Origin of the sequence: Halodurantibacterium daqingense (genome assembly GCF_042666235.1) — a bacterium.
GTDB lineage: Bacteria > Pseudomonadota > Alphaproteobacteria > Rhodobacterales > Rhodobacteraceae > Halodurantibacterium > Halodurantibacterium daqingensis.
Window position 1 is genome coordinate 501,978 of record NZ_JBHTFQ010000002.1, and the last position, 55,779, is coordinate 557,756.

A 55,779-nucleotide genomic window follows, 5' to 3' on the forward strand; every position below is an offset into this window, starting at 1 on the left:
GGAGCCGGTCGGACCTGCCGGGGGTTCCTGCTCGGGACCCCGGTTCAGCATCTTCCCGCATCGCGGTGCGATAAAGACCCATGCGATGAGGTTGGCGGACAGACCAGCGGTTCGATTCCGCAGATCCGTCAGGACCGCTTCGCGCGAAGGTGCTTCCACGTCTTGTCGTCACCGGAAGAGCAAGCCCTCGCGATACGCGCTGCCTGCCCGGCTTCCTGTGCCGGCGCCGGTGTGGCCTTGGTCAAGCGCCCCATTGACAGGCGCGAAAAAACTTAACATGTTTAGCAAATAGGGGAGGCGAGTCTTGGCACATCTGTCGATGGATTATTCCGCAGGCCTGGAAAGGCGCAGCGATCTGGCTGCGCTGGCACAGGCGGCACATCTTGCAATGCTTGAGACGGGCATCTTTCCGGTCGCGGGCATTCGCGTGCGGCTTCACCGTGCCGATCATGCCATCGTTGCGGACGGGCTTGCAGAAAACGATTTCCTGGCCATGACCCTTTCGGTCGGGGCCGGACGCAGCACATCCGCCCTTCGAGAGGCTGGCGATCTGATCTTTACCGCCGTGAAGGACCAGTTGGCCCTTCCCCTCTCCACCCCGCATTTTGCCCTCTCGCTTGAGGTCCGCATCATAGATCCGGAGCTGAGCTGGAAGTGCACGCCCATCCATGCGCGCCTGTCGGGCCCCATAAGGACTGAAAGATGACTGTTCTGGACGACAACATCATTAAGGCCCGCGAGTACATGGCGACCTTCCGCGAGGGCGGCGTGCTGAATCACATAGCCGGCGAAAGCGTGCCCTGTCTCACGGGCGAGACGATGGACACCCTGAGCCCCGTCGATGGTTCGGTGTTGGCACAGGTTGCGAAAAGCGGCGCGAAGGATGTCGATCACGCTGTTGCCGCAGCCAAGGCGGCGTTTCCCGCCTGGTCAACGACCCCCGGGACGGAACGGCGCAAGATCCTGATCAGGGTGGCCGAGGCCATCGAGGCGCGGGCCGAGGAGATCGCCTTCATCGAGTGCATGGATACGGGACAGGCACTGCGCTTCATGTCCAAGGCCGCGCTTCGCGGGGCGGCCAACTTCCGCTTCTTTGCCGATCAGGCCCCGGCGGCCGAAGATGGACGGGTGATGCGCAGCCCCACGCAGATGAACACGACTTCGCGCCGTCCGATCGGGCCGGTGGGGATCATCACGCCGTGGAACACCCCCTTCATGCTGTCCACCTGGAAGATCGCGCCGGCGCTGGCGGCGGGCTGCACGGTCGTGCACAAGCCCGCCGAGTTCAGCCCGATGACCGCCAAGAAGCTGGTGGAAATCGCCGAAGAGGCCGGCCTGCCCAAAGGCGTGCTGAACGTGGTCAACGGCCTGGGCGAAACGGCGGGCAAGCGTCTGACCGAACACCCCGATATCAGGGCCATCGCCTTTGTCGGCGAAAGCCGTACGGGCAGCATGATCATGCGGCAGGGTGCTGATACGCTGAAGCGAGTTCATTTTGAACTGGGCGGCAAGAACCCGGTCATCGTGTTCGACGACGCCGACCTGGACCGCGCCGTCGATGCTGCGACCTTCATGATCTACTCCCTCAACGGGGAACGTTGCACGTCGTCCTCGCGTCTGCTGGTGCAGGACACGATCCACGACGATTTTACCGCCCGGGTGGCAGAGGTGGCCAAACGCATCAAGGTCGGCCATCCGCTTGACCCGGAAACGGTCGTGGGTCCGCTGATCCACCCCGTGCACGAGCGGAAAGTGCTGTCCTACTTCGACAAGGCCCGGCAAGAGGGCGCGACCATTGCCGCAGGAGGCGAAAAGATCGGCGAGGCCGGGTGCTTCGTCGCCCCGACGCTCTTTACGGGCGCCACCAATGACATGGCGATTGCGCAAGAGGAAATCTTCGGCCCGGTGCTGACCGCCATCCGCTTCCGCGACGAGGACGAGGCGCTGGCCCTTGCCAACGACGTGGACTACGGGCTGGCTGCCTATCTCTGGACCCAGGACCTCGACCGCGCCATCCGCATGACCGACAGGCTCGAGGCGGGGATGATGTGGGTGAACTCGGAGAACATCCGCCACCTTCCGACGCCATTTGGTGGCGTCAAGGCATCGGGGATCGGCCGCGACGGCGGCGACTGGTCGTTCGACTTCTACATGGAAACGGTCAACGTCTCGTTTCCGCGCGCTCACCACAAGATCCCGAAACTGGGCGGCTGAGGCTGCCGGACCTGACACTTCTGGGAGAACCTCCATGCCGATCCCCGCGCCGACCCTGAACCCGCCGTTCAATATCGTCCGTCTGAGCCACACCTCCTTCACGGTGACCGACCTGGCGGCCAGCCGCAAGTTCTACGCCGACATCCTGGGGCTGCAGATCACACATGAAGACGACAGCACCATCTACCTGCGCGCCATGGAGGAACGGGGGCACCACTGTCTCGTGCTTCGCCAGATGCCCGAGGCCGGGGTGGACTACCTTTCCTACAAGGTCTGGTGCGAGGAGGACCTGGACAAGGCCGCCTCCTGGTTTGCAGCTCAGGGCCACGGTGTCGAATGGGTGGAGCGGCCCTTTCAGGGGCGGACCCTGCGCACCAGCGACTGCTTCGGCGCGCCGATGGAGTTCTATTTCAGGATGGACCGTCTGCCGCCGATCCATCAGAAATACGAACTTTACCGTGGCGTGAAGCCACTGCGCATCGACCACTTCAACTGCTTCGTTCCCAACGTGGATACTGCGGTTGCCTTCTATGGCAAGATCGGTTTCCGCGTCACCGAATATACCGAGGACGAGGAAACGGGGCGGCTCTGGGCGGCATGGACTCACCGCAAGGGCGGCGTCCACGACATCGCCTTTACCAACGGGACGGGGCCGCGGCTGCACCACACCGCGTTCTGGGTTCCGACACCGCTGAACATCATCGACCTGCTCGACCTGATGGCGACCACGGGATATGTCGGCAACATCGAAAGGGGGCCGGGGCGGCACGGAATCTCGAACGCCTTCTTCCTTTACATTCTCGATCCTGACGGGCACCGGATCGAGATCTATTGCTCTGACTATCAGACGGTCGATCCCGATCTGGAACCGATCAAGTGGGATCTGAAGGATCCGCAGCGCCAGACGCTCTGGGGCGCACCCGCGCCGCGCAGCTGGTTCGAGAACGGCTCGGTCTTCACGGGGCTGAAAACCCGCGAGGCTGAATTGAAGGCCACGCCGATCATTGCACCGTGATGCCGAATGACTCCGCCCAAAGCGGAACCGCGCCAGAGGAGACAGCAATGGACATTCCCGCCAGGGTCGCCGCCTTTCGCGCGGCTGGCGAAAACCGCTACGGGCTGGTCACCGACGCCGGGATCATAGACCTGACGCCCGAATTCGGCATGCGGTTCAAGGACCTTCAGCAGATCGTCGAGGCCGGGGCACTGGAAGCGCTGATCGCAGCCGGACAGGGCCGTTCCCCCGGCTGGCGTCAAGAGGATGTGGAATTCCTTATCCCCATTGCCCGGCCCGAGAAACTGATCTGCATCGGCGTCAACTTCCCGGACCGCAACGCAGAATACAAGGACGGCCAGGCACAACCGACGCGGCCCAGCCTCTTCATCCGCTTCCCCCGCTCCTTCACCGGGCATGGCGGCAACCTGATCCGCCCCCGTGAAAGCGGGCAGCTCGATTACGAAGGCGAGGTGGCGATCGTGATCGGCAAGGCGGGTCGTCGTATCGCGCCCGAGCATGCCTATGACCATATCGCCGCCTTGACCCTGTGCAACGAGGGGACGATCCGTGACTGGGTCCGCCACGCCAAGTTCAACGTGACGCAGGGCAAGAACTGGGACAGCTCCGGATCGCTCGGCCCGTGGCTGGTGCCCTTCCGTGACGCCAGCCAACTTGACGACATCAGCCTGACCACCCGTGTGAACGGCGAGGTTCGGCAAAGCGACCGGACCTCGAACATGATGTTCGATTTCCGGTATATCGTGAACTACATCTCGACCTTCTGCACACTGGTGCCGGGAGATGTCATCGTCTGCGGCACGCCAAGCGGTGCCGGCGCGCGCTTCGATCCGCCGATCTGGCTGAAACCGGGAGATGTGATCGAGGTTGAGGCCGAGGGCATCGGGCTCCTGCGCAACGGGGTGGCCGACGAATGACCTTGTCGCCCGCAGAGATCGACCGCGCCGCCGCCGACCTGCTCGCCGCAGAGCAAGAACGCCGCCAGATCGGCCTGCTTTCGCTCCGCCACCCCGACATGACGCTGGATGACGCCTATGCGATCCAGTCCGCGCAGATTGCGCAGAAGCTGGCGACCGGGCGCAGGATCATCGGCTGGAAGATAGGCCTGACGTCGAAGGTCATGCAGGATGCGTTGGGGATCGACACGCCGGACTCCGGCGTCCTCTATGACGACATGGTTTTCGACACCGGCGGCATCGTCGCCCAGGGCCGCTTCATCCAGCCGCGCGTCGAGGCCGAGATTGCCTTTGTCATGCGCGACGCCCTGGATGGCGATGTGTCGCGCGCGGATGTTCTGGCGGCAACCGATCACGTCGTTCCATCGCTCGAGATTCTCGATACCCGCATCCAGCGCAAGGACCCGGCCACCGGCCAGGCACGTGTCATCGTTGATACCGTCAGCGATAACGCAGCCAATGCGGGGCTGGTCCTGGGCACGCAGCGCCATGCCGTCGCGGCACATGACCTTCGATGGATCGGCGCGATCCTTCGCAGGAACGGCGAGGTCGTGGCGACGGGGCTTGGCGCGGCGGTGCTCGATGACCCGGTAATGGGGCTTGTGTGGCTTGCCCGACGGATGCATCAATACGGCCAGCGGATCGAGGCGGGTCAGGTTGTGCTGTCCGGCTCGTTCATCGCGCCCATCGAATGCCCGCCGGGCACGCGGATCGAGGCCGATTTCGGCCCTTTCGGCGACGTTTCCATCAGCTTTGAGTAAGTCATGCCTGCACCAGAAAACACCTTCAAGCGCCGGCTTCTGGCCCGCGAAACGCAAATCGGCCTCTGGCTCAGCCTCGGGGATGCCAGCGTGGCGGAACTGGCTGCGGGCACCGGTTTTGACTGGCTGGTGATCGACGGCGAACACGGGCCCAACGGGCTGCGCGACGTGCTGGCACAACTGCGGGCCATCGGTCAGCGTGGGGCGCATCCGGTGGTGCGGGTGCGCGACGACAACCGCGCGGTGATCAAGCAGATGCTGGATCTGGGGGCGCAGACCATCCTCATCCCGATGATCGAAAGCGGCGAACAGGCGCGGCAGGCGGTGCAGTCTGTCTATTATCCGCCCGTCGGGGTCCGGGGCATCGGCGCGGCGCTGGCGCGCGCGTCGGGCTTCGGGGCCGAGAGCGATTATCTTGAAACCGCCAACGACGAAGTCTGCCTGCTGCTGCAGGTCGAAAGCCGCGCCGGTCTCGACGCGCTGGACGATATCCTTGCCGTTGAGGGCGTCGGCGGTGTCTTTATCGGGCCGGGCGATCTTTCGGCCGACATGGGGCATCGCGGCAACCCTGGCCATCCCGAGGTGCAGGCCGCGATCGACGAGGCCATCGCGCGTATCCAGGCTGCCGGCGTCCCGGCGGGCATTCTGACCTGGAACCCGGACCTCGCCCAGGCCTATGCCAAGGCCGGGATCGAGTTCCTCGCCGTGGGATCAGACGTCACAACCCTGCGCAGCGGCTTGCTTGCCCTGCGCCGGGGCTTTGCCTGAAACCCTGCAGACCGGCATTCGTCAACTGACGGCACCTCGCGCGCGCCCCGGCCGCGGCGAATACCGCCCGAAGGCCGGCGCGGCAGATGAACCGGCATCGCCTGTCCTTCCTGTTGCAGTCTCGGACCGGATGCGGGGGCGCACCAGGTCGGCGCGGGCAGGCGACGCCGGAACGCACGCGGGACCTCGGGATCCTGGGGCGGGGCAGGGACAGGGCCTTGAAACCATTGTAACGACGCGTTGAAACGGCGTCAGTGAAACCTGATGACGTTCTGTGCGTTTGGCCGTGTATAGACATGGCAGCGGCACAGCCGTGTTACCAGACCGGGGATCAAGATGACTCGTAGCATCACGCAGACCAAGACCTTCCGGGCGACGACCGCCCTCACGCTTTCGCTGTCGCTTGTGCAGCCCACGACCGGCTTTTCGCAGGTCAGCAGCACCCTCGAGACCTTCCGGGGCGATCGCGGGGCACTTTGCGTCGAAAACCCCGATGCCGAGGGATGCGAGGATTTCGACCTTCAGGCCCAGCTGTGCGAGGAAGACCCGACGCTGGAGTTCTGCGCCGAGCCGGGCACGCCCGACATTCCCACCGAAACCCCGCCCGAGGTGACGCCCGAGCCCGAGCCGCAGCCCGAACCCCCGCAGCCGGAGGTTCCGCAGCCCGATGCTCCGCAGCCGGAGATCCCGCAGCCCGCCACCCCGGGCCCCGAGATCCCCGCACCGCAGGCACAGGACGAGGCCGCCCCCGGGGCGGCCCCTTCCGATCCGCAGGCCCAGGATCAGGCACAGCCGGAACCGGCCGATGCGCCGGGGGCGGATGAAGGCGCGGCCGAGGGACGCTCGGTCCAGGACTTGCTGCGTGAGCGTCTTCAGCAACCCGAACAGACTGCCCCGGCGACAGAGCCGCAGCCCGAGGCCGCCGAACCCGGCACCCCGGAACCGGAAGCCACCGCCCCCGAAACCGCCCCCGAAACTGCCCCCGAGACTGACCCCGCCGCGGATGCGCCCGCGGACGATACCCTGCCGGAGGGCGCTGCTGGCGAAGGCCCGGGTTTTTCCGTGGAAGAAGATGATGCTGCGCCCGAGGCCGCACCGGAAGGGGCCGCCGAACCCGCGGCACGCAGCCCGGAAGCCCTCGAGATGGACGCGATTCCCCAGGGCACCGAGGCCCCCGAGGTGACCGAAGGCCCCGCCGAGACCACCGAGACCGAGCCCGAACCCGCCGCGACCCTCAGCGCCGATGACGAAGCGCGCGTGCGTCAGCTGCTGGAGGATCCGGAAGTTGCGGGCGCGGTCGAGACGCTCAACCGGGCGCTTGGCCTTCAGGCCGAGGAAGATGCGGCGACTGAAACCGATCCCGCCGCAGCCGAGGATACCGCTGACGATGCGGCCTCCGGCTTTGCCGCCGGCGGCGCCGCCGCAGCCCTTGCGGCGCTTCTTGCCGGGCAGGAAAATGGCGAACAGCCCCAGCCCGAAGACGTGATCGAAACGCAGCTGACCGAGGAAAACAGCCGTTCGAGCGCCGAAGATTTCGACACCCGCATCGTGACCCAGGCCTCGCAGGAGTCGCGGGATCGACGCGGCCTGACACGGCTGGAGCAGGCCGGGCTGCTGGCCCTGGGCGCCGTGGCCGTCGGCATGGTGGTCGGCAACAATCGCGTTGTCGCCAATTCCGGCGACCGTGTGGTGGTGGATCGCGGCAATGGCGATCTGGCGATCTGGAAGGATGACAACGCGCTGATCCGCCAACCCGGCAGCACCGAGCGCACCGAACGGTATGGCGACGGTTCGACCCGCACGGTCCTGGATCGCGCCGACGGGTCGCAGATCATCACGGTGCGGGATGCAACCGGCCGCGTGATCTGGCGCGAACGCCGCGAGCCGAATGGCCAGACGGTGCAATTGATCGACGATACGCGTCGCTATGCGCCCATCGATGTCTCTACCCTGCCACCGCCGCGCATCGGCGAGGTCCGGGTGAGCGAGCGGACCGATACGGCGATGCTCCGGGCGCTTCTGGCCGAAGCCGAGGCGCAGGATCTGGGCCGCAGCTTCAGCCTCCGTCAGGTGCGCGAGAACCGCGAACTGCGCGAGCTTGCCCCCGAGATCACCACCGATCCGATCACCTTCGACACGGCCTCCAGCGTGGTCCGCACCTCCGAGGCGCGCAAACTGGTGCAGATCGGCCGGTTGATGCAGGAAATGATCGCGGAAAATCCGCGCGAGATCTTCCTGATCGAGGGTCATACCGATGCCGTGGGCAGCGCGAGCTACAACCTTGCGCTGTCGGATCGCCGGGCGGAATCGGTGGCGCTGGCCCTGACCGAGTATTTCGGCGTGCCGCCGGAAAACATGGTGGTGCAGGGCTATGGCAAGCGGTTCCTCAAGGTGCCGACCCTCGAGGCCGAGCCGCGCAACCGCCGCGTGGCCGTGCGGCGCATCACCTGGCTGTTGCGGTAGGCGCGGGTGCGACAACCTGTCCTGCCGGACCGTGCCCGTGGCTTGATCCAGATCAAGGAGGCGCGATGCGCGGCCGGGCAAGGTGAGGGCATGGAACGCAGACAGGCTGACCGGCTCCTCCCTGATGCCGGACTACCCAGGGCGGCACGTTCCCCCGGCTGTTCCCGCCGGTGCCGCCGGGAAAAGCTGTCGCGCCGGGCCCGGCCTGTTTCCGTGCCGGGCATATCGGAACGCCGTGGGACCTCCCTCCCACGGCGTTTGCCTTCTGGCGGTGTGGCCACCTGTCGGCGCCGGCCGAAAGCCCCACATGACTCCTGATGCGATCCCTGAAATTGCCCTGGAGTGGCATCGCACCGGTCGCGGCGCCACGCTGGCCACGGTGGTGGAGACCTGGGGCAGCGCACCGCGACGGGCCGGAAGCCAGCTTGTGGTTGCCGGCGACGGCGCGATCATGGGGTCGGTATCGGGCGGCTGCGTCGAAGGCGCGGTGATCGTCGAGGCCATCGAGGCGCTCGCCCAGGGCAGGCCGCGGCTTCTGCGCTTCGGCGTCAGCGATGGCGACGCCTTTGCCGTCGGCCTGGCCTGTGGCGGCACGATCCGGGTGCTGCTGGAGCCGGTGGGTTCTGCCATGCCCGAGCCGCATCTTGCCGCGCTGGTTGCTGCACGTGCCGCCCGCCGCCCCATCGCTCATGTCGTCGATCTGGTCAGCTGGCAAAGCCGGCTCGTCGGGCCCGAGGATCCGCACCTTGGCGCCGTGATCGCGACGCGGCTGCGGCAGGATCGTTCCGGGGCCGAGGGAAGCCGGTTCATCGGCATTCACAACCCGCCGCTGCGCCTGTTCGCCGTCGGCGCGGTGCATATTGCCCAGCCGCTTGTGGCGATGGCCCGGCTGGCGGGGCATGATCCGGTGCTGATCGACCCGCGCGAAGCCTTCGCCACGGCGGCACGTTTTCCCGGCGAAACCGTGCTGGACCTCTGGCCCGATGCGGCCCTGCGCGAGGTGGGGCTTGATGCGCGCTGCGCGGTGGTCGCACTGAGCCATGATCCCAAGATCGACGATCCCGCCCTGCAGGTGGCACTCGGGTCGGACGCGTTCTATATCGGCGCGCTCGGATCACGGCGCACGCATGCCGCGCGGGAAGACCGCCTGCGGGACGCAGGGTTCGGTCCCGATGCCATCGCCCGCATTCATGGCCCGGTGGGGCTGGATATCGCCGCGCAGACCCCGGCCGAGATTGCGCTGGCGATTCTGGCGCAGATGACCGAGGCGCTGCGCCGGGCCTGACCGCTCCGGCGGTCGGGCCATCGGCAGGACGGGCGTGCGGCAGCGTCGGCATCCGGGCTGCCGGGGCGCGTCGCGGGCGCGTCGCGGGCGCAGCGGAAGTCCCCCGTTCCCCACCCTCGCGATCGTCCCGCGCGCGCGGGCGGCCCTTCCGGCATCGGCCGGCGGTCCCGCGATCAAGAAGCTTTTACAACCGCTTGCTTGCCTTTCGATTGAAAGAAGGTCAGGAACGATCCGGTGCATCAGCGATGGATCGGGCGGTGACAAATGCTATTTCCGCCGCTATCGTTGGCGCCTGCTCAGGTGAAGCTGCCCGGCAGGGTTTCTGCGGCGGATGACCCCAACAGCCCTCTTCTGGCGCAACAGGCACGCGTCGGTGGACATGCTCGGACAACGGCGGGAAAACCCGCGACATGGGAGGTAATTCATGATCCGTCTCGCGGGCCTGGCTCTGGTTCTGTTGATGCTGACCCTTCGGCCGCTTTGGGCGCAGCCGGAACCGCTGCCGGGCCAGGATGATCCGGCCTTCACTGCGGCGCTTGATGACTGGCTTGCCGATGATGAGGCCGCAGCCCTTCCCGCGTTTGCCGAGCTTGCGCAACAGGACAACGGCGCCGCGCGGCTGCTGCTTGCCCTCATCGACAAGTCGCCCGAGCTTCAGGGGCCGTGGCTGTCCAGCCGCACCCGTGCCGACCGGATCGCCCTCATGCGGGCGCCGGGCGGCATGTCGGGGCAAAGCTGGATTCATCCGCTGGCCGAGACCTCACCGCTGGCCGCTGCCTGGCAAAGCCTGTGGAATGTCGATGCGCCGCTGTCGCTGATAACCGATTTCGCGGCGATGGGCGAGGATCGCGCGGCGCGCGCGGCCGTTGCGGTGCTGGCCGCCCGCGAGCGGCGGGGTTTTGCGGCGCTGGACGGCAGCCCCGGCTATCCCGACGGGCTGCGCTATTTCATCTGGCGTGAATGGGTGAACGAACCTGGTCATCTCGCGCGGCTCACCGATGCGGTGCTTTCGCTGGCGCCCGGCGATCCGCAGCGGGTGATGATGGGCGAAACCGTCGCTCCCGAGGCTTATGGCGACTGGCTGATGTCGGCGCCCGAGGCGGGGGCCGTGGCCGGTTTCTGCGCGGCCCGATGCCCGCAGACGGCCCGGGCCTGCGCCCTCGCCGCGGCCGAGGCCCTGGGCGACCCGCTTCTGGTGATGATCCAGGGCAGTCCCGCCGAGACGCTGATCCCGAGCCCGGAGTTCACGGAAAGCCCGCGCGGGCAGGCGGCGCTGTTACGCCGCGTTCTTCTGGGCGCCTCGACCCGGATGCGCCCGGCCATGCTGTCGCGCGCCGCCACGCGGGACAGCTGTTTCGCCGATGCGCTGGCTGCGGAAGCGGCGCGCTACTGATGTCCGCACCGGCCGGCGCAGCGGCGGCGGGCCTTGACCACTGCCCATCCCCTTTTCGGTGCGGCGGGCCCGCGTCCCGACTACGGGCGTCCCGTTTGCAACGACACGGCCGGAGGTGACGACTGCCCGCCTTTCAGGGAAGGAGGGTCCGTGCAAGCAGCGCCAGGCTGATGGTCGCCCGGGCGCGGACAGGGATGTTGCCTTCCTTGCCCGGGCATGGCCGGACCCGGCTTGCCCCTGCGCGCAATGCCGAAACGCGCGGGCCAGAGGCTGCGGCGACATGCCCTTCCTTGCGCCGTGACGGAACCGGGGGCCGGTGGGGGCGCGGCTGGTGGGGGTCACCCTGCAGGATTTTCCCGATCCCGGGCAGGCGCGGCGGGCAGGGGACCGTTGCACCTCAGTCCTTTCGGTTCCAGGCCTCCATCAGTGATTCCATGTAGTTTCCGGTGCTTTTCAGCTGGCTGATCATCTGCTCCATCGCGGCAAACCGGCTGCGGTAGCGTTCCTCGAGCAGCGCGGCCCGTTCCTCGAGCGCGGCGAGGCGGGCGTCGTCTTCGCCGCGCCGTGTGTCGATCTGCCGCTCGCGCAGGTCCAGCTCGCCGTTCCGGCCGGTGATCCGCGTCAGGAAGCTGCCCAGGCGATCGGAAAGGCTGATCCCCAGCCGGATTTCGGCCTCGGTCAGGCCCGGATCGGGTGTCACGATCACCCCGCCCAGCGGCCCTTCGAGGGCGAGATACTGCGTCCGGCCATCCTCGAGACTGCGAGAGATCATCGCCGAGCCCCCCAGCGTCGCCGAGCCCGTCTCGGGATCCAGCGCAAACCGGTAGGATCCGGGCGCGGCCCCCGGACGCGGCGCACCGGCGACCGTGATACCGGCCGTATCAGCCGCAAGCCGTGTCCGGAAGACCGCATCGAGGGCCGCAGGATCGGCCGCAAAGGCGCGGTCGAAGGTGGCGGCGTCAAGTGTCAGGGTGCCGTCGCGTTCCGTGCGCAGGCCGAACTGCGCCAGAAACAGCGGCTGCGGCCCGAACCCCACCAGCGGCGCGGTCGTCAGGGAGGCAAGCTGACGCTCGAGCGCCACGGCCGTCGTATCGGCGGCCAGCGGCCCTGCCTTGACACCCGGGCCGGCGCGCGCGGTCAGTTCACGCAGGCTGCCGCGGGCCGTGTTGATCTGATCCACCAGCTCGCGCATGGCCGCCTGCGCGGCCTGCGGATCGCGGCCCAGCATCACCGTGACCGGGCCAGGCGTCGCGGCCGCAAGGGCCAGGACGGCGCCGGGCAAGACGTCATCGATCAGATTCCTGGGCCGGCGCAGGGTGATGCCATCCACCACGATTTCGGCGTCGCTGGCTGCCGTGATCTGGTGATCGGCGGGGCCGGCGCTGGTGTCGAACCGCGCCAGATCCGAGCCGTCCTGCCCCGGTGTCACCGTCAGCGACAGCGCATTCGCCGCCCCTTCGGCCCCGCGCAGCGCCAGCGAAACGGTTCCGTCGCCCTTGTCCACGATCCAGGCGCTGACGCCTTCCAGCCGGTCAAGCGCGCGGGCCAGATCCTGCAACGTCGCCCCGTCTGGCAGGCTGATCTCCTGCGGGTCTGCCTGCGGGGCGAAGCCATCGGACAGAAGCCGCCCGCGGTCCAGCCGGATCGTGCCACCGCCCACCGCGGCTTCCGCGCTTGAAAACCCGCCGAATTCAAGTACCTGCGCCCGCGCGAGGCTGCGCACCTCGATCGCTTGGGTCACTTCGCGGGCGCGGGTCGGATCGGTAACCGAAACGGCCACCGCGCTGCTGCTGCTCAGGCCGATGGGCGCCCCGGCGGCGCGGGTTCCGGCCAGCCCCGCCTGAAGCCCCGCCAGCGCGCCACGCAGCCGCGACAGCGCCGAAACCGACAGATCGGCCTCGCGCAGACGGGCCTCGATCGCCTGCCGCTTGGGCGCGATCTCGGCCGTGACAAGGGAACTGGCAAGCTGCCCGAGGTTGAGGCCCGAGCCGCGCGTGTTCAACGTGCTGAGAATGTCGTTCATCCTGGCCTCCGACGGGCTGTGAACAGGGAAACGGCGCAGCAGCGGCGGGTGTTAGGGCGCCCCGCCATAATCGATCTCGATTTCGATGCGACGGTTGCGCTCGCGTGCCTCGGCACTGGTATTGGGCGCCACCGGCCGCGTCTCGCCATAGCTGACCGCCTTCATCCGTTCGGGGCCGACAAGGCCAGTGGCTTCGAGCTGGCGCACCACGCTGGCCGAACGCGCCGCCGCCAGATCCCAGTTGTTGCGATAGATCGACCCCGGGCCGATCGGCACATCGTCGGTATGGCCGGAAACGGTGATGCTGCTGGTGCTGCGCATGCTGGAGAAGGCGATGCGGGACATGATGTCGCGCGCCTCGGATGTCAGCGTGGCCGAGCCGGACGGGAAGGCGCCGCCGGCGCCGACGGTGACAAAGACCTTGCCATCGCGCCGCTCGACCTCGACCAGCCCCTCGCCCAGTTCCTGACGCAGGGCGACGCGCAGCGCGTCTTCGGCCACGGCGGCACGCTCTTCGGCGGCGCTGTCGTTCGCGCCCCCAGGCTGGGCACCCGTGGCCGGGCCGCCCGCGGCCGCGCCCGCATCCGCGCCGCCCTGCGCCGTGCCTTCGCCCGCACCCCCCGCAAGGGTGCCCTCGGCGGCAGAGCCTCCGGTCTGCGCCCCTTCACTTGCCGCAGCCAGGGCGCGCAGCATTTCGGCCTGCGCGCCTTCACCAGCGGCGCTGATCTGGACCTGCTCGCCCTCGATTTCGAGCGTCAGGGTGCCGTTCTCGATCGCTTCGCGCAGCGCGTCGGCCAGGCTTTCGGAATCGGATGGGGGTTTGCCATCCTCGCCTTCGCCGCCATCCTCGGATTTGGTTTCAAGTTCGGGGCGTTCCTGTTCGGTGGTCTGCTGGGTCAGCGTATCGGTGACGGACAGGGCCGGCGACGGGCTGAAATCCAGCGACAGGACGGTGGTGCCCTTGGGCGGTTCGACGATCGGCACCAGACGCTGCACCCCGAAGGAATCGCGCAGCGACCCCGAGATTTGCTTGAACTTGGGGACGTTGAATTCGGCAAAGGACAGGATCAGCACGAAGAACGCCATGAGCAGCGTCGCCATGTCGGCGAAGGTCGCCATCCAGGCGGGCGCACCGGGGGGCGGGCACTTCGGGCATTCCTGCTCTTCCTCGTCTTCGGGGGGCAGCTCGACGATCTTGGACATGGGCTCAGGCCGCCTGCAGCGTGGCCTGAACCTTGGGCGGCAGGCCCGCGGTCATCTGTTCCTGGATGTTGCGCGGGCTTTCGCCGCGGGCGATGTTGCGCAGCCCCTCCAGCACCATCTCGCGATAGAGCACCTCGTAGGTCGTGTAGCCCTCCATCTTGGTCAGCATCGGCCCGAACAGAACGTTGGCCAGGAAGGCGCCGTAAAGCGTGGTCAGAAGCGCCACCGCCATGGCCGGGCCGATCGCCTTGGCGTCCTCGATGTTGCCCAGCATCAGCACCAGTCCGATCAGCGTACCGATCATGCCCATCGCCGGGCCGATGTCGATCCAGGCCTTGACCACCGCCTGCGACTGGGCGTGCCGGCTTTTCATCGCGCTGATCTCCTGGCGCAACTGGCGTGTCAGCTTGGCCTCGTCGGCGCCATCGACCAGCAGTTGAAGCCCCTTTTCAAAGAACTTGTCGGGCACCTCCTGGCCCTCCAGCGCCATCATCCCGTCCTTGCGGGCCACGGCCGAGAGCTCGACGATCCGTTCGATCATCTCTTTCTGTTTCTTCATCTTGGGCATGAAGGCCTTGGCCATCGCCCCGAAACTGCCCAGAAACACCGGCAGCGGTGCCGTGTACATCACCGCGAAAAAGGTGCCGCCAAAGACGATCAGGATCGACGGCACGTCGATGAAGGGGCTGAGCCCCCCGCCCGAGATCATGGCACCGACGATCATGCCGACGGCGCCGATCAGTCCGATGAGTGAGGCGATATCCATTGGTCTGCCCTTTGCTGGCCTGCTGCTGCGCATCGCCTTCAAGAATCGTACCAGCCGGCGCGGGCACCGGCCCGGGGCACCTGGCATGGGACTTGCTTGCCCGTCGCAACCACGGCAGGAGCGGGACGGATGAGACGATTTTCCTTGCGGCACCTCGGGCGCGGGCGCGCCGCGATGCTGGCAGCGGCGATCTGGGGCGGTATCGCCGGGCAGGCGCTGGCGGCGGATCTTGTCCCCTGGGGCAATGTGGTGCGCGACATGGACAACCGGATCGACTGGCTGCGCTGTGCCGTGGGCCAGCGCTGGAATGGCGACACCTGCCTGGGCGAGGCCTTGCGGCTGAACCACGACGCCATGCCGCAGGTCATCGCCCAGGCGAACCAGCAGCTGGGCGGGCGCTGGCGGCTTCCCACCCGGCGCGAGCTTGAGGGCCTTCTGTGCCAGACCTGCCGCCCGGCGCGGATCGACCCGCGGCTGTTTCCCGCCACGCCCGCCACCTCGTTCTGGACGGGCCAGCGGCCGCTTCTGTCACCGCGCAACTACTGGAGCGTCAACTTCCTGATCGGTCACAGCTACGGCCGTTTTTTCCCGCAGCACGAACTTGCCGTGCGGCTGGTGCGCGACCGCCGCGACTGATCCGGGCCGGATGCTTGGCGGCGCGGCAGCGAAAAAGTTGCGCGGCCCGCTAAACATCCCGGCAGTGCGTCGTTTCCCCTCTCAGGCGCGAACCGCCAACATGGATCAGGAGGCGACAATGACTGCGATCAACACCAATACCGGCGCAATTCTGGCACGGGCGAACATGGCCCGCGTCAGCGAAGAGTTCAACACATCGATGTCCCGGCTGTCGTCGGGGCTGCGCATCAATGCTGCCAAGGACGATGCCGCCGGCATGGCGATCTCCGAGCGGATGACCTCGCAGATCAAGGGTCTGAACCAGGCAGTGCGCAACGCGGCCGACGGCAAGAACCTGGTCGATACCACCGAGGGCGCGCATGTCGAGATCAGCAACATGTTGCAGCGGCTGCGCGAACTGTCGGTGCAATCGGCCAACGATACCAACACCTCGTTCGACCGCCGCGCAATCAGCGCCGAGGCCAACCAGCTTGTGTCCGAGATCAACCGCGTTGCCTCGCAGACCACCTGGAACGGCATGTCGCTGCTGAACGGCGATTTTGCGGGCAAGCAGCTGCAGATCGGCGCCGACAAGGGCCAGACGCTGAACTTCAACGTCGACAGCGCCGCCGCCAAGGATATCGGCGCCCACAGGATCACGACGACCGGTGGCGTCAATCTGGGGGATGAGAGCGGCATCGAAAGCGAAACGCTGACACTGACCGGTCATCTCGGTTCGGCAGAAATCACCACCAGCGCAGAGCAGTCGGCAGAATCGCTGGCCAAGGCGATCAATGCCGAAGCCTCCAAGACGGGGGTCGAGGCGACGGCCATCAACAAGGCCAAGCTCAGCTTTGGCGTCGCCGGATCCGCTACGTTCAAACTGAACGGCGTTTCGATTTCGGCAAGTGTCAACGACACGGGCGACATCCGAACGCTGCGCGACGCGATCAATGCGGTTTCGGGCAAGACGGGCATCACTGCCACGATGGGTGCCAGCAATGGTGAAATCGTCCTGACCAGCGCCAGCGGCGCCGACATCAAGATCAGCGACTACAAAGCGGCAAGCGCCAACACCAAACTGGGTGTTGCAGGTCTCAAGTCTGACGGCAGCTTCGGAGAGGTCAAGACCATTGACAACACCGATAATAAAGGAGCCGTCGTGACCGGTCAGGTCGAACTCTCGTCGGCCAAATCCTTCGCGATCACGACAAATGAAAAATCCGGCAAGGCAGGTAAAAACGTGCTGGGCGAAGAAGCGGCTGGCGCCTCGAAGCTCGCCTCGGTCTCTGAAATCGACCTCAGCAGCGCCACGGGTGCGGCCGATGCGATCAAGGTGATCGACGTTGCGCTGCAGAAGATCAACCAGTCGCGCGCCGATCTGGGGGCGATCTCGAACCGGCTCGACAGCACGATCAGCAACCTCACCAACATCACCGTCAATATCGAGGGCTCGCGGTCGCAGGTGATGGATGCCGACTATGCCAAGGAATCGACGGCGCTGGCCCGCAGCCAGATCCTGTCGCAGGCCTCGACGGCGATGCTGGCGCAGGCCAATGCTTCCAAGCAGAACGTGCTCAGCCTGCTCCAGGGCTGACGGAATCCTGACGCCGCGATGCGGCCGACCCGGGGCGCGCGCCCCGGGTTTTTCGTTGCGAAACAGGCAGCCGGCCTGTCGGTTTTCCGGCACATTCCCGCGTCAAATAGATGATTTGCCTTGCCGCCCCCGAACACGCAGCTTGATGGCGCAGGTTCGGTAAGGGGGATGTCATGCAGCTTGTTCCGGTGCAGCAGCTTCGGCAGAAACAGTCGCTGGTGGTCACGGCCCAGCTGCAGCAGGCCATTGTCCTGCTGCAGATGAACAACCTGGAACTGCGCAGCTTTATCGAACAGCAGGCCGAGGAGAACCCCTTCCTCGATACCGGCGCCCGCCTGTCCGAGGCGCCGGCCCGGCCAGAAACGCCGCTGCCTTCGGGCGTCGATCAGGGAATGCAGGCCGGTGCGGCCCTTGCCGATGGCACGCTGTCGGGCCTTGCGCAAAGCAACCTGTTCGACAGTGACCGTGGGGGCCGGCAGCCTGGCGCCGGGGGGGATGCGCCGGATGCGGTCAGCCTTCTTGCGGCGGGGCGGCCCTCGCTTTATGCCCATGTCGGTGCGGCCATGGACCTGATGCTGGATGATCCGCGCGACCGGGCCATGGCCGAGGTGTTCCTTGAGGCGCTCGAACCCTCGGGCTGGCTGGGACGGCCGTTGGATCAGATCGCGGCGCTGTGTGGCTGTGATATGCCCAGGGCCGAAGCCCTGTTGGAGCGCCTTCAGCAGATGGAACCCGCCGGCCTTTTCGCGCGCGATCTGGCGGAATGCCTGCGCCTTCAGGCGGCGGATCGCGGCTGGCTGACGCCGGTTTTCGCGGCGCTTCTGGACAATCTGGCCCTGCTGGGCGCCGGGCAGATGCGGCAGCTGGCGCGCGCCTGCGGCTGCGAGTCCGAGGCGCTGCGCCCGCTTTTGCGGCAGTTGCGCAGCCTTGATCCCAAGCCCGGTGCGCAATTCTCGCACGAGGAGGCACCACTGCGCGCCCCTGATCTGATCGTGCGGCGTGCGGCGACGGGCTGGCAGGTGGATCTGAACCGTTCCACCCTGCCGTCGGTTCTGGTGAACGAGGATTATGCCGCCCGCGCCACCGCGCGTCGGATGCCCGAGGACGTGCGCCGCTTCGCCTCGGGGCGGGTGGCCGATGCGCGCTGGCTGCGCCGGGCGGTCGCGCAGCGCAACGACACCGCCCTGCGGGTGGGCGCCGAGATCGTGCGCCATCAGGAGGCCTTCCTGCTGCACGGACCCGCGCATCTGCGCCCGCTGATCCTGCGCGAGGTGGCCGATGCGATCGGGGTTCACGAAAGCACTGTCAGCCGCGTGACCACCGGCATGATGATGGCAACGCCACAGGGCAGCTTTCCGCTCAAGTTCTTCTTCAGCGCGGCGCTGAGCGCAGCCGATCCGGGGCAGGAGGCAGGCTCGGCCGCCGCGATCCGCTACCGGATCCGCCGGATCATCGAGGGCGAACCCGCCGATGCGCCGCTGAGCGATGACGCGATCGTCGAGATCATCGCCCGCGAAGGCGTGAACCTTGCCCGACGGACGGTGGCAAAATACCGCGAAATGCAGAACATCCCGTCGTCGTTCCAGCGACGGCGGCAGATGATGGTGTCGGGGCAGCTTTAGACCATGCGGCGCGGCTGGATCCCCGGGCGTTTCAGAAGCTCTGCCGATGCCGGGGCGGGTGCTGCGCGGTCTGGGCCCGCGCCGCCGCGCCGGTTCTGGCGGCGCCCGTCGCGCAAGGTGCTGGCGGTGGCATGCCTTCTGGCGGCGGCGGCGCTGATGCTCTGGGGTCCGACCGGGCACCACGAGGCCAGGCTGCACGCCTTGCAGGACGAGGTGACGGCGCTGCACGCGGCCATGGCCGCAGAGGAACGGCTCACCCAGACGCTTTCACTGCCCTGGGTGATCCTTGGCACAGGGCAGGCCGCGCCCGCTGTGGACTGACGCATCAGGAAACAGAGGCGGCCGATCCCGCCGCAGCACCGGATTTCTGACGCGGCACCGGCGCAAGCTTTCGAACCTCCGCGCCAGGATCCGGCTTCGCAGACCGGACGCGCCCCGGGCCGACAATTCCGTCCCGGCGGTATCCGTGCCCTCAACGCCAACGGCAGGCTGTCGGAAAGGGTCGATAAGGATGATACGAAGCCACTGCCGGGCCGGCTTGCACGCTGCGGCCGAAGGACCGCGGCTCAGCCGATTTCGGCCAGGGAAGGCGCTTGCACCGCGACAGGTTTGGCACCCCACCGGAAGCAGAGCGCCGGATCCAGTCGCTGCGCGACGTTCTGCGCCTCGCGCTCGTCATGGGCGGCGATCACCATCCAGAAGCCAAGCCCGGCCGTCGTCGCCTGACCGCGCAGCAGGGTGAGCCGCGCCCGTCGGGTGCACAGCATCACCAGCCCATAGGCCAGAAGCGCCAGAAACGGGCTGACCAGCGCCGTCGCAAGGCACGCCAGAACCACCGCCACAAATGGCGTCCAGAGCCGCCGGTTCAGCATCCAGAGCGGGGGCAGCGCCACGGCCAGCCAGTCCTCGCCCAAGGCAAGCAGGTCGGCAGGGCGCTGGCTGTTTCGCGCAGGTCCGCACCAAAGCTCCCAGCTTCGCAAGCCCGGTCGTTCTGCGGCTTCGGCCAAATCCGGTTCGGTCCCGATGCGGGAGCAGAGTTCGGAGGACGCCACCGCCCAATGCCCCAGATCAGGCCGCGGGGCGAGAACCGAGAATACGCGCCCGTCGCGCCAAAGGGTCAGTGCCACTTCGCGGCCTGGGGCGGCCGGTGCCATGCGCACCGCCAACACGTCCGGCGTGCCGCGGAAGGGCGCGCCATCAAGCCCGATCAGCACATCGCCGCCCCGCAGGCCAAAGGCGCGGGCCGTCCGGCCGGGATTGGGCTTGAGCATCAGATAGCCATCCGCCGGCGCATCCGCATTTCCGGAGGGGGTGGGGTCAGAGGCAGGGGCGGGCGGGATCATCGCTCAGGGATATTGCAGCGGGTTGTCGATCACGGCTGCGGGGCGCTGCGGGCTGCGCGCCGCAGGGCGGGCAGCCGGTTGCGCGGCGCGGCCCGCGCCGGCCGCAGCCGGCGCCAGGCGGGCCGTCAGTTCGGCCTGCTGGCGCAGAAGGCTGTTCAGCATCTCTTCGATCTGCACGCCGCCGCCCAGCGGGGCCAGCATCTTGCTGGTGGCAAGTTGCAGATCGGCGATCAGCGTACCGATCTCGCCAAGCTGCCGCGCCAGCCCGTCGTCGATATGGCGGTAAAGCGCGCTGACCATCTGCGGATCCAGCGCGGCGGCGGGGGAGTCCTGCGCGGCATTTGCAGCAAGCTCTGTCGTGGCCTCGGCCACCTGGGCCTCGATCCGGGCGAGCATCTCGGCCAGCCCCTCGTTGCGCGCGGCCAGATCCTCGACCAGGGCGGTCAGGCTCTCGCCCGGCTCCAGCACCTGTTCCAGCCGGTCCATCGTATCGGTCAGCAACACGAGGTTTTCCACCGACGTGGCGGTCATGGTGCGCAGCTCGGTCAGCGAGCGGAAATAGATCAGCCCGCCCATGCCCATCGCCAGAACAAGGCCCACCAAAGCGCCGGCGAGCACGAAGCTGGCCATGCGCTGCACCTGTTCCATCCGCGCGCCAAGGCGGCTGAAGTCGTTCTTGATGCGGTTGAATTCATGCGTCACATCGGTTGCCGCATCGGCCGCATCCAGCGCAAGCTGGATGCTGGTCTCGATCGCCTGGGTCTTGCTGCTCATCTCGGTCTCCGGGGCTGCTGCGGTGGGGGCGCGGGGGGCGGTTTCGGCTGGAACAGTGCACAATCCATGCCAGTCGTCTGCCGCACGACCAGCGCCGGCGGCTGGCGCGCGGCAAAGCCCATCGCGGCACAGGCCCACGGCCTTTCGGGACGATGGGTCACCCGCAGATACAGGCAGCCCGTGCAGCCGGTGCGCGCCATTGCCTAGCCCCCGCGACGCGGCTTGCGGGCGCGCCGCAGCCGCCGCAACAGCCGGCCCAGCGCAAAGCGGAAGGCGCCTGCCAGACACATCAGGGCCGACAGGCCCAGCGCAATCCCGCGCAACCCCGGCCCCGCGCCAAGTGCCTCGAGCCCGAGCCAGAGCGCCATGCCCAGGAAGGCTGCCGAGCTTATCTTTTCACCAAGGCTGTCGGGGCTGCGCAGGCTCATGCTGTCGCTCCTTTCAGGGGTTTGCCGAATTCGTCGAACCGCATATCCTCGGGCAGATCGACTTCGGGCGGTGCAGGCGGGGCCGACCCGGCCGCGAGGCCCTGTTCCAGCCGGAACACATGCGCCAGAACCGTCGCCACCGCCGAATAAAGCGGATCGGGGATTTCGGCGCCGATGCTGCCGGTGAAATAAAGTGCCCGGGCCAGAAGCGGGCTCTGGAACCGGGTGATGCCCGCCGCATCTGCGCGGCGCAGGATTTCCTCGGCGATTGCGCCGCGCCCCATGGCCAGAACCACCGGGGCGCCGGGGCTGCCGGGTTCATAATGCAGGGCCACCGCGAAATGCGTCGGGTTGGTGATGATCGCCGTCGCCTGCGCCACCTTGTCGAGCGCCCCCCGCTGGCTGGCCGCACGGGCGCTGGCTTCATACTGCAGGCGCCGGATCCGCGACTTGACCTCGGGCGAGCCTTCGGTCTGCTTGTTCTCGTCCTTGATTTCCTGCCGGCTCATGCGCAGGGTCTTCATCAGGCTGTGATGCTGCCACATCACATCCAGAACCGCGATCACCGCCAGCCCGACAAGAAGCGCCGCCAGCACGAACAGCAAGGCCGCGTGCATCTGTCCCGAGGCCGCGCCAAGCCCCTGCAGTGCCAGAAGATCCAGTTGCGGCAGCAACAGCAGGATCGTGACGGCCGCACTTGCCCCCAGCAACAGCACCTTGAGCACCGCCTTGCCCATTTCCACCAGCGCCTTGAGCGACACCATCCGCTTGAGCCCCGACAGCGGGTTGATGCGCTTGACCTTGAAGCCCAGTGCCCCGGGGGCAAAATTGATCCCGCCCAGTGCCGCCTGGATGCCCAGCGTCACCAGCATCAGCGGCACGCCCAGCGCAAGCCCCGCCACGATCACCGCAAGCAGCGCCTGGACCAGGTGGCCAAGGACAACCGCCTCCAGCGTCTCGGGCGAGGTGATGCGGAAATAGCCGGCCCAATGCCCCGTGATGCGTGGCACCAGCGGCGGTGCCATCATCAGAAGCAGCGTGCCGGCGGCAAGGGTGCCAAAGACCATCGCCTCTTTCGAGGTCAGGATCTGCCCCTCTTCCCGTGCCTTGTCCAGCTTGCGGGCAGAGGGCTCTTCGGTCTTTTCCTGGCCGTCGTCCTGACCCTCAGCCATCGGCCAGCCCTCCGATCATGTCGCGCAGCGCCGCCAGCGCCGCCCCGGTCAGATCGGCAAAGGCATGCGCCAGATGCGGCACGTTCACGAACAGAAGCGCGAAGGTCGCAAGCAATGTCACGGGAAAGCCGAAGGAGAACAGGTTCAGCTGCGGGGCCGACCGGGTGATGACGCCGATGGTGATGTTGATCAGCAGCAAGGCCGCCACGACCGGCAGCATGATCAGCGCGGCCAGAAACAGCATCTGCCCGCCGGCGGCGATCCCGGCCGCGGTCAGGGCAGGCAGGTTCGCCGGCGCACCGACGGGAATGATGCGGTAGCTGTCGATCAGGATGGAGAGGGCGGCCAGATGTCCTTCCTGCGCAAGAAAGATCGCCACCAGGAACAGCGCGAAGAACTGGCTGACCACCGGCGTCTGGCCGCCGCCCATCGGATCGAACTGCGCCGCAAAGCCAAGCCCCGAGGTCGCGGCGATCCGGTCCCCGGCGACCGAGGCGGCGGCGAAGAATATGGTCAGCACCAGCCCGGCCGTCAGCCCGATCGCAAGCTCGGTCGCGATCACCGGCAGCACGGCGGGCGTTGCAAGGATCTGCGGCGATGGCAGCGGCACGATCTGCAGCACCAGAAGCCCCAGCGCCACCGACAGCACGATCCGCACCATCACCGGGATCTGGCGGGCGCCGAACATCGGCGCGGCAATCAGGAAGCCTCCGCAGCGCAGCGTCGCGATGAACAGCTGCAGAAGCCAGTCCAGCAGCCCCTGAAGGGCCAGGCCCGGGAGGGCGTCAGCGGTGCCGGGAACAAACAGCATCGGCTATCGGATCGCGCCGATGTCTTCGATGACGAAGGCGAAATAGTCGGTCAGCTGGCCCAGCATGAAGGCCGAGGCCAGCCCCATCGTCGCCAGCACCACCACCAGCTTCGGCACGAAGCTCAGCGTCGCCTCGTTGATCGAGGTCGCAGCCTGCAGGACGCCCACCGCCAGCCCCACCGCCAGCGCCACCCCCAGAACCGGCCCCGAGATGATGATGATCGTCCAGTAGGCAAGCCGCAGGTGTTCGATATTGCCGTCGAAATCCATTCACATCCCCTGCCCATACGAGGACACCAGCGCCCCCAGCGTCAGCGACCAGCCGTCCACCAGCACGAACAGCAACAGCTTGAAGGGCAGCGACACCAGCATCGGGCTCAGCATCATCATCCCCAGCGCCATGAGGATCGAGGCGATCACCATGTCGATCACCAGAAAGGGCAGGAACAGCAGGAACCCGATCTGGAACGCGGTCTTGAGTTCGGAGGTCAGGAAGGCCGGAAGAAGCACCGACAGCGGCACGTCGGCTTCGGTTTCATAGGGTCCGGTGCCTGAAAGCTCGCTGAACAGCAGCAGCTCGCGGCTGCGGGTGTTCTGCAGCAGAAAGCCGCGCACGATCGACGTGGCTTCGGCCAGCGCCGGCTCGGGGGCAAGCGTGCCCTGAAGATAGGGATCAAGCGCCCGGTCATACACCGCGCCCAGCGTCGGCTGCATGATGAAGAAGGTCAGGAACAGCGCCAGCGCGATCAGAACCTGGTTCGGCGGCGTCTGCTGCGTTCCCAGCGCCTGCCGCAGGATCGACAGCACGATGATGATGCGGGTAAAGGCCGTCATTCCAAGAACAAGCGACGGCAGCACCGTCAGCGCCGTCATCAGCGCGAGGATCTGCAGCGAAAGCGACCAGGTGGTGCCCTCGGGGCCGCTGCTGATCGAGAGCGCGGGCAGTCCCTGCGCGGCGGCGGCCGATGACAGGGACATCAGCATCAGCAGTGCCAGTGGCATCGCGATCGCGGCGCGCAACCTGCGCCAGGCAGGGGCAAGGATCATGGGCGCGCTCCTGTCGGGGTTGGGCCTGCGGGGGGCGCCACGGGGCCTTGCAATGTGGCGGGATGCGCGGCCGTTCCGGCTGAGGCGGCGCCCCCGTGCAGCAGGGGCGCAGCGGTGGCGGCGGGAAGCGGATGCAGTTGCGGTGCCTGCCCCCGGGCCGTAACCACGAGATACCGCGCGCCATCAACCTCGATCAGCACCGCACGCTCGCGGTCTCCCAGCGAAACGGCCTCGACCACCGCAAGCCGGCGCGCCGCGCGCAAGCGGTGCCCAAGCGCGCCGCGCTGCAGATGCACCGCCGCCCAAAGCGCCAGAAGAAGCGCAAGAAACACCACAAGCGTGATGATCCGGCCCGTCGTCAAAAGCTCCATCGCCATGCCTTCCATCGATTCCGGAAACGGAAATGCAGGAACCATGCCAAAGAGATTTTTCTCGTTATGTCAGGAGCTTCGCATCGCCCCGCGCTAGTTTGTCAGGCTTTTGACACCGCCCGGCCCGGAGGGCCTTGGCAGATGCAGGGCCCCCGCACCCCGAGGCGAGGGGCGGTTGCCGCTGGGGAAGTGGCGGATGACAGGAGGTGCCGCGGCGGGGATGAGGGGGCGCCCTGCGGCCGCCCCGGGCGGGAATTTCCCGGGTCAGGCCGGCAGGAAGGGCTTTGCCGCCGCGCAGTCGGCAGTTCCGGAACAAGGCCCGCAGGGCGTTCCGGCGCGCCTCGCCCTGATGCGGGCGCGACAGGGACGCGCGGACAGGGGCGTCGTGCAACGCGCTCGACCGCCTCAGTCAGGGGCGGGCGCGTCTGATCGCGTCTGGGCATCCTCCGCGCACCCCACCAGCACCGCGGCATCCAGATGGCAGCGGATCTGGTGGCCCCCGTGGTCATGAAGGGGTGGCAGTTCGGTCGCGCACCGATCACCCGGCACCAGATGCCGGCGATGACAGCGCGTCTGGAACGGACATCCGGGGGGCGGTGCCAGGGCCGAGGGCATGTCGCCCTCCAGCAGGATCGGCTTGCGGTCGGTCCCCGGATCGACCTGCGGCACCGCCGACAGCAGCGCCTCGGTATAGGGGTGATGCGGCCGGGCAAAGACCTGATCGGTCGTGCCCAGTTCGACCACATGACCCAGATACATCACCATCACCCGGTCGGCGAGATAGCGCACGATCGACAGGTCGTGGCTGATCAGTACCAGCGTGGTGCCGTGATCGCGCTGGATCTCGCCCAGAAGCTCGGTCACGGCGGCCTGCACGCTCACGTCCAGCGCCGAGACGGGTTCATCCGCGACCACGATCCGTGCTTCCCCGGCAAAGGCGCGGGCGATACCCACGCGCTGCTTCTGCCCGCCCGAGAGCTGCCGCGGCCGCCGGGCCGCGATCGCCGCCGGCAGCTTGACGAGATCAAGAAGATCCCGCATCCGGTTGCGCCGGTCCTCGCGGCTGTCGCCGCGGCCGAACCGCTCCAGCGCCCGCAGGATCTGCCGGCCCACGGTCATCGACGGGTTGAGCGTGTCGAACGGGTTCTGGAACACCATCTGCAGGCCGGCGACCAGTGCGCGGGGGCGGCGTTCGACCGGAAGCGACTGGATTTCCTGCCCCTCCAGCAGCAACCGGCCCGAACTTGCGGTCTCGAGCCCGGTGATCAGCTTGGCAAGGGTGGACTTCCCGCAGCCGCTTTCGCCCACGATGGCAAAGGTTTCGCCCGCCCGGACGCTGAAGCTGATGGATTCATTGGCGCGGATCGGCCGCCCGTCCGGGCCGGGATAACACTTGCGCAGATCCTCGGCCCGCAGCAGCACCTCGCCCAGGGGTGCGCGCGGCGGGCGGCGCGAGGGAGGCGGCACCGCCTGCCAGTCGATCTCGTGCAGGCGCAGGCAGCGGCTGTCGTGCCCCGCTCCGGCAGGCAAGAGCGGCACCGGTCCCGCGTCGCAGCGCCCGGCCTGAAAATGGTCGCAGCGCGGGCCAAAGCTGCACCCCGGCGGGCGATCCCGCGGCAGCGGCAAGGTGCCGGGAATGGGCCGAAGCGGGCGGGTGATGCGATCCGAGGCGGGCCGGGGGATCGCGTCGAACAGCGCGCGGGTATAGGGGTGGCGCATGTCCTGAAAGACGGTCGCCACCTTGCCGGATTCGACGGCCTCGCCGGCATACATCACCGTGATCCGGTCGCAGACGTCCCGCACAAGGCCAAGGTTGTGACTGATGAACAGCATCGCCGTGCCATATTTGCGCCCAAGGCCACGCACGAGATCGATGATCCCGGCCTCGACCGTCACATCCAGCGCGGTCGTGGGCTCGTCCAGGATCAGAAGCGCCGGCCGCGCCATCAGCGCCATCGCGATCACGATGCGCTGCTGCTGGCCGCCGGACAACTGGTGCGGATAGGCGTTCAGGATGCGGTCGGGGTCGGGCAGGCGCACATCCGCGATCATCTCGCGCGCACGATCAAGCGCAGCGCGGCGGGAAAGATTCCGGTGAAGCATAGGAACTTCAGCCAGTTGCGCGCCGATCTTCATGGAGGGGTTGAGGCTCGCCATGGGTTCCTGATAGATCATCGCGATTTCGGCGCCGCGGATCCGACGCAGCTCGGACGTGCTCAGCGTTGCCAGATCGCGACCACGGAACCGGATCGTGCCGGCGCTGATCCGGCCATTGCGGCCCAGATCGCGCAGAATCGCCAGGGCCACCGTGGACTTGCCGCAGCCGCTTTCGCCCACGAGGCCCAGAACCTCGCCCGGCCCGATGCGGCAGGAAAACTCCGAAACCGCGGGAATGTCGCCGGCGCGGGTGGTAAAGCGGACGGAGAGTGCGTCGATGTCAAGGATCGGTGGCATGGGTCAGTCCCTCTCGCTGGCTTCGCGCAGCGCATCGGCAAGAAGGTTCAGCGCCAGAACCAGGCTCATCAGCGCCAGGGCCGGGGCCAGCGCCGCATGCGGAAAGGCCGACAGAAGCCTGCGGCCATCATTGATCGTCGAGCCCCAGTCGGGGCTTTCCGGGCTGACCCCCAGACCGAAGAAGCCCAGCGTGCCAAGAAGGATCGTCGTATAGCCGATGCGCAGGCAGAAATCGACGATCAGCGGGCCCCGCGCATTGGGCAGGATTTCCCACAGCAGGATATACCAAAGGCCCTCGCCACGGGTCCGGGCGGCGGCCACGTAATCGCGCGCGCGCAGATCCATGGTCAGGCCGCGCACGATGCGAAACACCGTCGGAGCATTGACAAAGGCCACCGCGACAAAGACGTTGAGCAGGTTCGGCTCCATCCGCCAGAGTCCCAGGGGATCCGCATCGAAGGCCAGCCCCGCCCAGGCCCAGAACCCCAGCAGCAGCACCGCTCCCAGCGCCCCGGCCCGCATCAGACCGCTGCCGGACTGGCGACTGTGCACAAGAAGCAGCAGGAACAGCACCGGGAACAGGAACAGGACCGCCGCCAGAGTCGTCGGGATCGCCGTAAGCTGGATTTCCGGCGTGACAAGAAGGTAGAACAGCAGGATCACCGGAAAGGCCAGAACCAGATTGGCAAGGAAGGTCAGCGCCGCATCCAGCCGCCCGCCGACATAGCCCGCCGGCAGGCCCAGGGTGATGCCCATGACAAAGGCGAGCGCCGTCGCGGCAGGCGCGATAACCAGTACCCGGCGCGCGCCCATCACCATCCGCGAAAAGACGTCGCGCGCGCGGCTGTCACCGCCCAGCAGGTAATGGCCATATCCCTCGCCCGGGTTGGGCAGCGGCGCGCCCGGCAAGGCATTGCGCATCCCGCTTTGTGCGGCAAGCACCGGATGGGTGATGATCAGATCGGCGAAAAGCGCCGTGAACACCCAGAACAGCACCAACACCACGCCCAGAAGCCCCATGGGGCCGGTGATGACGCGGCCATAAAGCCCCAGCCGCGCACGCAGCGAAAAGGACACCGCGAGCGTTACGGCCAGCGCCGCCCAGACCGGCCAGAACCGGATCAGGGCCTGCCAGAGGATTGCGCCCCAGCCAAGCGGTTCCATCGGCCTCTCCTATGTCACGCGGATGCGGGGGTTGAGCAGCCGGTAGCCAAGATCGGATACAAGCTGGGTTGCCAGCACCACCACCACCGCCACCACCGAACAGGCCAGCAGCAGGTCAATGTCGTTGTTGCCCGCCGCCTGCACCAGCGTCCAGCCGAACCCCTTGTAGTTGAACAGGGTTTCCACGATCACCACGCCGTTCAGAAGCCAGGGGAACTGCAGCATGATGACGGTGAACGGCGCGATCAGCGCGTTGCGCAGCGCATGGCGCAGGACGATCGTGCCAAAGCCCAGGCCCTTGAGCCGCGCGGTGCGGATATACTGCTGGGTCATCACCTCGGCCATGCTGGCGCGGGTCATCCGCGCGATGTAACCGGTGCCGTAAAGCGCGATCGTCGCCACCGGCAGGGCAAAGTTCCAGAAGGTGATGCGGGTGCTGGCGCTGGTGGCCGTGCCAAGGAACAGGGTGTTGCGGTCCAGAAGGCCCCAGTCCTTCAGGATCGGCGAAAGCCCCGTGCTGGCCGAGCCGAGCAGTGCGATCAGCACCACGCCCGAGACATATTCCGGGGTGGCAGCGCTGCCGATGGCCACCGCCGAAAGTGCGCGGTCGGTGCGGCTGCCTTCACGCATGCCGGCCAGAACCCCCAGCGTCAGCGCGGTGGGCACCATGACGATCATCACCCAGATCATCAGCCAGCCGGTGGCCGGCAGGCTCCAGCCCAGAACCGTTGCCACATCGCTCCGCAGGCTGGTGGAAAAGCCCCAGTGCCCCTGCAGGACACCGCAGAAGCGCACCTCGGGCGCCGCGCAACGGCCAGGCACACCGGCCGCGGCACCCGCGCCATCAGGCACCACGCCCAGCCATTCGCCATAGCGCAGCAACAACGGCCGGTCATAGCCATTGCGCACCAGCCAGCTTGCCACCTCGGCATCGGTCATCCGGCTCGAGGCTTCGGTGCGGGCCAGTTTCTCTAGGTTGGGCGGCAGATGCGTGAGGTAGAAGACGATGAACGTCAGGCACAGCGCCGTCAGGATCATCAGCGCCACCCGGCGCAACAGGAACTTCAGCATGACGGGGCCTCTGGCGGGGCGGGCTGCTGCCCGCCCGGTCGCGGCACTCAGTCCTCCAGCCAGTATTTGTAGAGGTGCAACTCGAAGGTCGGGTGCATTTCGGCGCCCCGTACATTGGGGCGGCTGTGCCGGTAGATCGAGCGCCAGTAGGGCTGGATCAGCACGCCTTCCTCCTGCAGGATCTGCTGGATCCGCGCCATGACCTCGCGGCGCTGATCGGCATCGGCGATCGACATCGCCTCGGTCAGAAGCGAGTCGAACTCGGCATTGGAAAAGGCGGTTTCATTCCAGGCCACGCCGGACCGATAGGCGATCGCCAGCGTCTGCACGCCAAGCGGGCGCATGTTCCATTCGGTCGCCGAGAAGGGATATTTGGTCCAGTCGTTCCAGAAGGTCGCGCCCGGAAGGATGGTGCGGCGCACATTGATGCCGGCGTCACGCAACTGGGCCGCCACCGCATCGCAGGTCGCGGCCTGCCAGTCATCGTCGAGCGAGATCAGCTCGAACTCGGTCTCGGCATGGCCGGCTTCCTCCAGCAGCGCCAGCGCCGCGGCGGGATCGTGGACGGGGGGCGGCAATTCGGCATATTCGGGATGGATCGGGCAGACATGGTGGTTTTCCGCCACCTCGCCAAGATCATTATAGCCCAGTTCCAGCACCACCGCATTGTCCACCGCCATCTGCAGCGCGCGGCGCACGCGCACATCCCGGTATTCCGGCGCCTCCTGGTTGAAGCGCACGGCCAGCGTGGCCGCGGTGATCGCCTCGGTGCGGGTCCAGCCCAGCGCATCCATGATGTCGATGAAATCGCCCGTGGTCTGATAGGTCATGTCGATCTCGTCCGCCTCGGCCGCGGCGACCCAGGCGGCGCCATCGGTGCCGTAGTCGGTGAACTCGATCCGGTCGAGCCAGGCGCCTTCGCCCCACCAGGCATGGTCGGTGTTGCGCACCAACGTGGCCCGCAGCCCCGGTTCGAAGTTCTCGGGCAGGAATGGGCCGGTGCCGATCGGCGCGGCCAGCAGATCGCCACCGTCATAGGAGGGATGCACCACCGCCGCGGGATAATCGGCAAGGTTGGCGATCAGGGTGATATCGGGTTCCGACAGCGCCAGGCGCAGGCTGTGGTCATCCAGAATCTCGATCGCATCCGCGCGCAGACGGTTGGTTTCGGTATCCATCAGCGGCGCCATGCGTCCTGCCATGGAATTGCCTTCAAGCGTGCCGTCGCACCAGCGCTCGAAGTTGTGGGCCACGTCATGGGCGGTGAAGGGATCGCCGTTGTTCCAGCTGACACCCTGGCGGATGTACATCAGATACTCGGTCGCATCCTCGTTCACCTCCCACCGTTCCAGCAGGACGGGGGCGAAGGTGCCGTCGATATTGTATTCAACGAGATATTCCAGCCAGCCGCGGTAGAAGTTTGAGATCTGCGACCAGTCGGCCAGCCGCGGATCCTTGAGCGCCTTCAGCTCCATCTGGATCCGCAGCGTTCCGCCCTGAACCGGAGTCTGGGCGCGCGCAGCAGGGGCGGCCAGCCCCAGCAAGCCGTAAGCCGCGGCGGCCGAGGCGCCCAGCGCGCTGGCCCGGGTCAGGAATTCGCGCCGGTCAAGAAGGCCCGCACGGCATTCCTGCGCGAACAGCGTCACGGCGGGGTGAAGGGTGCCCGCATCGGGCGATGGCTTGGTCATCGGTTCCTCCTGTCCCGGCCGGCAGGGCCAGCCATTCGTTGCAGCGCCGCATGTGCCGGTGGCAGGCCGGCCGGAAGGGCCAGGTGCGACAAGTCCTCGTAGAAGAAACGACAGAGGCCGTCAGGTCAACCCGTGAGGGTATCAAACGCGGGATCCGTCAGGGATCTTGCCACAGCCGGCGCGGGAAGAGGCGCGGGCGTCAGCCCCCCTTGCGGAAGGCCGAGGGCGTCTTGCCGGTGCGCTGGTGAAAGCTGCGGGTGAAATAGGCGGGCGAGCGGAAGCCGAGGCTCTTCGCGACCTCCTTGACCGGGGCCGAGGTTTCGGCCAGCAGGCGGCGGGCCTCGAACAGCAGCCGGTCCTGCAGAAGATCATGGGCGGCACGGCCACAGCTTTGCCGGCAGGCGCGGCTGAGATGGGTGGGGGTCACCCCCAGCGCGGTGGCATAATCGGCAATGTCCAGCCCCTGCCGGAAATCCCGTTCGAGAAGCGCGGCAAAGCGCGCTGCCAGCCGGTGCGCCGCATCGGGGCGCCGCGCCGGTTCCTGGTGCAGGGCAAGCCGCTCGATGCAGATCGCGATCAGCCCCGAAAGATGATGCACCGCGCGGTCATGGCCGGGGCGGCGCCCGTCGGATTCGCGCTGGATCTGGTCGATCAGCGATGTCAGTTCGGCCTGGGCAGAGGCCTCGCGCAGACGCAGGTGCTGCGGAGCCTCGGGCAGATGGGTCAGCCCGTGGTCGCGGCCGAAGAACAGCGCGGTGCCATAGGTCTGGGCGGTCATGTCAAAGCCGTGCATCGTGCCGGCCGGCAGGAAGATCGCATTATGGGCGCCAAAGCCCCGGGTGACGCCGGACACGGTGATCCGCCCCTGGCCCCGGGTGAACCAGAGCAGCAGCGGCTCGGCGTAGGAGCGCATCGCCTCGATCCGCCAGCGTCCGCCGGCGGCAAGACGGGCAATCGGCACCACACGCGGCCGGGCCGGGCTGTCGGGAATCAGGGTCACTGCCATTTCCGCTGTCCTTCTGGAACGACCCTTGCGCGGGTTCGGTCGGATGACGCAACCCTAGGGCAGGGCCGTGCCGAACCCCAAGCGCAAATCGCAAGGCCGCCCGCCACGCCCCCGGCGCTGTGGCCGATCCGCCATCAGGGCAGGGAAAGCGCCTCCCAGCTGCGCATCCGGTTGCGGAACCAGGTGCGCTGACGCTTGGCATATTGGCGGCTGGCCAGCTTGGCGGCGGCGACGGCCTCGTCCAGCGTCATCTCGCGCCGCAACCAGCCGATCAGTTCCGGCGCGCCGATGGCCCGCGCCCATGGCGCGGCAAGGTCCCAATGGGGCAGGTTCGCGCGCGCCTCGTCCAGCGCGCCGTCCTGCACCATGCGCTCGAACCGCTGGTCGATCCGCGCGCCAAGCCAGTCGCGGTCGGGTTTCAGCACCAAAGCCTGCGCCTCTGAGAGCGGCAGAACCGGAGGGCCGGTTTCGTCCTGCCAGGCGGCGAGACCACGCCCTGTGGCCTGCAACACCTCCCAGGCGCGCTGCACCCTTGCGGGGTTGCGCTGGTCGATGCGGTCGCGTGTTGCCGGGTCAAGCTCGGCCAGCAGCGCCTCGAACCCTTCGGCGGCGCGGCGGCGGTCGGCCAGCGCGCGCAGATCAGGCGGGGTGGCGGGCATTTCGACCAGCCCCTCGGTGAGCGCCGAGAAATAGAGCCCGGTTCCCCCGACGATCACCGGCCGGTCCGGCAGCAGCGGCGTCACCTCGCGCAGCCAATGCCCGACCGAATAGGGTTGGTCGCGCGCAACATGGCCGTAAAGCAGATGTGGTGCGCGCGACGTATCCGCAGGCGTGGGCCGCGCGGTGAGGACAGTCCAGCAGTCGAACACCTGCAAGGCATCGGCATTGACCACCGGCCGCCCCTGCGCCACCGCGATCGAAAGCGCGAGCGCGGATTTGCCCGAGGCCGTCGGCCCGGCAATCAGGACCGGGCGCCCGGGGTCGATCCGCTCCAGAATATCCTGCATCGCCCGCGTCCTGTCTTCCTTTTCGGTTCCATTCTGCCCATCCCGCCCGAGAGCGGTTGAACCCCGGGCGCTTTTCCGACATTTTGCGCGCCAGGAAAACAGCCGATTTGCGCGCCTTCGGGCTGCGCCAGCGAAAGACGACATCCATGACCGATGCACAGGAACCGCAAAAGGGCGTGACATACAAGCGCGTCCTTCTGAAAATCTCGGGCGAGGCGCTGATGGGCCCGCAGGGCTTCGGCCTTCATCCGCCGACCGTCCAGCGCATCGCGCAAGAGGTCCGGTCGGTCCATGCGCTTGGGGTCGAGATCTGCATGGTGATCGGCGGCGGCAACATCTTCCGCGGGCTACAGGGCAGTGCGCAGGGGATGGAGCGGACCACCGCCGACTACATGGGGATGCTGGCCACGGTGATGAACGCGCTGGCCATGCAGTCGGCGCTGGAAGAGCTGAACGTTCATACCCGCGTCATCTCGGCCATTCCGATGGACCAGGTCTGCGAACCCTACATCCGCCGCCGCGCCGTGCGCCACCTTGAGAAGAAGCGCGTCGTCATCTTTGCCGCCGGCACCGGCAACCCCTATTTCACCACCGATACCGCCGCGACGCTGCGCGCCAACGAAATGGCCTGCGAGGCGATCTTCAAGGGCACCAAGGTCGATGGCGTCTATGACAAGGATCCGGTCAAGAACCCGGATGCCAAACGCTACGACCGCGTGAGCTATGACGAGGTGCTGCAGAAGAACCTGGGCGTGATGGATGCCTCGGCCATTGCGCTGGCGCGGGACAACAACCTGCCGATCATCGTCTTTTCGCTGGACGAACCCGGCGGATTCCGCGGCATCCTGAGCGGGCAGGGAACCTATACAAGGGTGCATGGCTGAGACTATCCAAGCGCGGGCTTTGCGACTATGACGAAGGCAACGCCCCGGGACCGACGACAATAAGAAGAGAGACATCATGTCCGAAGACATCGAAATCGATCTTGACGATCTGAACCGCCGCATGGACGGCGCCATGGCCGCGCTGCGGCAGGAATTCGCCTCGCTGCGGACGGGGCGCGCCTCGGCCACGATGGTCGAGCCGATCATGGTGGACGCCTATGGTGCCATGACGCCGATCAACCAGGTGGGCACCGTGAACGTGCCCGAACCGCGCATGGTGACGATCAACGTTTGGGACAAGGCGCTGGTCGGCAAGGTGGAACGCGCGATCCGCGATTCGGGCCTTGGCATCAACCCGGTGGTCGATGGCCCGATCATTCGCCTGCCCATTCCCGAGCTGAACGAGGAACGCCGCACGCAGCTGACCAAGGTCGCCGCACAATATGCCGAACATGCGCGCGTTGCGATCCGCAACGTCCGCCGCGACGGCATGGACCGGATCAAGAAGGCCAAGACCGCCGGCATGAGCGAGGATGAACAGAAGATCTGGTCGGACGAGATCCAGGAACTCACTGACAAGGCGATCGCCGCCGTGGACAAGCTTCTGGAAACCAAGCAGCAGGAGATCATGCAGGTCTGATCCTGCGGATCGGGAGGGAGCAGCGCTTGGCCGCCAAGGACATCAGTGTGACGATGCCGCTGCACGTGGCCATCATCATGGACGGCAACGGCCGCTGGGCCAGGAACCGCGGCTGGCCGCGGTTGGTTGGCCATCGCCGCGGCGCCGAGCGCGTCAAGCAGATCGTCAAGGCCTGCCCCGATCTGGGGGTGAGCCATCTGACGATCTATGCCTTTTCGACCGAGAACTGGAAGCGGTCCACCGAAGAGGTGCTTGGCCTCATGACGCTGTTCAGCCGCTATATCGAGCGCGAGGCCGAGGGGCTGAATGCCGAGGGGGTGCGGATGCGCTTCATCGGGGACCGCGCGCCCCTGGACGGGCGGTTGCGGCGGCTGATGGACGGGATCGAGGCCCGCACCTGCGGCAATGACCGGCTGAACCTGACGGTCGCCATCAACTATGGCGGCCGGAACGAACTGATGCGCGCGGCGCGCAAACTGGCCGAGGCTGCGGCCCAGGGCGTGTTGACGCCCGAGGCGATCACCGAGGAAACGCTGGCCGCAGCCCTGGATACCGCCGATCTGCCCGACCCCGATCTGGTGATCCGCACCAGCGGCGAGACGCGGATCTCGAACTATCTTCTCTGGCAGTCGGCCTATGCGGAATACGAATTCACCGGCACCCTCTGGCCCGATTTCTCGCCGGCGGAACTGGGCACGATCCTTGACCGGTTTGCGCTGCGCGACCGCCGGTTCGGGGCGGTGAAGGCATGATCGGAAGCGGAAAGTTTCAGGATCTGGCGCCCCGGTTCGGATCGGCGATCATCATGGCCGCCGTGGGGATCGGTGCCATCTGGGCCGGCGGGGTCTGGTTTCTTCTGCTGGTGGCGCTGATCGTCGCCGGCATGATCTGGGAGCTGCACGCCATCCTCACCCCCGAGCCACGGGGAAAGGCGGGGCTGGTGCTGGGTGCCATGGCCGGGGGCGCCGTGCTGCTCTCGGGCCTTGTGCCGGTGGCGTTGGCGCTGCCCTTTGCCTTGCTGCCCTCGATCGCGGGTATCGGGCTTTTGCGCCGCAACCGCAGCCTCTTTGGCGGCTATGGCGCGCTGATTGTCCTGGCGGGGTTCGGCCTTTTTCATCTGCGCGACGAATTCGGGCTGATCTGGATCGTCTGGCTTGTGGCGGTGGTGGTGGCCTCGGATGTGCTGGGCTATTTCGCCGGCCGGGTGATCGGCGGGCCGAAGTTCTGGCCGCGTGTCAGCCCGAAAAAGACCTGGTCGGGCACGATTGCCGGCTGGGTTGGTGCTGCTGCGGTGGGCTTTGGCATCATCGCCGTGACCGGCGCGCGCATCGATCTGGTCGGGCTGTCGATTGCCGCGGCGATGGCCGCGCAGCTTGGCGACATGGCCGAAAGCGCGGTCAAGCGGAAGATGGGGGTCAAGGACGCCTCGAACCTCATCCCCGGCCACGGGGGGCTGCTGGACCGATTTGACGGAATGCTTGGGGCGGCGATCTTCCTGCTTCTGGTCGAACGGCTTGCCGATTTTCCGCCCGTGCCGGGCACAGCCTTCTGATGCGGCGGATCTCGGTCTTCGGGTCCACGGGCTCGATCGGCGTCAACACGCTGGATCTGGTGGGCCGCATGCCGGCGCAGGTTGTTGCGCTGACCGGCGGGCGCAACGTGACGCTTCTGGCCGAACAGGCGCGCAGGCATCGCGCGGAACTGGCGGTGACGGCCCATCCCGAATGCTACGCCGCGCTGCGCGACGCGCTTTCAGGCAGCGGGATCGCCGTTGCGGCCGGCCCCGAGGCGCTGCTTGAGGCCGCCGAGAGGCCGGCCGACTGGGTGATGTCGGCCATCGTCGGCGCGGCCGGGCTTGCGCCGGGCTTCCGGGCGCTGGCGCAGGGGCGGACCCTGGCGCTTGCGAACAAGGAAAGCCTTGTCACGGCCGGCCCCCTGCTGATGGCCGAGGCGCGCCGCCATGGCGCGACGATCCTGCCGGTGGACAGTGAGCATTCCGCCATTTTCCAGGCCCTGCGCGGCGAGGATATGGCGCAGGTCGAACGGGTGATCATCACCGCCTCGGGCGGGCCGTTCCGGGGCTGGAGCGCCGAACGTCTGGCCCATGTCACGGCGGCCGAAGCCGTGGCCCATCCGAACTGGGCGATGGGGCAGCGCATTTCGATCGACAGTGCGTCCATGTTCAACAAGGCGCTGGAAGTCATTGAAACGCGCGAATTCTTTGGCGTTGATCCCGCGCGGATCGAGGTGCTGGTGCATCCGCAATCCATCGTGCATGCGCTGGTAGGCTTTGCCGACGGCGGGCTGATGGCGCATCTGGGGCCAGCGGACATGCGCCATGCGATCGGCTTTGCGCTGCACTGGCCCGACCGGGGCCATGTGCCGGTGGAACGGCTGGATCTTGCACGGCTGTCACAACTGAGCTTCGAAGCCCCGGACGAGGCCCGCTTTCCAGCGCTGCGGCTGGCGCGTGCGGTGATGGCTGCAGGCGGGCTCGCCGGCGCGGCATTCAACGCCGCCAAGGAAATCGCGCTTGATCATTTCATCGCGGGGCGCATCGCATTCCCCGCCATGGCCGAGGTCGTGGAAGAGGTTCTGGCGCGGCCAAGCGTCGCGCAGGGCTTTACAACCGCGGCCGACAGCCTTGATTCCGTGCTTGCGATGGACCATCTCGCCCGCAGACAGGCGGCCGAGGTGATCGCGTCGCGGCACTGACAGGACCAGAGGTAGTTTCGTGGACATCATCGGGTTGATCCCGTCGTTTGGCAGCCTGCTTTACACGGTTGCCGCCTTCGTCATCGCCCTGTCGATCATCGTCGCGGTGCATGAATACGGCCATTACATCGTCGGGCGGTGGTCGGGTATTCATGCCGAGGTGTTCTCGATCGGCTTCGGTCCGGTGCTGTTTTCGCGGGTGGACCGGCGTGGCACGCGCTGGCAGGTCGCGGCGCTGCCGCTGGGCGGCTATGTCAAGTTTTTGGGCGATTCCGATGCGGCCTCGGGGCGGGATGGCGCGGCGCTGTCGGGGATGGATGCGGCCACGCAACGCCACACGATGCATGGCGCGCCGCTCTGGGCCCGGGCGGCAACGGTCGCGGCGGGGCCGGTCTTCAACTTCGTGATGTCGATCCTGGTCTTTGCCGGGTTCTTCCTGGTGCAGGGGGTGGCGACGGACCAGCCCGTCGTGGGCCAGCTTACGCCCCTGCCGTCCGAGGCGCAGGGCCTGCGCCAGGGCGACCGCATCCTTGCGATCGAGGGGCAGGACACCCCGGATTACACCCGTTTCTATGCCGTGACCGAGACGCTGACACCTGCGCCTTCGGTCGAATACCTCGTGCAGCGCGACGGCCAGCAACTGCGGGTCGAGGGGCCGTTCCCCCTGCCGCCGCTGGTGGGGGCGGTGCAGCCGCAATCGGCGGCCTCGTCCGTGGACATGCAGCCGGGCGACGTGGTTCTGTCCATCGATGGCACCCCCGTCCATGCCTTTTCCGAATTGCGCGCACGCGTGGCCGCCACCGAGGGCGCGCCGTTGTTGCTGGAGGTCTGGCGCAACGGCGAGGTCTTTGACCTCGCGCTTGCGCCCCGGCGCATGGACATGCCCACGGCCGCCGGCGGCTTCGAGACGCGCTGGCTGATCGGCATTACCGGCGGCCCGGCCTTCAGCCCCGAAACCCGCCGCCCCGGCGCGTTCGAGGCCATGGGGCAGGGCGCGCAGCAGACATGGTTCATCGCCCGCACCAGCCTTTCCGGCCTTTGGCACATGGTCACCGGCGCGATCAGTTCCTGCAATCTGCGTGGTCCGATCGGGATCGCCGAAACCTCGGGCGCTGCTGCGGCGCAGGGCATCGGCGCCTTCATCTGGTTCATCGCGGTTCTGTCCACGGCAGTGGGGCTTCTGAACCTGTTTCCGATCCCGGTTCTGGATGGGGGGCATCTGGTCTTTCACGCCTGGGAGGCCGTCACCGGGCGCCCGCCCAGCGAACGGGCGCTGCGTATCCTGATGACGGCGGGGCTTGCCCTGTTGCTGACGCTGATGGTCTTTGCGCTGACCAATGACATTTTCTGCCCCTGAGCGGGGTCACCCGGGCGCCCTTCGCTTTTGACAAGCCCCCCTGATCCGGCTACTCAGGGTGGCAACAAATACGGCGAACGGGGCAGACAATGCGGAACATGAAAACGGGCGGCACGGGCGGACGGGCAAGGCTTGGGCGCGTGTCGCATATCGCGCTTGCGGTTCTTCTTGCTGCGGCGGTTCCCGCGGGCCAGTTCGTCTCGCCCGCCTTTGCCCAGTCGTTCCGCTTCGACTCGGTGGTGGTCGAGGGGAACCAGCGCATCGGCGCCGGCACGATCCTCAGCTATGCGGGGATCGATCAGGGCGCGGCGCTTTCGGCCGGCGAACTGAACGCGGCGCTGCAGCGCATCCAGAATTCGGGCCTGTTCGAGATGGTCGATATCGAACCGCAGGGCAACCGGCTGGTGATCCGGGTGCAGGAATATCCCACCGTCAACGTCATCAGCTTCGAGGGCAACCGCCGCATCAATGACGAACGGCTGGGCGCGGTGGTGCAGACCCAGTCGCGCCGCGTCTATTCCCCCGCCCAGGCCGAGGCCGATGCGGCCGCGATCACCGAGCTTTACGCCCAGTCGGGCCGCCTTGCCGCCACGGTCGAGCCGCGGATCATCCGCCGCAGCGAGAACCGCGTCGATCTGGTGTTCGAAATCCGCGAAGGCAATGTGGTCGAGATCGAGCGCATTGCCTTCGTCGGCAACCGCGCCTTCAGTGACCGGCGGCTGCGCGGCGTGCTGGAAACGAAAGAGGCCGGCCTGTTGCGCCGCTTCGTGCAGCGCGACACCTTCATCGCCGAACGCATCGACCTTGATCGCCAGCTTCTGCGGGATTTCTACCAGTCGCGCGGCTATATCGACTTTCAGGTGCTTTCGGCCACGCCCGAGCTTGCCCGCGAACGCGACGGCTTTTTCGTGACCTTCACGGTGCAGGAAGGTCTGCAATACCGGATCGGCCAGATCAGCACCGTATCGGAAGTGCCCGAGGTGAATGCCGCCGACTATGAGGCGGTTCTGCGGATGCGCCCCGGCACCGTCTATTCACCGGCGCTGATCGAAAACAACATCGCGCGGATGGAAAACCTCGCGTTGCGGCAGGGTCTGAACTTTGTCCGCATCGATCCCCGCATCACCCGCAATCCCCAGACCCAGACGCTGGACGTGCAGTTTGCGCTGGTGCGCGGCCCGCGGATCTTCGTTGAGCGGATCGACATCGAGGGCAATTCCCGCACCCTGGATCAGGTGATCCGCCGCCAGTTCCGCACCGTCGAGGGCGACCCCTTCAACCCGCGCGAAATCCGCGAGGCTGCCGAACGGATCCGCGCACTTGGCTTCTTTGCCGATGCGCAGGTCAACGCCCGTCAGGGCACGGCGCAGGATCAGGTGATCGTCGATGTCGATGTCGAGGAACAGCCCACCGGCTCGCTTTCCTTCGGCGTCAGCTATGGCGTGGCGCAGGGCGTGGGCTTCGCGGCCAGCCTGTCGGAACAGAACTTCCTTGGCCGCGGCCAGTATGTCGATCTGACGGTCAACACCACCTCCAGCAACCGGTCCTTCAGCTTCAACTTCCGCGAGCCGGCCTTCCTCGACCGGGATCTCGCGCTCAAGTTCAACGTCTATTCGACGCGCACCGACCGCGATTACGCCAGCTACAACACCCGGCTGACGGGCTTCAGCCCGGCGCTGGAATTCCCGGTAAGCGAACTGGGCCGGCTGGAACTGCGCTACAAGATTTCGCGCGACGATCTGCGCGATGTCGATCCTGCGGTTTCCTCGCCGATCCTCGCGGCGGAACAGGGCGCGCTGATTTCCAGCGGCGTGGGCTATACCTACAGCTTCGACACCGCCCGCAGCCGGATCGATCCGAACACCCGCTACACCTTCCGGGTGGGGCAGGATTTCGCGGGCCTTGGCGGCGATGTGGAATCGGTCACCAGCACCGCGTTGGCCCGGGTCGAGCGGCGGGTCTTCAACGAGGACGTGCTGCTGCGCGCCGAGCTTGAGGGCGGGCTTCTGACCATGATCTCGGGCGAAAGCCGGGTGTTGAACCGCTTCAACCTTGGCAGCCGGATGCGCGGCTTCGAACCCAACGGCATCGGCCCCCGCGATCTCGCTGCCCCGGACGAGGATGCGCTTGGCGGCAATGCCTTCGCCATTGCCCGGTTCGAAGCCGAGTTCCCGATCGGCCTGCCCGAGGAATATGGCGTCTCGGGCGGCGTGTTCATGGACGTGGGCTCGCTCTGGGGGCTTGACGAGACCACCGGCTTCAGCGGACAGGAAGTCGATGACGGCATCCACCTGCGGGCAGCGGCGGGCTTCTCGATCTTCTGGACCACGCCGATCGGGCCGCTGCGGTTCAACTTCTCGCAGCCGATCCGCAAGCTCGACTATGACCGCGAACAGAACTTTGACCTGACGGTATCGACCCGGTTCTGACCGCGATACCTGACCCGGCCAAGCCAGGAGCCTTCGATGCGCCGCGTGCTGACCGTAACCGCCCTGTGCCTGGCGCTGGCAGGAGGCGCCCGGGCGCAGGAGGCGCGCCCGATCCTGACCATCAATCAGGAACGGCTGTTCGAGGATTCGCTGTTCGGCCAGCGCCTGCAGGCCGAGATCGAAGCCGCTTATCAGGAGCTTGCCGCCGAAAACCGCCGCATGGAGGCCGAGCTTGAGGCAGAGGAACGGCGGCTGACCGAGTTGCGGCCGACGCTTCCCGCCGAGGAGTTCCGCCCCCTGGCCGAAGCCTTCGACCAGCGCGTGACCGAGATCCGCCGCACCCAGGATGCCAAGAGCCGCGAGATCAGCGCCCGCACCGAGCTGGGCTATCAGTCCTTCGTCGGGGCCGCCCTGCCGATCCTGGCCGCGATCATGGACGACCTTGGCGCCGAAGTGATCCTCGATTCCCGCACGGTGTTCCTGTCGTCGGACCGGCTGGACATCACTGCCGAGGCGCTTGCCCGGATCGATGCCACGCTGGGCAGTGGCGAGGCCGAGGCGGCCCCGGATGGCACGGTCGCGCCCCGGGACCAGGGCGAGGAGGCAGGTCCGGGCGCCGTGCCCGACCAGGGCCGGATCCCCGGCGCGATGCCCGCGCCGGGCTTGCCCGATGCCGATCCGGCGCCGCTGCCCGGGCCGCATGTCGTTCCCCCACAGCGCTGACCGGTCCACCTGCACGCTGCTTGCCTCTCTCGGGGCGAGTTGCTAGGTCAGGGAGGACAGGCCGCGCACGGAAGGCATTCGGGCGATGGCCACCCATGGAGCATTGAGATGACCGAAACCGCGCCGAACCCCTGGGCCGAGACGACCGTTGCCGACATCAACCTGATCCAGCGGATCATCCCGCACCGCTATCCGTTCCTGTTCATCGACCGCGTGCGCGACGTGGTGCCGGGCAAGGGGGCGGTGGGCGTGAAGAATGTCACCATCAACGAGCAGTTCTTCCAGGGGCATTTTCCCGGCGTTCCGGTAATGCCCGGCGTGCTGATCGTCGAGGCGATGGCGCAGACCTCGGCCGTGCTGGTGGGGCTGACACTCGATCTGGTGGACAAGGATCCGCTGGTCTATTTCATGAATGTCGATGGCTGCAAGTTCCGCCGCAAGGTGGTGCCGGGCGATGTGCTTGAGCTTGAGGTCACGACCAAGCGCGGCGGCGGCCGGGTGTGGAAATTCCAGGGCGTGGCCCGCGTCGATGGCGAACTAGCCGCCGAGGCCGAGTTCACCGCGATGATCGACCTGCGGAAGCAGGGGTGATGGCAGGCCCCGGAATCCATCCCGGCGCAAGGGTGCATGGCTCGGCCGTGGTCGAGCCGGGTGCGGTGATCGGCGAGGGTGCGGTGATCGGGCCTTTCGCCCTGATCGGCCCCGAGGTGGTGCTGGGCCCCGGCGTCGAGGTGAAAAGCCACGCCGTCGTCACCGGCTGGACCGAGGTGGGCGAAGGCAGCACCATCTTTCCCTTCGCCTGCGTCGGCGAGGTTCCGCAGGATCTCAAGTTCCGGGGCGAGCGGACGCGGCTGGTCATCGGCAAGCGCAACCGAATCCGCGAGGGCGCCACGCTCAACACCGGAACCGAAGGCGGTGGCGGCATCACCCGGGTCGGCGACGACTGCCTGTTCATGACCGGTGCGCATGTGGGCCATGACGCGCAGGTCGGCAACCGCGTGGTGGTCGCCAATCAGGCCGCGATTGCCGGGCATTGCCAGATCGAGGATGACGTGATCATCGGCGGACTTTCCGGCATCCATCAATGGGTGCGGGTGGGGCGCGGCGCGATCATCGGCGCGGTGACGATGGTCACGAATGACGTGATCCCGCATGGGCTGGTGCAGGGGCCGCGCGGCGGGCTGGACGGGCTGAACCTTGTGGGGTTGAAGCGCAAGGGCGTTTCGCGCGACGAGATCGCCACCCTGCGGGCCGCCTATGCGACGCTCAGCGGGGGCGAGGGCGCCTTTGCCGACCGCGCCCGCCGTCTGGCCGAAAGCGACAATGACCTGGTGCGTGAAATCGCATCCTTCATTCTGGCCGGTTCGGACCGGTCGTTCCTGACGCCGAGGGGTTGAATGGCACATCTTGCAATCGTCGCGGGGAAGGGCAGCCTGCCCGGCGTGCTGAGCCAGGCGCTTGTTGCCCAGGGCACGACGCCGATCATCGCTCATCTGCAGGATTTTCCGCCTGAAGGCGTCGATCTCCCGCTGGAGCCCTTCCGGATCGAGCGGCTTGCTCCGTTCATCGCGCGTCTGCATGACCTCTCGGTCGATCGGGTGATCTTTGCCGGGGCGGTGCAGCGGCCCCGCCTTGATCCCGAACAGTTCGATCCGCGCACCGCGATGATGGTGCCGCGGATGCTGGCCGCGATGCAGCAGGGCGACGACGCCACTTTGCGCGAAGTGATCGCCATCTTCGAGGAAGAGGGGCTGGCCGTTGTGGGCGCCGATGCGGTGCTGCCGGACCTTGTGCCACAGGCGGGCGTGCTGGGCGTGCATCAGCCCGGATCGCGGGATCGCGCCGATGCGGCACGGGCCGCGGCGGTGGTCGCGGCGCTTGGCGCGGCGGATGTGGGGCAGGGCGCGGTTGTGTCGGGCGGGCTGTGCCTTGCGGCCGAGGCGCTGCCGGGCACGGATGCGATGCTGGGACAGGTCGCCGCGCTTGGGCCCCTGCGCCCCGACCGCGCGGGCCTTCTTTACAAGGCGCCCAAGCCCGGGCAGGACAAGCGGGTTGACCTGCCGGCGCTGGGGCCTGCCACGGTGCGCAACGCCCATGCGGCGGGCCTTGCCGGCATCGCCTTCGAGGCGGGCGGCGTCCTGCTGCTGGACCGGGAGGCCATGATCGCCGAGGCTGATCGCCTGGGCCTGTTCCTCTGGGCGCGGGCGGCGGAATGAAGCTGTTCCTCATCGCCGGAGAGGCCTCGGGCGACAAGCTTGGCGCGGCGCTTATGGCGGCGATGAAACGGCTTCGGCCCGAGGTGCGGTTTCACGGCGTGGGCGGGCCGCTGATGCAGGCCGAAGGGCTTGTCAGCCTCTTTCCCATGGAGGAGCTTTCGGTGATGGGCCTTGCCGAGGTTCTGCCGAAATACGTCCATCTGAAACGTCGCATCCGCGAAACGGCGCAGGCGGCGCTGGAGGTGGCGCCCGATGCGGTGATCGGCATCGACAGCCCTGATTTCTGCCTCCGCGTCGCGCGGCTGGTGCGGGACCAGCGGCCGGGGCAACGCATGATCCACTATGTCGCACCTTCGGTCTGGGCGTGGCGGCCGGGGCGGGCACAGAAGATGGCGAAGGTCATCGACCATGTCCTTGCGCTTCTGCCGTTCGAGCCGCCCTACATGCAGGCAGCGGGCATGACCTGCGATTTCGTCGGCCACCCGGTGGTGAGCGAGCCGCGCGCAACACCGGCCGAGGCTGCTGCCTTCCGCGCTGCGCTTGGCCTTGCGCCCGGTGCGCCGCTGGTGCTGGCCCTGCCCGGATCGCGCCGGGGCGAGGTGGCGCGGCTTGCGCCCCGGTTCGGCGCGGCGCTTGGTCCGGTGATCGCCGCGCATCCGCAGGCGCGCGTGGTGGTGCCGCGCGTGCGGGGCAGCGCCGATCTGGTCGCCGCGCTGGCCGCGGATTGGCCCGGGCAACCGCTGCTGCTTGACCCTGCGGACCAGATGGCCAAGCGGGCCGCCTTTGCTGCGGCGGATGTGGCGCTTGCAGCCTCGGGCACGGTTTCGCTGGAACTGGCGGCAAATGCCGTGCCGATGGTCATTGCCTATGATTTCAACTGGCTGTCACGGCAGATCATCTGGAGGATGGTGCGGGTCGATACGGTGACCCTGGTGAACCTTGTCACCGAAAGCAAGGCAGTGCCCGAGTTTCTTGGCGCCGATTGCAGGCCGGAACCCATTGCGCAGGCGCTGCTGGCGCTGCTTCCCGAAGGCGCCGCCCGCGCCGCGCAAGATGCCGCCATGGCCGAGACGATGCGGCGGCTGGGGGCGGGCGGGCCACCCCCCGGTGAACGCGCGGCGCGCTCGGTGCTGGCGGCATTGGGACTTTCCGTCGAACCCGCGCAGCAGGGTGCTGCCGATGGGGAAGGCGCGCCCACCGGTTGAGGGTCTGAGCCGCCGCGCCGGCGGGAGAGGCAGGATCATGGGCCTCGATCGGGCTTGCAGGGCGAAAAGGCGCTGCCGGGATCGGATCGGGGATTGGCGCTCAGCGCCCCTTCCAGATCCAGCCACCGCCGAAGATGCGGCTGCTGTCGGGATCGTAGAACACGCAGGCCTGCCCGGGGCTTACCCCTTCTTCGGGCGCGATCAGCTCCACCTCGGCTTCCGTCGGTCCAAGCGGCCGAATGATCGCGCTGCGCGGCGGGCGGGTGGACCGCACCTTGACCGCCACATGCCATTCGGCGCGGGTCTCGAACGGTTCGTCGCCCAGCCAGTTGATCTCGCGCACCGGGATGGTGCGGGTCGAAAGCGCCTCTTTCGGGCCGACGACAACGCGCCGCAGATCGGGATCAAGCCGCACGACATACAGCGGATCCGCCAGCCCGCCGATGCCAAGCCCCCGCCGCTGCCCGATCGTGTAGTGGATCACCCCGCGATGGCTGCCCAGAACCCGGCCGTCCATATCCACGATCTCGCCGGGTTCAGCGGCACCCGGGCGCAGCTTTTCGATCACCGCGGCATAGTTGCCATTTGGGACGAAACAGATGTCCTGGCTGTCGGGCTTGTCGGCCACGGGCAGGTTGTAGCGCGCGGCCAGAGCGCGCGTTTCGGCCTTGCTTTGCAGATGGCCCAGCGGGAAGCGCAGGAATTCCAGCTGGTCGCGCGTGGTCGAGAACAGGAAATAGCTCTGATCGCGAACCGGGTCGGCGGCGCTGTGCAGCTCGGCCCCCGACGGACCGTTGCGGCGCTGGATATAGTGCCCGGTCGCCATGCAATCGGCCTCGAGATCGCGCGCGGTGGCAAGAAGATCCTTGAACTTGACGCGTTCATTGCAGCGGATGCAGGGCACAGGCGTCGCCCCGGCCAGATAGGCATCGGCGAATTCGTCGATCACCGCCTCGCGGAAGGTGTTTTCATAGTCCAGCACATAATGCGGGAACCCCATTTCCTCGGCCACGCGGCGGGCATCGTGGATGTCACGTCCCGCGCAGCAGGCGCCCTTCTTGGCCAGTGCCGCGCCATGGTCATAAAGCTGAAGCGTCACGCCGACGACGTCATAGCCTTCCTCGGCCAGTTGCGCCGCGACGACGGAACTGTCCACGCCGCCGGACATGGCAACAACCACCCGCGTTTGCGCCGGCGGTTTGGCAAAGCCAAGCGAGTTCAGTTCGGTGCGGTCCAAAGCCATGCCTGTCTCCTGAGGTTCGCAGGAATATAGGAAAATGCAACGTAACAGCAAGCCCGCGCTTCACGCCCCGTTAAGACCCATCGCCCAAGGATGGGCAGGAACAAGAGTATGAGGCGCAGATGTATATTCGGCGTGTCGCGGGGCCGCGTTCGGTCACGCTTCCGGACGGCAGCATCCTGACCCGTGCGGATCTGCCGCCAGCGGAAACCCGGCGCTGGGTGGCAAGCCGCAAGGCCACCGTGGTGAAGGCGGTCACCTATGGGCTGATTCCGCTGGCCGAGGCGCTGGAGAAATACGGCCTTTCCGATGAGGAGTTCGAGCTATGGCGCGCTGCGATTGAAAGACACGGGGAGGTGGGGCTGAAAGTCACGAAGATTCAAAAGCTGAAAACAACTTTAGATTGAAATCACTATTTGTTCTGCCACAGTAAGATGTGGTTAACCATTGCAGCCCAGAGTGAAGCTCAGGAAGGCAATAAGCGGAGAGAATCTCATGCGTATCCTGTTGGTTGAAGATGACCCGACCACATCGCGCAGCATCGAACTGATGCTGACCCACGCCAACCTGAACGTGTATTGCACGGATCTGGGGGAGGAAGGGATCGATCTGGCGAAGCTTTATGATTACGACCTGATCCTGCTCGACCTCAACCTGCCGGACATGAACGGGCACGAGGTTCTGCGTCAGCTTCGCCTGGCGCGTATCGACACGCCGATCCTTATCCTCTCCGGCGCGGACGATTCGGAAAGCAAGATCAAGGGGTTCGGTTTCGGTGCGGACGATTATCTGACCAAACCCTTCCACCGCGAGGAACTGATTGCCCGGATCCATGCCATCATCCGCCGCTCGAAGGGGCATGCGCAATCGGTGATCCGCACCGGCAAGATCTGCGTCAACCTGGATGCCAAGACGGTGGATGTGGGCGGCAAGACCGTGCATCTGACCGGCAAGGAATACCAGATGCTGGAACTGCTGAGCCTGCGCAAGGGCACCACCCTCACCAAGGAGATGTTCCTCAACCATCTTTACGGCGGCATGGACGAGCCGGAACTGAAAATCATCGACGTGTTCATCTGCAAGCTGCGCAAGAAGCTGGCCGAGGCGACCGGCGGCGAGAATTACATCGAAACCGTCTGGGGCCGCGGCTATGTGCTGCGCGATCCGACCCCCGCCGATCTGGACCGTCGCATCGCCATGGGTGCCTGAGGGCACTGGACCCGCCGCCGCGCGCCTCATATCAGAGGGAAGCTGGCAGCGGAAAGGTGAGCCATGAACGGGGAAGTTGCAGTCGAGGCGCTGACACTGGAGCAGGCGCGGGCCGAACTCGCACGGCTGGCGGCGCTGATCGAAGCGGCCAACACCGCCTATCACACGCTGGACGCGCCCGAGATCAGCGATGCCGATTATGACGCGCTCAAGCGGCGCAATGCAGAGATCGAGGCGCGGTTCCCCGAGCTGAAGCGCCCGGACAGCCCCAGCGACAGGATCGGCGGCGCCCTGGCCGAGGGCTTTGGCAAGATCCGCCATGAAGTGCGGATGCTGAGCCTGGAGAACGCCTTCCAGGACGCAGACGTGGCCGAGTTCGAAGAGCGTGTCCGCCGCTACCTGAACCACCGCGGGGCGCTGACCTTCACCGCCGAGCCCAAGATCGACGGCCTGTCCCTGTCGTTGCGCTACGAGGACGGCGTTCTGGTTCAGGCTGCCACCCGCGGGGATGGCGAGGTGGGCGAAAACGTGACCGAGAACGCGCGCACCATCACCGATATCCCCCATCGCCTGGACGGGGCGCCGGCGGTGCTGGAGGTGCGGGGCGAGGTCTACATGTCGCATGCGGATTTCGCCGCGCTCAATACCCGTCAGGCCGAGCGGGGCGAACGGAGCTTTGCCAATCCGCGCAATGCGGCGGCAGGCTCGCTCCGGCAGCTTGATGCCGAGATCACCCGCGCCCGGCCGCTGCGCTTTTTTGCCTATGCCTGGGGCGCGCATTCCGAACCCCTGGCCGACACCCAGTACGAGGCCATCGCGCGGCTGGGGGCGATGGGATTCGTGACCAACCCGCTCACCCGCCTGTGCGCGGGCCCCGAGGAGATGCTTGCCGTCTATCGGGAGATCGAGGCGCAGCGCGCCACGCTGGGCTATGACATCGACGGCGTGGTCTACAAGGTCAATGACCTTGGCCTGCAGCGCCGGCTCGGGTTCCGCTCGGCGACGCCCCGCTGGGCCATCGCCCACAAGTTTCCCGCCGAACTGGCCTGGACCCGGCTGGAGGCGATCGATATCCAGGTTGGCCGCACCGGGGCGCTCAGCCCGGTTGCGCGGCTTGTGCCGGTGACGGTGGGCGGCGTCGTCGTCTCGAACGCGACGCTGCATAACGAGGATTACATCGCCGGACGAGACGCGCGCGGCGCGCCGATCCGCGGTGGGCGCGACATCCGCGTCGGCGACTGGGTCGAGGTTTACCGCGCCGGCGACGTGATCCCCAAGATCCGCGATGTGGATCTGGCGCGGCGCCCCGCAGACGCCACGCCCTATCGCTTTCCGGATAGCTGCCCCGAATGCGGATCCGAGGCGATCCGCGAACCGGGCGATGCCGTGCGACGCTGCACCGGTGGTCTGATCTGCCCGGCCCAGGCCGTGGAGCGGCTGCGCCACTTCGTGAGCCGGGCGGCCTTTGATATCGAAGGGCTTGGCGCCAAGCAGATCGAGGCCTTCTACAAGGACGGCTGGATCCGTGAGCCCGCCGACATCTTCACCCTGGAAGCGCGGTTCGGCACCGGCCTGCAACAGCTGCGCAACCGCGAAGGCTGGGGGCCGAAATCGGCCGCCAACCTCTTTGCGGCGATCCGGGACCGGCGGGCGATCCCGCTGAACCGGTTGATCTTCGCGCTTGGCATTCGCCACGTCGGCGAAAGCGGTTCGGCCCTGCTTGCTGCGCATTACGGCAGCTGGCGCAGTTTCGAGGCGGCGATGACGGCGGCCATACCCGGCGAGGGCCCCGCCTGGGAAGAGCTGGTGTCGATCGACGGCGTCGGAACGGTCATGGCGACCGCCGTCGTCACGGCCTTCCATCAGGAGGCCGAGCGGCGCGCCATCGACGCGCTTGTGGCGCATCTTGACGTGCAGGATGCCGTGCAGCGCGGCGCGGTCGAAAGCCCGGTCGCCGGCAAGATCGTCGTCTTTACCGGCACGCTGGAGCGGATGACCCGGGCCGAGGCCAAGGCGCGGGCCGAAGAGCTGGGGGCCAAGGTCGCCGGTTCGGTTTCGGCCAAGACCGATCTGCTGATCGCGGGCCCGGGTGCGGGATCCAAGGCCACCAAGGCGGCCGCCCTTGGCGTCGAGGTGATCGACGAGGACGCCTGGCTAGCCCTGATCGGCGACGCCTGATGGCAGGCCGGCCGCCCGCGCTGTTCCCGCTCTTTGCCGGGCTCGAAACGCTGGAGGGCGTCGGCCCCAAGACGGCGGCATTGTTCGAGGCCATGCAGATCACCCGCCCGCGCGATCTGCTGTTCACGCTGCCGCATGCCGTCGTCGATCGTCGCCGCCTGAACAGCCTGCGCGAGGTGACGCCGCCCGCCATTGCCACGGTCGAGGCCGAAATCCTCGCCCACCATCCGCCGCGCAGCCGCGGCAAGCCCTGGCGGGTGCTCCTGCGCGATGCGGGGGGCGAGTTTCAGCTCGTTTTCTTCCACGCCCGGGGCGACTATCTGACCAAGCTGCTGCCGCCGGGCACGCGAAGGCTGGTTTCCGGCCGGGTAGAGCTTTTTGACGGGGTGTTGCAGATCGTCCATCCCGATCACGTCCTGCCGCCCGAAGACATGCAGGATCTGCCGCTGTTCGAGCCCATCTATCCGCTGACCGCGGGGCTGAGCCAGAAGGTGATGGCACGCGCCGCCGCCGCCGCCCTGGCCCGGCTGCCGAATCTGGCCGAATGGGTCGACCCGGCCCTGCGTGCGCGCGAGGGATGGCCCGCCTGGGATGCCGCCCTTCGCCTTGCGCATGCGCCACAGGGGGCGGATGCGGTGCTGCCCGGCCATCCCGCGCGGCAGCGGCTGGCCTATGATGAGCTTTTCGCCCATCAGTTGACAATGGCGCTTGCGCGGGCGAACCGGAGGCGCGCGCCGGGGATCGTATCGCAGGGCGACGGGCGGCTGCGCAACCGGGTGCTGGCGGCACTTCCCTATGCCCCCACGGGCGCGCAATTGCGCGCGATCGCCGAGATCGCGCAAGACATGGCGCAGCCGCAACGGATGAACCGCTTGCTTCAGGGGGATGTGGGCGCCGGCAAGACGCTGGTTGCGCTTCTGGCCTTGCTGATCGCGGTCGAGGCCGGCGGGCAGGGCGTGATGATGGCCCCGACCGAGATCCTTGCCCGCCAGCATCTGGAGGGCCTGCGCCCCCTGGCCGAGGCCGCAGGCCTGCGCCTTGCGCTGCTGACCGGGCGCGACAAGGGGGCGGAGCGCGCCGAGAAGCTCGCCGCGCTCGCCTCGGGCGAGATCGCAATCCTTGTCGGCACCCATGCGGTGTTCCAGAAGGATGTCGTGTTCAACGATCTGCGGCTGGCGATTGTTGACGAACAGCATCGCTTTGGCGTTGCGCAGCGGATGGAACTGGCGAGCAAGGGCCGGGCGGTGGATGTGCTGGTGATGACCGCGACGCCGATCCCGCGCAGCCTCGCGCTGGCAACCTATGGTGACATGGATGTCTCGGTGCTGGATGAAAAGCCGCCTGGCCGCAAGCCGGTGCGCACGGCGCTGGTGACGACGGCCCGGATCGACGAGGTTGTGGCCCATCTCGCACGGGCGGTCGAGGAGGGGCGGCAGGCCTATTGGGTCTGTCCGCTGGTGGAGGAAAGCGAACATGTGGAGCTGACCGCCGCCGAGGATCGGTTCCGCCACCTGCGCGCCGCCCTTGGCGAAGGGGTGGTGGGCCTGGTCCATGGCCAGATGCCCGCCGCCGAGAAGGATGCCGCGATGGCGCGCTTCGTGGCGGGCGAGACGTCGGTTCTGGTGGCGACCACGGTGATCGAGGTGGGGGTCAACGTGCCCAATGCCTCGATCATGGTGATCGAACGGGCCGAGATCTTTGGCCTTGCGCAGTTGCACCAGTTGCGCGGGAGGGTCGGGCGTGGCAGTGCCGAGTCGACCTGCCTTCTGATGTATCAGGCCCCGCTCAGCGACAGCGGCGAGCGCCGCCTGCGCATCCTGCGCGATACCGAGGACGGTTTTCGCATCGCCGAGGAAGACCTGGCCATGCGCGGCGCGGGCGATCTGATCGGCACCGCGCAATCGGGCCTGCCCCGGTTCCGCATCGCGGATCTGGAGCGTCAGGCCGGGCTGATGGCGCTGGCCCAAAGCGATGCCCGCAAGCTGCTGCAGGACGATCCGGACCTTGCCTCGCCCCGCGGGCAGGCGGCGCGGGCACTGCTGTGGCTGATGGAACAGGATCGGGCCATCCGGCTGATCTCGGTCGGCTGAAGCCCCCGTGTTTGAGGCCACCTGACCGCTGGCGAACAAATGTTCGCGGAAAGTTCTTTACATCGGGTTAAGAATCGAGAACAAATAGGCAACATGAATCGCGTTGGAGGTTGCAAGATGCTGCACCAGATCAAGACCATTCTGTTGCGTTCCCCGCAGATGCTGCTGGCTGATACCGTGGGCGTTCTTTCACTGGGGCTCATGCTGATTGCCGTCCTGCATCTTCCCGATCTGATCTGATCTGATCTGCCTGCGAACTGCGCGGACCGTCTGTCCCCGGTCCTGCGGCGCCCCACGCCGCGCAGAACGCCCCTGCCGCCGCTGTCCTCCGACGCGGCGGCTTTTTTGTTCTGTCAGATGAGGTTTCGGATCAGGCGCAGGCCTGGTTCTTCTCGGCTTCGGCCATCGCCTCGGCAGCGGCCTCGATTGCCAGAAGGATCGAGGCGTGGCGGTTCTTGTAGTCCCGCGCCGGGGTCAGCACTTCCAGCCCGTCGAAGGGCGCCGACGGGGCGGGCGCGCCCTCCCTCAGCATCGCCTGCAATTCGTCGCGCGCCCGTTCGATCTCGGCCCGCGTTCGGCCAAGAATCGCCCCGCCCACAACCGAAGCCGCCGCCTGACCCAGCGCACAGGCCTTCACGTCCTGCCCGAAGCCCACGACGCGGCCGTCCTGCACCACCAGATCCACCGTCACCGTCGATCCGCACAGCGGCGCCCGGCGCCGGACGGTCGCCATGGGCGCGGAAAGCCGTTCCGTCAGCGGGATATCGGCCGCCAGGGCAAGGATCCGGCCCGAGTAGAGCTTGATGAGATCGCTGTCGGTGCTCATGCTGCGGCCTTTCGCTTTTCCTGACGCTGCTTTTGCCATAAATAGGCCGCGCCTGCCATCGTGCAAAGGAGTGACCCATGGCTTTCGATCCCGCCTCGCTGCGCTATGACGCCAACGGGCTGATCCCGGCGATTGCGCAGGATCATGTCTCGGGCGAGGTGCTGATGGTGGCCTGGATGAACGCCGCGGCCGTCACGCAGACGCTGGAAACCGGCCGCGTCACCTATTGGTCGCGGTCACGGCAATCCTTCTGGATCAAGGGCGAAAGCTCGGGCCATGTGCAGAAGCTGGTCGAGCTGCGGGTGGATTGTGACCGCGACTGCCTGTTGCTTCTGGTCGATCAGACCGGCCCCGCCTGCCACACCAACCGGCGCAGCTGCTTCTACACCGCCGTGCGCGCGGGCGAGGAAGTCGAGATCCTGCGGCCCCTATAGGCCGACCATGCGCCGGATATCCTCCGGCGTCGCCCCCTCGGCGCGATAGGCGCGGATGGCGCGCGCGTCGTCCCGCTTGGCCAGACGCTTGCCATGCTCATCTCGGATCAGGTCGTGATGCCAATAGTTTGGGTGGGGAAGCTCCAGCAAAACCTGAAGAAGGCGATGGATTGGCGTTGCGCTGAACAGATCGACGCCGCGCACGACTTCGGTGACCCGCTGCGCCGCATCATCCACCACCACCGCAACGTGATAGGATGTTCCGATATCCCGCCGCGCCAGAACCACGTCCCCCAGTTCCGCAACAAGCTGGTCGGGATCGAGCCGGTGCCAGCCGGGATAAAGCGGCCCGTTTTCCTGAAAGCCCGCGTTGCCCAGAGACGCCACCGCGCGCCGCATATCCAGGCGGAGGGCGTCGTCCGGCCCGGCCTCCTCCATGCCACGTCCGCGGCATGTCCCGGGATAGATTACCGCGTCCGGGCCGACCGGAACTCCCTCCTGCGGCGCCGACAGCGCCGCCTTGATGTCGGCGCGGGTGCAGCGGCATGGATAGATCAAGCCCGACATTCCAAGCCGCCCCAGCGCCGCGCGATAGCTTCCCATCCGGTCCGACTGGCGAAAGGGTCTTGGCCAGCTCAGGCCAAGCCACTGAAGATCCTCGTAAATGGCTTGTTCGAATTCCGGACGACAGCGGGGCCGATCAATATCCTCCATGCGCAACAGAAAGCTGCCCCCGACAGCCTGCGCGCGATCCCAGGCTGTCAGCGCCGAAAACGCATGCCCCAGATGCAGCAGACCCGTGGGCGAGGGCGCAAAGCGCGTGCGGTAGTCAGGCCGCATCCTGCGCGGCCTGTCCGAGCCAGGCCGTGAAGGCCGCCTTGGCACGATCGGTATAGGCCTTGTAGCGATCCTTGCGGCCGCGCCGCCCGCCCTTGGCATCAATCGGCGGGAAAAGCCCGAAATTCACGTTCATCGGCTGGAAGGTCTTTGCCTCGGCACCGCCGGTGATATGGGTCACCAATGCGCCCATCGCGGTTTCGGGCGGCGGCGGCGCAATCGGACGGCCAAGGATGTCACCCGCCGCAAGCCGGCCGGCCAGAAGCCCCATCGCCGCACTTTCCACGTAGCCTTCGACGCCGGTGATCTGCCCGGCAAAGCGGATGTGAGGCCGTGTCCGCAGGCGCATCTGATCGTCCAGAAGCGTCGGGGAATTCAGGAAGGTGTTCCGATGAATCCCGCCAAGCCGCGCGAACTGCGCATTTTCCAGGCCCGGGATCATCCTGAAAACAGAGGTTTGCGCGCCATACTTCATCTTGGTCTGAAAGCCGACGATATTGTAGAGCGTGCCCAGCTTGTTGTCGCGGCGCAGCTGCACCACCGCGTAGGGCTTCACCTCGGGCTGATGGGCATTGGTAAGGCCCACGGGCTTCATCGGGCCAAAGCGCAGGGTCTCGCGGCCGCGCTCGGCCATGACCTCGATCGGCAGGCAACCGTCGAAATAGCCGGCAGTTTCGCCCGGCTTGAACTCGGTCTTTTCGGCCGCAAGAAGCGCATCGATGAAGGCTTCGTACTGATTGCGCGTCATGGGACAGTTGAGGTAGGCGGTCCGTTCTTCCTCGGTTTCGCCCTTGTCATAGCGCGACTGCGCCCAGGCGACCGACATGTCGATGCTCTCGGTATAGACGATCGGCGCGATGGCGTCGAAAAAGGCAAGGCTTTCGGCGCCGGTCTCGGTGCGGATCGCTTCGGCCAGGGCCCCCGAGGTGAGCGGGCCGGTGGCGATGATCCAGCGCCCATCCTCAGGAAGCGACGTGATTTCAGCATCTTCGACGCTGATGTTCGGATGGGATCGCAACTTTGCGGTCACGGCCTCGGCGAAGGCGTCGCGGTCAACCGCCAACGCACCGCCCGCAGGCAGGGAATGGGCATCGGCCATCGCCATGATCAGCCCACCGGCAGTCCGCATTTCCCAATGCAGAAGGCCCACGGCATTCTGTTCGTCATCATCCGAACGGAACGAGTTGGAACAGACCATTTCGGCCAGGTTGCCGGTCTGGTGCGCGAAGGTGCCGACCTTGGGGCGCATTTCGTGGATGACGACGCGCACACCAGCTTCGGCCGCTTGCCACGCGGCCTCGGACCCGGCCATGCCGCCGCCGACGATATGAAGTGTCTCTGTCATGGTCCGGATGTAGCGGGGACGGGCGGGGCGATCAAGCCTCGCCGCCACCCTCTTCCGTCGCCTCCTCGACCGCCTCTTCCACGCCCTGTTCGGCGATCCGCGCAACCGAAACGACAACCTCGTCAAGCCCGGTGTTGAACACCTTGACCCCGCCGGCACTGCGCGAGCGGAACGAGATCCCCTGCACCGGCACCCGGATCGACTGGCCGGTCGAGGTGGCAAGCATGATCTGGTCGCCCAGATCGACGGGGAAGGCGGCAACCAGCGGTCCGCCGCGCATTGCCTTGTCCATCGCCATCACGCCCTGGCCGCCACGTCCGCGCACCGGGTAGCCGTGGCTCGACGACAGTTTGCCGGTGCCACGGGCGGTGATGGTCAGGATCAGATCCTCGGCCGCAGACATTTCGGCATACCGCTCGAGCGACAGCTGGCCA

52 protein-coding genes and 2 pseudogenes (1 of these 54 cut by a window edge) are annotated in these 55,779 nt (G+C 67.1%); 32 read left to right on the plus strand and 22 right to left on the minus strand.

The genetic code is table 11. From position 1 onward, the window contains the following. Positions 1–304 precede the first annotated feature (304 nt). The 10 genes and pseudogenes from ACFQXB_RS05830 (at position 305) to ACFQXB_RS05875 (ending at position 10,855) form a co-directional block, all read left to right on the plus strand. Entirely contained in the window at positions 305–706 is a 402-nt protein-coding gene (locus ACFQXB_RS05830) for a 5-carboxymethyl-2-hydroxymuconate isomerase (RefSeq protein WP_377400509.1), read from the plus strand. Further along, on the plus strand, positions 703–2,214 hold the full coding sequence (gene hpaE / locus ACFQXB_RS05835; RefSeq protein ID WP_377400512.1) for a 5-carboxymethyl-2-hydroxymuconate semialdehyde dehydrogenase: 1,512 nt from the start codon (positions 703–705) through the stop codon (positions 2,212–2,214). The genes ACFQXB_RS05830 and hpaE overlap by 4 nt, the downstream gene beginning before the upstream one ends. Positions 2,215–2,248: 34 nt before the next feature. Next, positions 2,249–3,229, plus strand: coding sequence for a 3,4-dihydroxyphenylacetate 2,3-dioxygenase (gene hpaD / locus ACFQXB_RS05840; protein ID WP_377400515.1), 981 nt, complete (start codon positions 2,249–2,251; stop codon positions 3,227–3,229). A gap of 47 nt (positions 3,230–3,276) precedes the next feature. After that, positions 3,277–4,146 (plus strand): fumarylacetoacetate hydrolase family protein, encoded by an 870-nt coding sequence (locus ACFQXB_RS05845; RefSeq protein WP_377400518.1) that lies wholly within the window; start codon positions 3,277–3,279, stop codon positions 4,144–4,146. After that, entirely contained in the window at positions 4,143–4,946 is an 804-nt protein-coding gene (hpaH, locus tag ACFQXB_RS05850; RefSeq protein ID WP_377400521.1) for a 2-oxo-hept-4-ene-1,7-dioate hydratase, read from the plus strand. Before ACFQXB_RS05845 ends, hpaH begins: the two co-directional genes overlap by 4 nt. A 3-nt stretch (positions 4,947–4,949) precedes the next feature. Continuing rightward, a complete protein-coding gene (locus tag ACFQXB_RS05855) occupies positions 4,950–5,714 on the plus strand; it encodes an HpcH/HpaI aldolase family protein (RefSeq protein WP_377400524.1) in 765 nt (254 codons plus the stop codon). Positions 5,715–6,050: 336 nt separating this feature from the next. After that, positions 6,051–8,177, plus strand: coding sequence for an OmpA family protein (locus tag ACFQXB_RS05860; RefSeq protein WP_377400527.1), 2,127 nt, complete (start codon positions 6,051–6,053; stop codon positions 8,175–8,177). 307 nt (positions 8,178–8,484) lie between these two features. After that, a pseudogene (locus tag ACFQXB_RS05865) lies at positions 8,485–8,664 on the plus strand (XdhC family protein); the annotation flags it as partial. Positions 8,665–9,072: 408 nt separating this feature from the next. Then, positions 9,073–9,462, plus strand: a pseudogene (locus tag ACFQXB_RS05870) (XdhC family protein); the annotation flags it as partial. Positions 9,463–9,886: 424 nt separating this feature from the next. Continuing rightward, positions 9,887–10,855 (plus strand): hypothetical protein, encoded by a 969-nt coding sequence (locus ACFQXB_RS05875; RefSeq protein WP_377400530.1) that lies wholly within the window; start codon positions 9,887–9,889, stop codon positions 10,853–10,855. A 397-nt stretch (positions 10,856–11,252) separates the two neighbouring features. Here ACFQXB_RS05875 and fliD read toward each other — a convergent pair whose 3' ends face one another. From fliD to ACFQXB_RS05890, 3 genes are read right to left on the minus strand one after another with little or no spacing between them, the layout of a single operon-like run. Next, on the minus strand, positions 11,253–12,878 hold the full coding sequence (gene fliD / locus ACFQXB_RS05880; RefSeq protein ID WP_377400532.1) for a flagellar filament capping protein FliD: 1,626 nt from the start codon (positions 12,876–12,878) through the stop codon (positions 11,253–11,255). 51 nt (positions 12,879–12,929) lie between these two features. Continuing rightward, positions 12,930–14,081, minus strand: a complete 1,152-nt coding sequence (locus ACFQXB_RS05885; protein ID WP_377400535.1) for a flagellar motor protein MotB — start codon at positions 14,079–14,081, stop codon at positions 12,930–12,932. A gap of 4 nt (positions 14,082–14,085) precedes the next feature. Beyond that, positions 14,086–14,847, minus strand: coding sequence for a motility protein A (locus ACFQXB_RS05890; RefSeq protein ID WP_377400538.1), 762 nt, complete (start codon positions 14,845–14,847; stop codon positions 14,086–14,088). Between the two features lie 129 nt (positions 14,848–14,976). Here ACFQXB_RS05890 and ACFQXB_RS05895 point away from each other — a divergent pair, with 129 nt between their 5' ends. The 4 genes from ACFQXB_RS05895 to ACFQXB_RS05910 all read left to right on the plus strand — a co-directional run bounded on the left by ACFQXB_RS05895 (position 14,977) and on the right by ACFQXB_RS05910 (position 19,002). Then, complete coding sequence (locus ACFQXB_RS05895; protein WP_377400541.1) at positions 14,977–15,483, plus strand: Lcl C-terminal domain-containing protein; 507 nt, start codon at positions 14,977–14,979, stop codon at positions 15,481–15,483. Positions 15,484–15,601: 118 nt separating this feature from the next. Beyond that, on the plus strand, positions 15,602–17,059 hold the full coding sequence (locus ACFQXB_RS05900; protein WP_377400544.1) for a flagellin N-terminal helical domain-containing protein: 1,458 nt from the start codon (positions 15,602–15,604) through the stop codon (positions 17,057–17,059). Positions 17,060–17,232: 173 nt separating this feature from the next. Beyond that, positions 17,233–18,681, plus strand: a complete 1,449-nt coding sequence (gene rpoN, locus ACFQXB_RS05905; protein WP_377400547.1) for an RNA polymerase factor sigma-54 — start codon at positions 17,233–17,235, stop codon at positions 18,679–18,681. 126 nt (positions 18,682–18,807) lie between these two features. Next, positions 18,808–19,002, plus strand: coding sequence for a hypothetical protein (locus ACFQXB_RS05910; protein ID WP_377400550.1), 195 nt, complete (start codon positions 18,808–18,810; stop codon positions 19,000–19,002). Positions 19,003–19,247: 245 nt separating this feature from the next. Here the strand turns inward: ACFQXB_RS05910 and ACFQXB_RS05915 are convergent, their stop codons facing one another. The 14 genes from ACFQXB_RS05915 to miaA all read right to left on the minus strand — a co-directional run bounded on the left by ACFQXB_RS05915 (position 19,248) and on the right by miaA (position 33,017). Beyond that, positions 19,248–19,952: a hypothetical protein gene (locus ACFQXB_RS05915; protein WP_377400553.1), complete on the minus strand. Its 705-nt coding sequence runs from the start codon at positions 19,950–19,952 to the stop codon at positions 19,248–19,250. 75 nt (positions 19,953–20,027) lie between these two features. Further along, positions 20,028–20,798, minus strand: a complete 771-nt coding sequence (locus tag ACFQXB_RS05920) for a hypothetical protein (protein WP_377400556.1) — start codon at positions 20,796–20,798, stop codon at positions 20,028–20,030. Positions 20,799–21,001: 203 nt separating this feature from the next. Further along, on the minus strand, positions 21,002–21,226 hold the full coding sequence (locus tag ACFQXB_RS05925; protein ID WP_377400559.1) for a hypothetical protein: 225 nt from the start codon (positions 21,224–21,226) through the stop codon (positions 21,002–21,004). Next, a complete protein-coding gene (locus ACFQXB_RS05930) occupies positions 21,223–22,398 on the minus strand; it encodes an EscU/YscU/HrcU family type III secretion system export apparatus switch protein (RefSeq protein ID WP_377400562.1) in 1,176 nt (391 codons plus the stop codon). Before ACFQXB_RS05930 ends, ACFQXB_RS05925 begins: the two co-directional genes overlap by 4 nt. Continuing rightward, positions 22,391–23,209 (minus strand): flagellar biosynthetic protein FliR, encoded by an 819-nt coding sequence (fliR, locus tag ACFQXB_RS05935; RefSeq protein ID WP_377400565.1) that lies wholly within the window; start codon positions 23,207–23,209, stop codon positions 22,391–22,393. Before fliR ends, ACFQXB_RS05930 begins: the two co-directional genes overlap by 8 nt. A 3-nt stretch (positions 23,210–23,212) precedes the next feature. Then, positions 23,213–23,479 (minus strand): flagellar biosynthesis protein FliQ, encoded by a 267-nt coding sequence (gene fliQ, locus ACFQXB_RS05940; RefSeq protein WP_377400568.1) that lies wholly within the window; start codon positions 23,477–23,479, stop codon positions 23,213–23,215. Further along, positions 23,480–24,256 carry a flagellar type III secretion system pore protein FliP gene (fliP, locus tag ACFQXB_RS05945; protein WP_377400571.1) on the minus strand — a complete coding sequence of 259 codons (777 nt, stop codon included), beginning with the start codon at positions 24,254–24,256 and terminating at the stop codon, positions 23,480–23,482. Further along, entirely contained in the window at positions 24,253–24,672 is a 420-nt protein-coding gene (locus ACFQXB_RS05950; RefSeq protein WP_377400574.1) for a flagellar biosynthetic protein FliO, read from the minus strand. Before ACFQXB_RS05950 ends, fliP begins: the two co-directional genes overlap by 4 nt. 360 nt (positions 24,673–25,032) lie before the next feature. Continuing rightward, positions 25,033–27,081 carry an ABC transporter ATP-binding protein gene (locus tag ACFQXB_RS05955; protein ID WP_377400577.1) on the minus strand — a complete coding sequence of 683 codons (2,049 nt, stop codon included), beginning with the start codon at positions 27,079–27,081 and terminating at the stop codon, positions 25,033–25,035. Between the two features lie 3 nt (positions 27,082–27,084). Next, on the minus strand, positions 27,085–28,245 hold the full coding sequence (locus ACFQXB_RS05960; protein WP_377400580.1) for an ABC transporter permease: 1,161 nt from the start codon (positions 28,243–28,245) through the stop codon (positions 27,085–27,087). Between the two features lie 9 nt (positions 28,246–28,254). Continuing rightward, positions 28,255–29,316: an ABC transporter permease gene (locus tag ACFQXB_RS05965; protein WP_377400583.1), complete on the minus strand. Its 1,062-nt coding sequence runs from the start codon at positions 29,314–29,316 to the stop codon at positions 28,255–28,257. 47 nt (positions 29,317–29,363) lie between these two features. Further along, entirely contained in the window at positions 29,364–31,004 is a 1,641-nt protein-coding gene (locus tag ACFQXB_RS05970; protein WP_377400586.1) for an ABC transporter substrate-binding protein, read from the minus strand. Between the two features lie 199 nt (positions 31,005–31,203). Next, a complete protein-coding gene (locus ACFQXB_RS05975) occupies positions 31,204–32,010 on the minus strand; it encodes a helix-turn-helix domain-containing protein (protein WP_377400589.1) in 807 nt (268 codons plus the stop codon). A 134-nt stretch (positions 32,011–32,144) separates the two neighbouring features. Further along, the gene (gene miaA, locus ACFQXB_RS05980; RefSeq protein WP_377400592.1) at positions 32,145–33,017 is read right to left on the minus strand and encodes a tRNA (adenosine(37)-N6)-dimethylallyltransferase MiaA; all 873 of its coding nucleotides are present in this window, start codon (positions 33,015–33,017) and stop codon (positions 32,145–32,147) included. Between the two features lie 146 nt (positions 33,018–33,163). Here miaA and pyrH point away from each other — a divergent pair, with 146 nt between their 5' ends. The 12 genes from pyrH to lpxB all read left to right on the plus strand — a co-directional run bounded on the left by pyrH (position 33,164) and on the right by lpxB (position 45,186). Then, positions 33,164–33,901: a UMP kinase gene (pyrH, locus tag ACFQXB_RS05985; RefSeq protein ID WP_377400595.1), complete on the plus strand. Its 738-nt coding sequence runs from the start codon at positions 33,164–33,166 to the stop codon at positions 33,899–33,901. A gap of 76 nt (positions 33,902–33,977) precedes the next feature. Further along, positions 33,978–34,541 carry a ribosome recycling factor gene (gene frr, locus ACFQXB_RS05990; RefSeq protein WP_377400598.1) on the plus strand — a complete coding sequence of 188 codons (564 nt, stop codon included), beginning with the start codon at positions 33,978–33,980 and terminating at the stop codon, positions 34,539–34,541. Between the two features lie 53 nt (positions 34,542–34,594). Further along, a complete protein-coding gene (uppS, locus tag ACFQXB_RS05995) occupies positions 34,595–35,293 on the plus strand; it encodes a polyprenyl diphosphate synthase (protein WP_377400755.1) in 699 nt (232 codons plus the stop codon). Then, entirely contained in the window at positions 35,290–36,093 is an 804-nt protein-coding gene (locus ACFQXB_RS06000) for a phosphatidate cytidylyltransferase (RefSeq protein ID WP_377400600.1), read from the plus strand. Before uppS ends, ACFQXB_RS06000 begins: the two co-directional genes overlap by 4 nt. Next, positions 36,093–37,256 carry a 1-deoxy-D-xylulose-5-phosphate reductoisomerase gene (gene dxr, locus ACFQXB_RS06005; protein WP_377400602.1) on the plus strand — a complete coding sequence of 388 codons (1,164 nt, stop codon included), beginning with the start codon at positions 36,093–36,095 and terminating at the stop codon, positions 37,254–37,256. The genes ACFQXB_RS06000 and dxr overlap by 1 nt, the downstream gene beginning before the upstream one ends. A 19-nt stretch (positions 37,257–37,275) precedes the next feature. Continuing rightward, positions 37,276–38,613: an RIP metalloprotease RseP gene (gene rseP / locus ACFQXB_RS06010; protein WP_377400605.1), complete on the plus strand. Its 1,338-nt coding sequence runs from the start codon at positions 37,276–37,278 to the stop codon at positions 38,611–38,613. A 98-nt stretch (positions 38,614–38,711) separates the two neighbouring features. Beyond that, entirely contained in the window at positions 38,712–41,042 is a 2,331-nt protein-coding gene (gene bamA / locus ACFQXB_RS06015) for an outer membrane protein assembly factor BamA (protein WP_377400758.1), read from the plus strand. Positions 41,043–41,078: 36 nt separating this feature from the next. Then, positions 41,079–41,765 carry an OmpH family outer membrane protein gene (locus tag ACFQXB_RS06020; protein ID WP_377400608.1) on the plus strand — a complete coding sequence of 229 codons (687 nt, stop codon included), beginning with the start codon at positions 41,079–41,081 and terminating at the stop codon, positions 41,763–41,765. A 108-nt stretch (positions 41,766–41,873) separates the two neighbouring features. Next, positions 41,874–42,356, plus strand: a complete 483-nt coding sequence (gene fabZ / locus ACFQXB_RS06025) for a 3-hydroxyacyl-ACP dehydratase FabZ (RefSeq protein WP_377400613.1) — start codon at positions 41,874–41,876, stop codon at positions 42,354–42,356. Continuing rightward, positions 42,356–43,162 (plus strand): acyl-ACP--UDP-N-acetylglucosamine O-acyltransferase, encoded by an 807-nt coding sequence (gene lpxA, locus ACFQXB_RS06030; RefSeq protein ID WP_377400619.1) that lies wholly within the window; start codon positions 42,356–42,358, stop codon positions 43,160–43,162. Before fabZ ends, lpxA begins: the two co-directional genes overlap by 1 nt. Then, the gene (locus tag ACFQXB_RS06035) at positions 43,163–43,981 is read left to right on the plus strand and encodes an LpxI family protein (protein ID WP_377400622.1); all 819 of its coding nucleotides are present in this window, start codon (positions 43,163–43,165) and stop codon (positions 43,979–43,981) included. Beyond that, positions 43,978–45,186, plus strand: a complete 1,209-nt coding sequence (gene lpxB / locus ACFQXB_RS06040) for a lipid-A-disaccharide synthase (protein ID WP_377400625.1) — start codon at positions 43,978–43,980, stop codon at positions 45,184–45,186. The genes ACFQXB_RS06035 and lpxB overlap by 4 nt, the downstream gene beginning before the upstream one ends. 100 nt (positions 45,187–45,286) lie before the next feature. Here the strand turns inward: lpxB and mnmA are convergent, their stop codons facing one another. Then, positions 45,287–46,429 carry a tRNA 2-thiouridine(34) synthase MnmA gene (mnmA, locus tag ACFQXB_RS06045; protein ID WP_377400628.1) on the minus strand — a complete coding sequence of 381 codons (1,143 nt, stop codon included), beginning with the start codon at positions 46,427–46,429 and terminating at the stop codon, positions 45,287–45,289. 119 nt (positions 46,430–46,548) lie between these two features. On the opposite strand from mnmA, the gene sciP reads away from it, so the two are divergent. The 5 genes from sciP to ACFQXB_RS06070 all read left to right on the plus strand — a co-directional run bounded on the left by sciP (position 46,549) and on the right by ACFQXB_RS06070 (position 52,143). Then, positions 46,549–46,833 carry a CtrA inhibitor SciP gene (sciP, locus tag ACFQXB_RS06050; protein ID WP_377400630.1) on the plus strand — a complete coding sequence of 95 codons (285 nt, stop codon included), beginning with the start codon at positions 46,549–46,551 and terminating at the stop codon, positions 46,831–46,833. Positions 46,834–46,921: 88 nt separating this feature from the next. Then, positions 46,922–47,635 carry a response regulator transcription factor CtrA gene (ctrA, locus tag ACFQXB_RS06055; RefSeq protein ID WP_377400633.1) on the plus strand — a complete coding sequence of 238 codons (714 nt, stop codon included), beginning with the start codon at positions 46,922–46,924 and terminating at the stop codon, positions 47,633–47,635. Positions 47,636–47,698: 63 nt separating this feature from the next. Next, complete coding sequence (ligA, locus tag ACFQXB_RS06060; RefSeq protein ID WP_377400636.1) at positions 47,699–49,813, plus strand: NAD-dependent DNA ligase LigA; 2,115 nt, start codon at positions 47,699–47,701, stop codon at positions 49,811–49,813. Beyond that, positions 49,813–51,903, plus strand: coding sequence for an ATP-dependent DNA helicase RecG (gene recG / locus ACFQXB_RS06065; protein WP_377400639.1), 2,091 nt, complete (start codon positions 49,813–49,815; stop codon positions 51,901–51,903). Before ligA ends, recG begins: the two co-directional genes overlap by 1 nt. A 117-nt stretch (positions 51,904–52,020) precedes the next feature. Beyond that, a complete protein-coding gene (locus ACFQXB_RS06070; RefSeq protein ID WP_377400642.1) occupies positions 52,021–52,143 on the plus strand; it encodes a hypothetical protein in 123 nt (40 codons plus the stop codon). A 130-nt stretch (positions 52,144–52,273) separates the two neighbouring features. On the opposite strand, the gene ACFQXB_RS06075 is transcribed toward ACFQXB_RS06070, so the two are convergent. Further along, complete coding sequence (locus ACFQXB_RS06075) at positions 52,274–52,729, minus strand: iron-sulfur cluster assembly scaffold protein (protein ID WP_377400645.1); 456 nt, start codon at positions 52,727–52,729, stop codon at positions 52,274–52,276. A gap of 77 nt (positions 52,730–52,806) precedes the next feature. Between ACFQXB_RS06075 and hisI the strand changes: the two genes are divergently transcribed. Next, on the plus strand, positions 52,807–53,163 hold the full coding sequence (gene hisI / locus ACFQXB_RS06080; protein ID WP_377400648.1) for a phosphoribosyl-AMP cyclohydrolase: 357 nt from the start codon (positions 52,807–52,809) through the stop codon (positions 53,161–53,163). Here the strand turns inward: hisI and gluQRS are convergent. The 3 genes in view from gluQRS to gyrA are tightly spaced (at most 31 nt apart) and all read right to left on the minus strand, a layout consistent with a single transcriptional unit that may run on beyond the window. Next, positions 53,158–54,003: a tRNA glutamyl-Q(34) synthetase GluQRS gene (gluQRS, locus tag ACFQXB_RS06085; protein ID WP_377400651.1), complete on the minus strand. Its 846-nt coding sequence runs from the start codon at positions 54,001–54,003 to the stop codon at positions 53,158–53,160. The two genes, hisI and gluQRS, sit on opposite strands and share 6 nt — an antisense overlap. Beyond that, positions 53,993–55,345 (minus strand): methylenetetrahydrofolate--tRNA-(uracil(54)-C(5))-methyltransferase (FADH(2)-oxidizing) TrmFO, encoded by a 1,353-nt coding sequence (gene trmFO, locus ACFQXB_RS06090; RefSeq protein ID WP_377400654.1) that lies wholly within the window; start codon positions 55,343–55,345, stop codon positions 53,993–53,995. The genes gluQRS and trmFO overlap by 11 nt, the downstream gene beginning before the upstream one ends. Positions 55,346–55,376: 31 nt before the next feature. Next, positions 55,377–55,779 carry the 3' portion of a DNA gyrase subunit A gene (gene gyrA / locus ACFQXB_RS06095; protein WP_377400656.1) on the minus strand. It continues 2,360 nt past the right edge of the window, so 403 of the gene's 2,763 nt are visible here — the last part of the coding sequence; the start codon falls outside the window, past its right edge; it ends in the stop codon at positions 55,377–55,379.

What these genes read in the sequence shown, in the direction of transcription:
- ACFQXB_RS05885 (WP_377400535.1), bottom strand. Translation starts at nt 14,081, where the DNA reads ATGTCCAAGATCGTCGAGCTGCCCCCCGAAGACGAGGAAGAGCAGGAA.
- fliD (WP_377400532.1), bottom strand. Translation starts at nt 12,878, where the DNA reads ATGAACGACATTCTCAGCACGTTGAACACGCGCGGCTCGGGCCTCAAC.
- hisI (WP_377400648.1), top strand. Translation starts at nt 52,807, where the DNA reads ATGGCTTTCGATCCCGCCTCGCTGCGCTATGACGCCAACGGGCTGATC.
- ACFQXB_RS05930 (WP_377400562.1), bottom strand. Translation starts at nt 22,398, where the DNA reads ATGGCTGAGGGTCAGGACGACGGCCAGGAAAAGACCGAAGAGCCCTCT.
- ACFQXB_RS05950 (WP_377400574.1), bottom strand. Translation starts at nt 24,672, where the DNA reads ATGGTTCCTGCATTTCCGTTTCCGGAATCGATGGAAGGCATGGCGATG.
- lpxB (WP_377400625.1), top strand. Translation starts at nt 43,978, where the DNA reads ATGAAGCTGTTCCTCATCGCCGGAGAGGCCTCGGGCGACAAGCTTGGC.
- fliP (WP_377400571.1), bottom strand. Translation starts at nt 24,256, where the DNA reads ATGATCCTTGCCCCTGCCTGGCGCAGGTTGCGCGCCGCGATCGCGATG.
- ACFQXB_RS05900 (WP_377400544.1), top strand. Translation starts at nt 15,602, where the DNA reads ATGACTGCGATCAACACCAATACCGGCGCAATTCTGGCACGGGCGAAC.
- ACFQXB_RS06000 (WP_377400600.1), top strand. Translation starts at nt 35,290, where the DNA reads ATGATCGGAAGCGGAAAGTTTCAGGATCTGGCGCCCCGGTTCGGATCG.
- ACFQXB_RS05965 (WP_377400583.1), bottom strand. Translation starts at nt 29,316, where the DNA reads ATGCTGAAGTTCCTGTTGCGCCGGGTGGCGCTGATGATCCTGACGGCG.
- rpoN (WP_377400547.1), top strand. Translation starts at nt 17,233, where the DNA reads ATGCAGCTTGTTCCGGTGCAGCAGCTTCGGCAGAAACAGTCGCTGGTG.
- dxr (WP_377400602.1), top strand. Translation starts at nt 36,093, where the DNA reads ATGCGGCGGATCTCGGTCTTCGGGTCCACGGGCTCGATCGGCGTCAAC.
- fabZ (WP_377400613.1), top strand. Translation starts at nt 41,874, where the DNA reads ATGACCGAAACCGCGCCGAACCCCTGGGCCGAGACGACCGTTGCCGAC.
- ACFQXB_RS05845 (WP_377400518.1), top strand. Translation starts at nt 3,277, where the DNA reads ATGGACATTCCCGCCAGGGTCGCCGCCTTTCGCGCGGCTGGCGAAAAC.
- gluQRS (WP_377400651.1), bottom strand. Translation starts at nt 54,003, where the DNA reads ATGCGGCCTGACTACCGCACGCGCTTTGCGCCCTCGCCCACGGGTCTG.
- fliR (WP_377400565.1), bottom strand. Translation starts at nt 23,209, where the DNA reads ATGCTGTTTGTTCCCGGCACCGCTGACGCCCTCCCGGGCCTGGCCCTT.
- ACFQXB_RS05915 (WP_377400553.1), bottom strand. Translation starts at nt 19,952, where the DNA reads ATGCTCAAGCCCAATCCCGGCCGGACGGCCCGCGCCTTTGGCCTGCGG.
- ACFQXB_RS05960 (WP_377400580.1), bottom strand. Translation starts at nt 28,245, where the DNA reads ATGGAACCGCTTGGCTGGGGCGCAATCCTCTGGCAGGCCCTGATCCGG.
- miaA (WP_377400592.1), bottom strand. Translation starts at nt 33,017, where the DNA reads ATGCAGGATATTCTGGAGCGGATCGACCCCGGGCGCCCGGTCCTGATT.
- lpxA (WP_377400619.1), top strand. Translation starts at nt 42,356, where the DNA reads ATGGCAGGCCCCGGAATCCATCCCGGCGCAAGGGTGCATGGCTCGGCC.
- hpaH (WP_377400521.1), top strand. Translation starts at nt 4,143, where the DNA reads ATGACCTTGTCGCCCGCAGAGATCGACCGCGCCGCCGCCGACCTGCTC.
- ACFQXB_RS05890 (WP_377400538.1), bottom strand. Translation starts at nt 14,847, where the DNA reads ATGGATATCGCCTCACTCATCGGACTGATCGGCGCCGTCGGCATGATC.
- trmFO (WP_377400654.1), bottom strand. Translation starts at nt 55,345, where the DNA reads ATGACAGAGACACTTCATATCGTCGGCGGCGGCATGGCCGGGTCCGAG.
- ACFQXB_RS05970 (WP_377400586.1), bottom strand. Translation starts at nt 31,004, where the DNA reads ATGACCAAGCCATCGCCCGATGCGGGCACCCTTCACCCCGCCGTGACG.
- ACFQXB_RS05875 (WP_377400530.1), top strand. Translation starts at nt 9,887, where the DNA reads ATGATCCGTCTCGCGGGCCTGGCTCTGGTTCTGTTGATGCTGACCCTT.
- recG (WP_377400639.1), top strand. Translation starts at nt 49,813, where the DNA reads ATGGCAGGCCGGCCGCCCGCGCTGTTCCCGCTCTTTGCCGGGCTCGAA.
- ligA (WP_377400636.1), top strand. Translation starts at nt 47,699, where the DNA reads ATGAACGGGGAAGTTGCAGTCGAGGCGCTGACACTGGAGCAGGCGCGG.
- uppS (WP_377400755.1), top strand. Translation starts at nt 34,595, where the DNA reads ATGCCGCTGCACGTGGCCATCATCATGGACGGCAACGGCCGCTGGGCC.
- pyrH (WP_377400595.1), top strand. Translation starts at nt 33,164, where the DNA reads ATGACCGATGCACAGGAACCGCAAAAGGGCGTGACATACAAGCGCGTC.
- ACFQXB_RS05975 (WP_377400589.1), bottom strand. Translation starts at nt 32,010, where the DNA reads ATGGCAGTGACCCTGATTCCCGACAGCCCGGCCCGGCCGCGTGTGGTG.
- ACFQXB_RS06020 (WP_377400608.1), top strand. Translation starts at nt 41,079, where the DNA reads ATGCGCCGCGTGCTGACCGTAACCGCCCTGTGCCTGGCGCTGGCAGGA.
- fliQ (WP_377400568.1), bottom strand. Translation starts at nt 23,479, where the DNA reads ATGGATTTCGACGGCAATATCGAACACCTGCGGCTTGCCTACTGGACG.
- ACFQXB_RS06070 (WP_377400642.1), top strand. Translation starts at nt 52,021, where the DNA reads ATGCTGCACCAGATCAAGACCATTCTGTTGCGTTCCCCGCAGATGCTG.
- ACFQXB_RS06075 (WP_377400645.1), bottom strand. Translation starts at nt 52,729, where the DNA reads ATGAGCACCGACAGCGATCTCATCAAGCTCTACTCGGGCCGGATCCTT.
- sciP (WP_377400630.1), top strand. Translation starts at nt 46,549, where the DNA reads ATGTATATTCGGCGTGTCGCGGGGCCGCGTTCGGTCACGCTTCCGGAC.
- hpaE (WP_377400512.1), top strand. Translation starts at nt 703, where the DNA reads ATGACTGTTCTGGACGACAACATCATTAAGGCCCGCGAGTACATGGCG.
- bamA (WP_377400758.1), top strand. Translation starts at nt 38,712, where the DNA reads ATGAAAACGGGCGGCACGGGCGGACGGGCAAGGCTTGGGCGCGTGTCG.
- ACFQXB_RS05860 (WP_377400527.1), top strand. Translation starts at nt 6,051, where the DNA reads ATGACTCGTAGCATCACGCAGACCAAGACCTTCCGGGCGACGACCGCC.
- ACFQXB_RS05855 (WP_377400524.1), top strand. Translation starts at nt 4,950, where the DNA reads ATGCCTGCACCAGAAAACACCTTCAAGCGCCGGCTTCTGGCCCGCGAA.
- hpaD (WP_377400515.1), top strand. Translation starts at nt 2,249, where the DNA reads ATGCCGATCCCCGCGCCGACCCTGAACCCGCCGTTCAATATCGTCCGT.
- ACFQXB_RS05925 (WP_377400559.1), bottom strand. Translation starts at nt 21,226, where the DNA reads ATGAGCCTGCGCAGCCCCGACAGCCTTGGTGAAAAGATAAGCTCGGCA.
- ACFQXB_RS05895 (WP_377400541.1), top strand. Translation starts at nt 14,977, where the DNA reads ATGAGACGATTTTCCTTGCGGCACCTCGGGCGCGGGCGCGCCGCGATG.
- ctrA (WP_377400633.1), top strand. Translation starts at nt 46,922, where the DNA reads ATGCGTATCCTGTTGGTTGAAGATGACCCGACCACATCGCGCAGCATC.
- mnmA (WP_377400628.1), bottom strand. Translation starts at nt 46,429, where the DNA reads ATGGCTTTGGACCGCACCGAACTGAACTCGCTTGGCTTTGCCAAACCG.
- ACFQXB_RS05955 (WP_377400577.1), bottom strand. Translation starts at nt 27,081, where the DNA reads ATGCCACCGATCCTTGACATCGACGCACTCTCCGTCCGCTTTACCACC.
- ACFQXB_RS05920 (WP_377400556.1), bottom strand. Translation starts at nt 20,798, where the DNA reads ATGAGCAGCAAGACCCAGGCGATCGAGACCAGCATCCAGCTTGCGCTG.
- frr (WP_377400598.1), top strand. Translation starts at nt 33,978, where the DNA reads ATGTCCGAAGACATCGAAATCGATCTTGACGATCTGAACCGCCGCATG.
- ACFQXB_RS06035 (WP_377400622.1), top strand. Translation starts at nt 43,163, where the DNA reads ATGGCACATCTTGCAATCGTCGCGGGGAAGGGCAGCCTGCCCGGCGTG.